The following is a 57,671-nucleotide window of genomic DNA, read 5'->3' on the forward strand; positions in this document are numbered from 1 at the left end:
CAGGCCGGCCCGCCAGTCACCGGTGGCACGCGGTTCAGGTGGCTCGTTCATCCCGGGTCTTCTCGGCAGGGGGGCGGGCATCCCCGTTGCGTTTGAGCGTGGCGGCTTTTTCGGGGCTCAGCTGGCCCATCTTGCAGGTGCCATCGAACGTCGCGCCTTCCTCGACCACCAGACGCGCCGCCGTGACGTCGCCCTCGATGTGGGCCGACCCGCGGAGCACCAGGCGTTCCCGGACCTGCACCTGTCCCTCGACGCGACCGGCCACGTCGGCGTTCGTGGCGGTGAGTTCTCCCTCGACGGTTCCTTCGGGGGCCACCAGCGCTTTGCCCTCGACGATCAGCTTGCCCACGATCCGGCCGCTGACGCGCACGTCGCCGGAGGCCCGCAGCGTGCCTTCGAAGACCGTGCCCTCGCCGATCATGTTGATCTGCGCCGGGGAAGGGGTGTTGCCCTGTCGTGCCATCGGTTGTTCCTTGTTGTTGCTGAAGAGTGCCATGGGGGGTGGAGGATGAGGGCGCTCAGAACCCGATGAAATAGAGCCGGGGGTCCTGGGCCAGCCCGTTGTGCCAGAGTTCAAAGTGGAGGTGGGGCCCGGTGGTGATCTCGCCGGAGTTGCCGCTGAAGGCAATGGCTTCGCGGTCGCGCACGCGGTCCCCGACGCGCTTGAGCAGGCGCTGGTTGTGTTTGTAGACCGACACGTAGCCGTCGGCGTGCTGGACGGCGATGGTGAAGCCGCCTTCGTGCGTCCAGTCGGCAAAGATCACGTGTCCGTCTCCGACGGCCCGGACGACGCTGCCTTCTTCAACGGCGATGTCGAGGGCATAGTGCCCGGTGCGGGCGTCGAAGCCGCGGGTGGGGAAGCCGTCGACCGGCGGCAGCACCGGAAAGCGAAGCTGGGCGAGATAGCGTTCCCCGGCCGCCGCCGAGACGACCTGCACGGGGAGTGTGGTGGCAGGCAGGCGCTCGAGCGCCAGCGCGGGCTGGGTGTGGTCCTGCCAGTCCTTCGAAAGCGGATCGACGGCGACCTCGGCCAGCTCGCCGGCGACGGCGAAGGCGGGCTCCGGCGGGCGGTCCTGCCCGACGAGCGACGAATCCAGCGGGCCCAGCACGAGCGTGCGGAGCTGCTGCATGTAGCGCTGCTGCGCGGCCAGCGAATCCTGCAGGGCGGCCAGGCGCAACGCGTTCAGCCGCGCCGACCGCTGCATCTCGGCGGTGCCGTAGCCCGGCACCCATTCGCGCAACGGGGTCAAGACGAGCAGGGCCAGCAACAACAGGGTCAGTCCCAGAACCGTGGCCACCCACCCGAGCAGCAGCCGTCGCGGCTGAACCCGGTAGGAGCGCAGCGGCTCCAGGCCCGCCTCGTCCATCACCATCACCGTATAGGTGCCGTGCGGATCACGTATGAATTCGGATAGAAAGGAGAACATGCCCGGGCAACCGAAGTAGAGGGGTGTCACCGGCGCACAACGTGCCCACCGCAAGGCGGGTTCCGTTGGGTCTTCCCGGCGACGTCACGCCGGTTGACTTTGCCCCGTGCCGGATGTAAATTCTTGGAATTTCGCTCCTGCCGAAAACCTTCAGAGATCGATCCAGCCATGCCTCAACACAAATCTGCGATCAAGCGCACACGGCAGAACGCCCGGCGGCGGGCCCGCAACCGGCTGCACCGGAGCAAGATGCGCACCCTGATCAAGAAACTCCGGACCCTGGAAGACCGCGCGCAGGCCGAGCGCCTGCTCAATGAGGTCAAGGCGTACCTCGACCGGCTGGCGAGCCGGGGCATCATCCACAAGAACAAGGCGGCCAACTATAAGAGCAAGCTCGAGAAAAAGGTCCACGCACTCGGATAGCGCCGGGCGCGGCCGGCCGGCATGCCTTCGCCCCCGAAACGCCTGTTTCTCTCGCAGAGGCGGGCTTTTCTTTTTTGGGGCGGCTTTGAGGATCTTGCCGGCATTGCTCGGATATTAAACATCCACACGTCCGAGGCGGGGTGTGGAGAATTTGCGGCAAGTTTGTGTATCTTCTGCCAAGAGCCGGAAAAACCTTCTTTTTTCACCTTACTTAAAAGAGTTTATCGGCGAGTATATCGCCGACTCAAACCGGACATCGACCGTTTAACCCTCCCTTACCGTACGACATGAAAAGCCAGACCACGTTTCCGCTTGTTGCCGCGGTGCTGTTCGCGCTGAGCGCCCTGGGCATGATCGGCTGCCGCAGCGTCCCCGTCGAGGTGCTGTCCGTAAACGGCCCGGACAGCCTGCAGACCAACCAGGCCGGTACCTTCACGGCCACCATCAACGAAGCCGAAGCCAAGAAGCCGATCACGACCACCTGGAACTTCGGCGACAATACCACGGCGGAAGGTACCACGGCCACGCACAGCTACAGCCAGCCGGGTAACTACACGGTCACCTTCACGGCGACCAACCGCGGTGGCCGGTCCTCCGATTCGGAGACCCTGCGCGTCGTCGTCGTCAACCCGCCCGTGCCCGCGCAGATCACCTCCCTCTCGGCGGACAACATGAACCCGGACACCCGCACGGCCGTGCGGTTCCAGGCCAGCGTCCGCGGGGATCAGCCGCTCTCGTACAACTGGAGCTTCGGCGACGGCGGCACCAGCACCGACGCCTCGCCGACGCACACCTTCAGCAACCCCGGCACCTACACCGTCACGCTCAACGTGCGCAACCGGCACGGCTCGGACTCGCGCACGCTGACGCTCAACGTGCGCCTCTACGAGGCGGCCATCTGCCGGGAGATCACGGAGATGAACGCGGCCTTCTTCGACCGCAACAGCAGCGTGTTGACCGAAGCCGCCCGCGCGGCCCTGCAGGACAACCTGGACATCCTGAGCGAGTGCCCGAACCTGAACGTCCGCGTCGAGGGCTTCGCGGCCCCCGGCGAGCGTAACGCCCAGCAGCTCTCGACCGACCGCGCCCGCGCCGTCGAGCAGTTCTACACGCAGGGCGGTATCCCGGCCAGCCGCATCGTGGCCCAGGGCCGCGGCCGCGTCACCGGCATCACCAGCAAGAAGGAAGGCACGAGCCAGTACCGCCGCGCCGACACCATCCCGGTCCGGTAATCCCGGTCATCGGCCTTCAGATTACGGGCGGGCCTGCCTCCGGGCGGGCCCGCCTTTTCTATGCTTGACGGTGCGGCAGGGCTATCCGAACCTCTCCACGTGCTTCCTCGTTTGCCTCCCGTCTCCGGCACCGCTCAACCCCGATGCGCTCATGCCCGGCTTCGACGAACAGGCCCAGGCCCGGCTCGCCCGGGCCCTGAAGCAAGAGGCCGCCCGGCTCGGCTTCGATGCGTGCGGCATCGCCCGGGCCGAGCGCCTCGACGAGGAAGCCCGCCGCCTCGAACAGTGGCTTGCCCGGGGCTACCACGGCACGATGTACTGGATGGAACGCCACTTCGACAAGCGCACCGACCCCCGCCGGCTCGTCGACGGCGCCCGCTCGGTCATCTCGGTGCTGCACAACTATTACCAGCCCGTCGAACAGCCGCAGCGGCCCACGGCCGGCAAGATCAGCCGCTATGCCTGGGGCGACGACTACCACGAGGTGATGAAAGAAAAGCTCTACCGGCTCTATGCCTGGCTGGACGAGCAGGCCGGCGGCATCCACGGACGGGCTTTCGTGGACTCGGCCCCGGTCATGGACAAAGCCTGGGCCCGGCGCAGCGGCCTCGGCTGGATCGGCAAGCACACCAACCTCATCAACCGCTCGCTCGGCTCCTACTTCTTTCTCGGCGAGCTGATCGTGGACGTCCCCCTGCCCCCGGACGGTCCCGTGCCCGACTACTGCGGCACCTGCACCCGCTGCCTCGACGCCTGCCCCACCGACGCCATCGTGCAGCCCTACGTGGTCGACGCCAACCGCTGCATCTCGTACCTGACGATCGAACACCGGGGCGACGACATCCCGGAAGACCTCCGGCCCGGCATGGGCACCTGGATCTTCGGCTGCGACGTGTGCCAGGATGTCTGCCCCTGGAACAAGTTCAAGCGCCCGGCGAGCGAGCCGCGTTACGCCCCGCGTCCCGGCCTCACGGATACGGAACTGCGCGAGTGGGTCGAGCTGGACCTGGAGGAATTCCGCCGGCGTTTTCGCAAAAGCCCCGTCAAGCGGGCCAAACTGGAGGGGTTTCTGCGCAACGTGCGCATCGCGCTGGAGAACGCGGCCGATGCGGGGGAAACCCCGTCTGGTCCCGCGTCATAGCGGCCGGGCCGGCCCGTGGTTTCGCGCACTACCGGTCGCCGGCGGGCAGGAACACGCGGAAGGTGGTGCCTTTTCCCTTCTCGCTCTCGACCTCGATGCGGCCGCCGAGCCGGTCGAGCAGGCGCTTGACCAGGGCCAGGCCAAGCCCGGTGCCCTCGAAGCGGCGGTTGCGCCAGTCTTCCTCCTGCGTGAAGGGGGTGAAGAGCCGGTCGAGGTAGTCTCGGGCCATGCCCACGCCGGTATCGCTCACCTCGACCAGGACCTCCCGCTCCAGCCGGCGGGTGCGGACCGTGACGCCGCCGGATTCGGTGAACTTGAGCGCGTTCGAGAAGAGGTTGCGGAAGATCTGTTCGATGCGTCGCGCATCGCCCAGGACGACGGGGGCGTCCGGGGCGAAGTGGCGATGCACGGTGAGGTTTTTCCGGGCGGCCCGGGACGTCAGGTCGTCGAGCAGGGGGTGAAGTAGGGCATGCAGGTCCAGCGGTACCCGTTCGAGGGGGAGCCCGCCCAGCTCCATGTTCGAGAGGTCGAAGAGGTCGTTGACGAGGCCCAGCAGGTGGTCGGCCCGGTCCCGGATGGCCTCGGCGAACTCGTGTACCTCGGGGGGCAGTTCGGTACCGCATTCCTTCAGCTCGGCGGCCAGCAGTTCGGCGAAGCCATGGACGGCGCCCAGCGGGGTGCGGATCTCGTGGCTCATCGTGGCGATGAAGGCCGTCTTGAGCCGGCTGGCACGTTCGGCCTCCTGCTTGGCCTGCACGAGCAGCTCTTCGGCCTGTTTTTGCTCCGTCACGTCGGTGAGGATACCGCTGACGGTGACGTGCCCGGCGGCGTCGCGGAGGGGGGTGCCGTGCTCGCGCAGCCAGCGGAGGCTCCCGTCCCGGTGCCGGATGCGATAGATGACGCGGCTTTCGTGCCCGCTCCGGAGTCGTTCGTCGTGGGCGCGGACGTGTGCCCGGTCGTCGGGGTGGACCAGGGCTTCACTCCAGTCCAGGGACGTCTCGCCGTGTGCGAGCAGGGCGGCCGGCTCGTATCCGACGAGTGCTTCTACCTGCGGGGTGATGAAGACGTACCGGCGCGTTCCCGTTTCGGAGAAGGTGAAGTGGAAGAGGGCATCGTCGATGGTCGAGAGGGTCAGCCGGTAGCGGCTATCGACCTGCACCCAGGTCCACAGCGTCTCGAAGACCTCGACGAGTTGCTCGATGCACGCGCGCTCGGTGTCCGACCAGGCCGCCTGCCTGCCTTCGACCCGTTCGAGCAGCACGAAGCCGGCCCTCCGTCCGGTCTCGTAAAAGGGGATCCAGAGGGCTTCGGCGGCGCCGGTGAGGTGCAGCAACACCCGGGTCTCGGGGGTCCCGGCGTGGGCGTGGATCGACCGGGGCGCGGCAGGCGGTGCGGGCTCCCGGAGCGGGGCGATCTCGCGATGGCGCACGACGAGCGGGTCCGGCCGGTGGTCTCCGGCGCTCCATACGGTCCGGCTCGCACAGTAGTCGTCGACGGTGTTGTGCACGAGGATATGGGCGCGGTCGGCCCCGCAGGCCCGGCCCAGCATGGCGGCCGCCGCCCGCAGGAACGGGGTCTCTTCGGGATGTGCCAGGGCGGCGGAGCGGAGCTCGGCCTCGGCCCGGGCATAGCGGTCGTGCAACGACAGGGTTTCTTGCTGCTCCCTGGTGCGGGTTACGTCCTCGACCATCAACACGCCGCCGACGATGCAGCCGTCCGGGTTACGAATCGGGGACCCGTGCACGAGCAGGTGGCGCACCCCGCCCCCGGCAGGCCGGAGGAACGACACCTCGGCGCCGTGGAAGGCTTCGCCCGCCGAGAGGAGGGCCTTCACACGGCCCCGGAGCCGCGCGTCCAGCCCCGGCATGTCGAAGAGGTTCAGGCCGATCCAGGCATCCTCGGCGCGCTCGCCGACGAGTTGCCGGAACGGGTGGTTTTCGAACGTCACCGTTCCGTCGGCGTCGAGGTGGAGCAGGCCCAGCGGGCTTTGTTCGAGAAACGTTCGGTTGAGCAATTCGCTCTGAAAAAGGGCTTCCTGCAGTTCGTGCCGGGCCGTTGCGTCGAGGACGAGCCCGGCGAGGGTGTGCTCTTCGGCGAAGAGATGCCACTCGGCCGCACGGAGGTGCCGGTCCCGTGTGAAGAAGCGCACCGTCACGGTGGCCGCACCGGCGTTCAGGGCCGCCTGCCGGGCCTGTTGCAAACGGCTTCGATCCTCCGGAAGGCTTACCTCGTCCCAGAACGCCCGGCCGGTCACCTCTGCCGCCGTATACCCCGTCAGCCGGTGTACGGCGGGGCTGGCATAGACCACGGTCCCGTCGGCCCGCATGTGCAGGACGACCACCGGTGCTTTCTCAAGAAGAGACCGGAGATCGACCGGCGCTTCCCCGGTCGTCTCATTTTTGTTCGGATAACCCATCGGCAGCCAGCCCTTCGTTTGACACAGGCCGACCCTGCACAGATCGTTCCATTCGCCCGGAAGTACGCCGGGCCGCCTCCGGGTATGGGGCGAGCAGCCTCCGGGCAAGGCGATGCATCCGGCTGCCGTCCCCGCCCGGCGGCGTCTTCGAAGGCGGGGCCGGACCGGAGGGAGACGAAGATTTTTCTGGCGTTTTCGGGTTCGAAGGGGCGATTTTTCCACCCGTAGCCGTGGTCTCCCGGCCCCTTGCCCCGGGACGCGGTCGCACGTCTCAGCGGGTAACGCCCGTCCGTTGCTCGTGCGGCACGATGCCCGCCAGCCAGCCGAGCCCGCAGAGTACCTGGAACGCGGCGAAGGTGAGGAAGCCCCCGCGCAGGTCGAGCAGGCCGGCTTCGAGCAGGAGGCTGGCGGTGAGGATGCTCGCCGTGTCGGCGAGCATGACGAGCAGCCACTCGGTGGCGAAGACCCGTCCCCGGTACCGGTCGACGGTGCGTTCCTGGAGCAGGACGGTCGAGAGCACCCAGTTGGCGCCGCTGGTGGCATGGGCGGCGACGACGAAGACGGCCACGGCGTAGGTCCACGGCAGGCCGCCCACGAGGCCGTAGCACAGCCCGCTGAAGGTGATACAGGCGCCGATGAGGACGGGCCAGCGCCGCCGGTCCCGGAAGAAGGCGCGGGCCAGCACCGGTCCCACACCCGTGCCGAAGCCGCGCGCGGCGAACAGCACGCCGATGCCCACCGACGTGGCCCCGGGCGTGAGCGTCTCGCCCAGCAGGGTGAGCATGTAGACGAGCGCTCCGCCGGCCGCAGCCCACGTTCCCTTCGCCAGGGCGATCCGGGCCACGGGCGGGTGGGTGCGCAGGTAGCGCCATCCCTCCGCGATTTTGCCGAACGCCGCCCGCACGGGCAACTTCGTCCCCTCCTCCGTATCCTGGGGGATAACCGTCCGGTAGATGAAAAAGGCGGAGACGAGGTAGGTGAGGCTGTCCAGGACGAAGACGGCCTTCAGGCCCAGCCAGGCTGCCGCGAAGCCGCCCAGCGCGGCTCCCAGCGTCAGCAGCGCCGACCAGGTGGCGGACATGAGCGCGTTGGCCGTCAGCAGCTCGCGCGGCGTCGTGATGTTGGGGATCGAGGCGCTCTGCGCCGGGGGGAACACCGAGCCGATGACCACCTGCAGCGCCGTCAGCACGTAGACCAGGTACACTTCCCCCGGCTCGTCGACGAGCAGGAAGCCGAGCACGACCACCGCTCGCAGCAGGTCCGAGGCGATCATCACCCGGCGGCGGCTGAACCGGTCCACGAGGACGCCGGCCAGGGGTGAGGCCAGCGCCCACGGCAGCATCTTCGTGATGAACACGGCCCCGAGCGCCAGCGGCGAGCCCGTCAGCTCGCTCACCAGCGTATAGAGCGCAATGGTGTTGAACCAGTCGCCCAGGAGCGAGACCACGTTGCCGATCCACAGCCGCCGGAAGTGGACGTTGTCCCGGATGAGTTCCACGTACCCGGCCGGTGCGCCCGGCGGCGGGGACTCGGCCGGGGTCGCCTCCATCGGGGGTTTGCTCATGGTCGGTGGTCCGGCAGCCCGGCGCCGGTCATTGCTCCGTGGCGTCCGCTTCGGCCCGTGTCTCCGCGGTGGCGGGCTGCTCGGGGCGCAACAGGGGGAAGAGGATGACGTCGCGGATGGAGGGCTGGTCGGTCATGATCATCGCCAGGCGGTCGATGCCCACCCCCAGGCCGGCCGTCGGGGGCATGCCGTACTCGAGGGCGCGGAGGAAGTCCTCGTCGAGTTGCATGGCCTCCTCGTCGCCGCCGGCGCGCAGGCGGGCCTGCTCCAGGAACCGCGCCCGCTGGTCCTCCGGGTCGTTCAGCTCGCTGAAGGCATTGCAGATCTCCTTCGCGTTGCAGATGACCTCGAAGCGCTCCACCAGGCCGGGCTTCGAGCGGTGCCGCTTGGCCAGCGGGCTCAGCTCCACCGGGTAGTCGATGACGAAGGTGGGCTGGATCAGCTTCGGCTCCACGAACGCCCCGAAGATCTCGTCGATGATCTTGCCGCTGCCCATCGTGTCGTCGATCTCCAGCCTCAGCCCCTCGGCGATGGCGGCCAGCTCGTCGCGGCTCTTGCCGTAGAGGTCGTGGCCCGTCTCCTTCTCGATGGCCTCCAGCATCGGGATGCGCGGCCAGGGACGGCGGAACGAGATCGTTTGCCCGCCCACGGTCACCTCGGGCGTGCCGTGGAGCGTCACGGCCACGTGCTCGAGCATCTCCTCCACCAGGTCCATCATCCAGTGGTAGTCCTTGTAGGCCACGTAGAGCTCCAGCATGGTGAACTCCGGGTTGTGGAACCGGCTGAGGCCCTCGTTCCGGAAGTCCTTGGCGATCTCGTAGACCCCTTCGAACCCGCCCACGATGAGCCGCTTCAGGTACAGCTCGTCGGCGATGCGGAGGTAGAGGTCGAGCCCGAGCGCGTTGTGGTGGGTGATGAAGGGCCGGGCCGAGGCACCGCCGTAGACGGGCTGCAGCACGGGCGTCTCCACCTCCAGGTAGCCGCGCTCGTCGAGGAAGCGGCGGAGGGTGGTGATCATCTGCGCCCGCTTCCGGAAGACGTCGCGCACCTCGGGGTTGACGATCAGGTCCACGTAACGCTGGCGGTACCGGAATTCCTTGTCCGTCACCTCGTTGTAGATCTTCCCCTCGGCCTCCTTCACCACGGGCAGCGGCCGCAGCGCCTTCGCCAGCAGCTCCAGCCGCCCGGCGTGCACCGACACCTCGCCCATCTTCGTGCGGAAGACGAACCCTTCCACCCCCACGATGTCGCCGATGTCGAGCAGCTTCTTGAAGACCTGGTTGTAGAAGCCCTCGGGCAGGTCGTCGCGGCGGACGTAGACCTGGATCTGCCCGGTGGCGTCCTGCAGGTGGAAAAAGGCGGCCTTGCCCATGACCCGTTTGGACATGATCCGCCCGGCGATGGAGACGCGGAACGGTTCCGGAGCGGTGCCGTCCTCGCCGGGCTGGTGGCGGGCGTCGTCGAACTGCGCCAGGATCTCGGCGGCGCGGGCCGTCACGTCCCAGGCGTACGGGTACGGGTTGATGCCGAGCTCTTCGAGCATCGTGCGCTCTTCGCGGCGCCGGCGTTCCTGTTCGGAGAGCGGTCGGTCGGTCATGGGTCTGCGCGGTCGGAGGTCAGCAAAACAAAAGGACGCAGCCCGGACGCGGGGACGAGCGGGCGTCCCGTCCGGGCCACGTCCTGCCAAAGATAACGGTTACGTGCCAGGGTGTGCCGCGGATTGCCGGTTGTTTTTTTGCGAAACCGGTGTTTTGCCGGGCGTAGGGCGTCTCGCGCGGGATGCGGTCTCGTCTTGCCGGGGCCTGCGCGGCCCGGCGTTTCGAGCCGGACGGTCGCGGTCGCCGCAGTCCGTGCCCGGCGGAGTCATCCGGCCGGCTTCGGCGGGTAGTCCGGCAGGGGTCGGACGGTCATCTCGACGCGTTCGAGCGGCTGGTCGCCGAGGGCGGGATGGGCGGGCCGGCCCTGGCTTTTCGGTGTGGGGGTGGTGGCGATGCGGTCGAGCACGTCGAAGCCTTCGACGACCTCGCCGAAGACGGTGTACTGCATGTCCAGGAAGGGGGCGCTGCCGTCGCGGAGGTAGGCGGTGCGGGCCGCGTCCGAGAAGCGGAAGTCCGGGTTGTTCGTGGCCGTTCGGATCTGGGCCTCCATCTGTGCCAGCATTGTTTCGTCGATCGGGTTGGTGCCGTGGACGATATAGAACTGGCTGCCGCTGGAGCGCCGCTCGGGGTTGACGTGGTCGCCCTGCCGGGCCGTGGCCAGGGCGCCGCGCTTGTGGTAGAAGCGGGGGTGGAACTCGGCCGGGAGGGTGTAGCCCGGGCCGCCCTGCCCGTCGTTGTAGGGGTCGTCGTCTTTCGAGTTGGGGTCGCCGCCCTGGATCATGAAGCCCGCGATGACGCGGTGAAACGTGGTGCCGTCGTAGAACCCCCGGGCCACCAGCTTCTTGAAGTTGTCGCGGTGGAGGGGGGTCTCGTCGTAGAGGCGGACGACCATGCGGCCGTAGCGCGTTGCGATCTCGTAGTAGTTCGTCTCGGGCAGGTCGAGCGTGTCGGCTTCGGCGGTCATGCGGGGGTCTGGCGGGGTGGTGTGCTCGGAGGTTTCGGCCGGCGCCTCGCGCCCCGTCTCGCAGGCCAGGAGCAGGGCCAGCGGCACCAGCCAGGCGAAAGCACGTCGGGCGGTCATGGTTCGGTTACCGTGTTGCGCAGTCTTTTTTTTGGCGATTGAAGCATGGCAGGTTTTCGGCCGGGGTGACGCCGGTGCCTACGTCCCGTGTCCTACGCCGGCCTCGTCCAGGAACTCGTCGAAGTAGCGGAGGATGGCCAGACGGAGGAGTTTTTCCTGGGTTTCGACGTCGAGGTCGGGCAGGGGGCGGGTACGTTCCCAGATCCAGAAGCCGTCGTCGTTCATCCCGACGCGCTCGTAGAGCCCCAGCGTTTCGAAGACGCAGTAGGTGCCTTCCATGATGAGGCTCTGCTTGCGGTCCCGGTCCAGGTCGGGCTGGTAGCCGCTGCCGTGGGCCTGGATGCCGATGAGGAAGAGGACGGCCTCGATGGTGGCGGGGCGACCGAAGCGCCGCTGCATCCAGGCGTCGAGGTGTTGCCAGCGGGTCTCCACCTCGGCGGCGTCGGTGGCGAGCAGGGCTTCGATGTGATCGTCCGTCATGACGACATCCAGTGCGCGGCTTCGGCCAGCAGGGCGTGTTCATGGCGGCGGAGCAGCCGCATGGCGAGGCTGCCCAGGAGCCGGGCGGGATGCCCGCGCGGGCGCCCGGCGACGACGGCGGCGATCTGCTTCACGCCGGCCTCGATGGCCTGCAGGGCTTCGGCCAGGGCGAACCACCACAGGCTCTCGCCCGCCGGTTCCGCACGCGCACGCGGCTTCAGGGCCAGCATCTTGCGGCCCGGGTCTTGCAGGGCCTTCTCCAGCGTGGCCGAGAAGGCGTCGAGGCCGGCTATCATGCCGGTGAGCTTCTCGCGTTGTGCCAGCGACATGGCCGAAGCGGCCACAGTCTGTTCGGACCGGCGGATGCGCGCCAGCACCTGCAGGATCGTCACGATGACGGACTGCCCGGTCGCATCGCCGAGCCGGCCTTCTTCGGCCAGCAGGCGGGCGCGATCCGCTTCGGGGCAGGCCGGCGGGTCGAGGGTTGCCTCCGGTGTCCGGGTGGTGGACTGCCCGGCTTCGGGCAACCCGTCCGGAAGCGTCACACGTCCAAATCTATGGGAAAAACGTCGGGGTCTCCAGGTGAACGGCGTATCGTCGTCCATGCATAACCCTTTGTTTGTTCGACTTTTTGTTGGGCGGACCACCTACCCCGAGGCGTGCATAAGGTTCCTCAGGGCGGGGGTGCTAGGGATCCAGAAGCGGGTCGCCGGGTGGGTCGAGGGCGGCGTGCAGCAGGTCGAGCAGGGACCGGGCGTCTTCGGGGTTGAGCCGGCCGCTGCGCACGGCCACGCGGACGGTTTCGCCGGTCAGGGCCGCGTAGACGGGCAGCAGGTGGGGCAGGTCCTGGTGGAGGGCCTGCAGGTGGCGGCGCACCGTCTCGCGGTCGCCCCGGGCCACAGGGCCGGTGAGGGCCTCCTCCGGCAGCCGATCGGCCAGGTTACGCCAGGTTCCTTCGACCAGGGGTTGCAACATCGCGCGGGCGGTGGGGCGGTCGAAGCCGGCGCCGGCGAGCACCTCGGCGGCGAGCGCCATCAGGGTGACGAGAAAGTTCGAGGCGAGGGTGGCGGCCAGGTGGTAGCGGGGGCCGGCTCCGGCGGGGATCGTCACGGGACGAGCGCCCAGGCCGGTCGCCAGGCGTTCGCCGAAGGCGCGGGCCGCCGGCCGGCCTTCCAGCCCCACGTAGATGCCGTCGAACCGCTCGGGCGGGCTGCCGGGAGGGAAGGACTGGAGCGGGTGGAAGCGGAGGGTGAGGGCGCCGCGCCGGGCCAGGGGGGCCAGGGCTTCGCTGGAGCGGGTGCCGGAGGTGTGGGCGACCACCGTGCCCGCCCAGTCGCGTGGGAGCCGGGACAGGGCTTCGACCAGGGGCGCCAGCGCGTCGTCGGGAACGCAGCACAGGACGACCTCCACGTCCCCGGGCAGGTCGTCGAGCGGGGTGGCGACGGCGCCCACGCGGGCGGCCAGGCGACGTGCCGACACCCCGGAACGGCTCACGACGGCGCGAACCGTATAGCCGCATGCGGCCAGGCGCAGGCCGAGGGCCGTACCCAGGCCCCCCGCTCCGATCAGGGCGAAGCGGGGCGAGGCGTTCGTTGCGTGGTCGTGCTGCGTCACGACGGGTCTCGCAGGATGTGCGGGTCGCTCGACGTCCGAAAGCCGGGTCTACCGCCGGTCGCGCCCGCCGCCGGTCGCGATGACGGCCCCGAGGAAGCCCGGCCGGTCTTCGGCGGGGGGCTGCAATGCCACGATCTCCGCCGTCAGGTTGGCCCGCCGGTGCAGGGCTGCCAGCACCGCCACCAGCACGGCGCCTTTGCCCTGCATCAGCACCTGCTCGCTGTTGAGCAGTTGCATCAGCCGGGAGACGTCCAGCGCCCTGAGGGCCTCCTCGAACCGGTTTAGCGCCTCCGGTGCGGCCGCCAGCACGTTCGCGCAGGCGACGACCAGCGTGCGCTGGTTGTAGGACACTTCGCCGATGGCATAGCCGAGCTCCCGGCACATCTCTGGCGTCTCTTCACCCATCACCACCGGAACGATGTCGAACGCGGGCAGCATCAACTGCAGAAACGGCAACTGCACGTCGATGCCGTCGACGTGAAAGTGGCCGGTGTCGTCGAGGAAGATGTCGTCTTCCTCGTCGCAGAGCTCGTTTCGCACCTTGTCGTTGACCCGCAGCGCGCCGAGCGGGGTCTGGTACGTGTCGACGCGGCAGATCGTCATGCGGCGAAACGGGCCGGTGTGGCTGGGCGCGACCAGGATGACCGTGTCGTATCTCCGGTTTTCGAGCGTTTTGTACACGGTCGCTGCGATGGCGCCGCCGCTCACCAGGTTGGCATCGGGCACGATCAGCGCCTGGATGTCGCCCGCGATGGCGGGCGGGGAGGCGGCTTGCAGGAGCTCTTCGAGCTGCTGCCGGAGCGGCCGGGGCTGCGTGGCGTAGACAGCACTTTCGTGGTGGTGCATGGGAACGCGCAGGGGGAAGCTCACAGGGGACGGGGCCGGTCAGGCCCGGGATGATTCAACCGGGAAACCCGGGTCGAGGTTTTAGGAAGGAAGGGGGGGCCCGGGAACGATGGGGGTTCCCGTGGGGGAGGGGGCGTCGGTCATTCCGGCGGTGGTTGCCAGGCGTTCGAGCAGCGCCACGAGGCCGTTCTGTTGCCGGAGGGCGTCGACGAAGGCGTGCACGTCCGTCTGGTACTCGGGGCGCCATTCGAGCGTGGCCAGTACGGGGGTCGGGGCGGCCAGTTCGCGCAGGGCTTCGGGGTTGAGGGATTCGGCGAAGCCGTCGCCATACTGCCCGTAGCCGTTGAGCACGAAGCCGAGCGGCTGCACGCCCATCACCAGCATCATCCGATGGGTGAGCATGCAATGGTTGAGGGTGCCGCGTCCCGAGCGCCCGATGATGATCGACGGCAGTTCGAAATCCTTGAGCAGGTCGATCATGTCGTAGCGCCGGGCGATGGGGACGAGCACCCCGCCGCCCTCGACGACGACGAACTTGCCCTGGGCCCGCAACGCGTGATAGGCGTCGAGCACCAGGCGCAGGTTCACCGGCCTGCCCTCGACCTGGCTGGCGACGTAGGGTGCCGCCGGGGTCTCGTACGTGACGGGCATCAGCAGCCGGCGTGGCTCCCGCACGCCGATCTGGCGAAGCAGGGCGGTCGCACTTTCGACCGAGCCGCCCGTCAGGATCGGCGTCATCATCGTGGCGTCGACCCCCATCTCCCGGAGCAGGGCCACGATGCCCACCCCGATCAGGGTTTTACCTACACCCCGGGCCGTACCCACCAGAAAGAGCCCGTCTGCCATGGTACGCCTGCGTCTCGCTGCGCCGAAATGAGCCGAACTGCCGGCAGGTCAAAGTAGGACGTCCCGGGACAATCATCAAGCCGGGTGGAGCGAAGTGTGCGCGAATCGCAGGCCGGCGGCCGGTCCGGGATCGTCAGGAAGGCGGGATGATCAGACGGACCGTCTCGCCGGGGAAGACGGTGATTTCCTCGTCCAGGAGCAGCCGGTTGCTTCCGATCGGATCGGCCAGGAAGCGGAGGGTGCTGCCGCCGCGTACGAGGTCGTCCGGCAGGGTGAAGACCTGGCGTCGCGATCCGGTCACGATGCCGAGCCGGACCCGCTGCGCACCCCGCAGCACGTAGAGGGTTATGTCCAGAAAGTGGCGGTTGTCCACCTCCACAAAGGCTTCGTCCCGCCGGTTGTCGTCCGTGCGACCGTGCAGGCACCCGGCGACGATCAGCCCCAGCAACCCGTAGAGCACGTAGCGCATGACCCACCTTCCGATGCGAGGGGAACGGACCGCTCGTTTCCCCACAGGGGTATAGAAGGACACGGCCCGTTTGTTTCGCCGGGGCCCGGCCGGCGAATTAAACTTTTCTTTTGATGTTTTCCTCGCCACACCGGAAATTGCCCGTGTCTCCTCCAACTCTTTACACGCAGGCAAACGTATGCCATACCTTCAGCAAACGAAAGTCTACGACGTGTGCATCGTCGGGTCCGGGGCGGGCGGCGGTATGGCGGCCCGCATCCTCACCGAAGCCGGCGCGGAGGTGGTGATGCTCGAAGCCGGGCCCATGTGGGACGCCGCGAAAGACGGTCACATGTTCACCTGGAACTACGAGTCGATGCGCCGGGGAGCCGCCACCGACGAGAAGCCCTTCGGGGAGTTCGACGGCTGCATCGGTGGCTGGGAGATCGAGGGCGAGCCCTACACCCATGCCGAGGGCACGACGTGGGACTGGTTCCGCGCCCGGATGCTCGGGGGGCGCACCAACCACTGGGGCCGTATCTCCCTGCGCTTCGGCCCGGACGACTTCCGCCGACGTTCGCTCGACGGGGCCGGCGACGACTGGCCCATCACCTACGACGAGCTCAAGCCGTACTACGACCGCCTCGACCGCATGGTCGGTCTCTTCGGCTCGGTCGAGAACATCTACAACGAGCCCGACGGCCTCTTCCTCCCGCCGCCGAAGCCGCGCTGCTACGAGCTGCTGGTGATGAAAGGCTGCGAGCGGCTGGGCATTCCGGTGATTCCCTCGCGTCTCTCGATCCTGACGCGCCCGATGCATGGCCGCCCGGCCTGCCACTACTGCGGGCAGTGCGGGCGCGGGTGCGGGGTGCACGCCAACTTTTCCTCTCCGTCGGTGCTGTTGCCGCCGGCGCTGGCCACCGGGCGGCTCACGATCATCCCGCACGCCATGGCCCGCGAGGTGCTCACCGACACCGAAGGGCTGGCCACGGGCGTCTCGTACGTCGACACACAGACCCTGCAGGAGCACCAGGTGCGGGCCCGCATCGTGGTGCTGGCCGCCAGCGCCTGCGAGACGGCCCGCCTGCTGCTCAACTCGAAGTCGCCCCGCCACCCGAACGGCCTGGCCAACTCGAGCGATCTCGTCGGCAAGTACCTGATGGACTCGACCGGGAGCGACGCCGCCGGCTTCATCCCGCAGCTCGTCGACATGCCGCCGCACAACGAGGACGGCGTCGGCGGGATGCACATCTACATCCCCTGGTGGCTGGAGAAGGCGCGGCTCCCGTTCCGGCGCGGCTACCACATCGAGGTCTGGGGCGGGCGCGGCATGCCCGCCTATGGCTTCGGCAGCGGCATCCACCGGCTCAACGGCCGCCTGCCCGGGCCGGACGGCCGGCCGCGCCCGCGCGGCGGCGGCGGCTACGGCGCTACGCTCAAGGACGACTACCGCCGGCTCTATGGCGCCGTCATCGGCTTCTCGGGGCGCGGCGAGATGATCGCCCGGAAGGAGAACTACTGCGAGATCGACCCGGACGTGGTGGACAAGTACGGCATCCCGGTGCTGCGCTTCCACGTCACCTGGAGCGACGAGGAGTATGCCCAGATCAAGCACTTCCAGGAGACGGCCCGCGAGATCATCGAGGCCATGGGCGGCATCCCGCTCGGCGACATGCCGGGGAAGGAGGAAGGCTACGGCATCCTCGCGCCCGGCCGCATCATCCACGAGGTCGGCACCACCCGCATGGGAAACGACCCGAAGACGTCCGTCCTCAACGCCTACTGCCAGGCCCACGACGTGAAGAACCTCTTCGTCGCCGACGCCGGCCCGTTCGTCTCGCAGGCCCACAAAAACCCGACGTGGACGATCATGGCGCTGGCCATGCGCACGGCCGAGTACATCGCCGCGGAGCGCAACCGGGGCAACCTGTGAGGGCCGGGAAAACAGCCAGGCCCTGGCTGTCCAACGAGCCAACGGCCAACGTTAAACGCTCAACGTTAAACGCTCAACACACATGAACCGACGCGAATCGCTCAAGCTGATGGCCGTGGCCTCGCTGGGGGCCGGGCTGGCCGGGTGTACGGAGGCGGACCTCCGGCGGGCCCGGGACGAGGTGGACCGGCAGATGGCCGACGGCGGGCTGGCGAACTACACGCCCCAGTTCTTCACACCGCACGAGTACGAAACGGTGAAGGTGCTGGCCGACCTGATCATCCCGGCCGACGGACGCTCCGGCAGCGCCACCGACGCGGGCGTGCATGCCTTCATCGACTTCACCGTCTGGGACCGGCCGGCCCTGCAGACGCCCGTGCGCGGGGGCCTGCGCTGGCTCGACTACCAGTGCCACAAGCGCTTCGGCCGGACGTTCCTCGACTGCACCGACGCCGAGCGCACCGAACTGCTCGACCTGATCGCCTATCCCGACGTCGCCCCGGCCGACATGAGCCAGGGCGTGCGCTTCTTCAACCTGTTCCGCGACCTGACGGCCTCCGGCTTCTGGTCGAGCAAGATGGGCGTGGAGGATCTCCAGTACATGGGCAACGTGCCGCGCGGCGAATGGCCCGGCTGCCCGCAGGAAGCCCTTGATCACCTCGGCGTGCAGTACACCTGACCCGGCGTGCCGTTCGTATTCCCTCCGGGCACCTTTGCCGGCGCCGCGCGTTTGCGGGGCCGGTGCATCTTTTTCGGCCCTGGTTACGTCGAAACGCATCTCTCCCCGGGGCGTTGGAAACGCTTCCGAATCATTGTGCCTGTTCGAACAGTGCTCATGTCCAATCCCGTAAAGCTCATGAACCGTCTCTGTACGCTCTACCTTGCGCTTTTTCTGCTCGCCGGCTTCGCGGCGCAGGCCCAGACCCTGCGCTCGGAGGAGGCCGGTGATCCGGCCCGCCGCGGCTTCGGCGGGGCCGTGGCCGCCGGGAACGACGAGGTCTTCGTCGGCGAACCCATGAACACGGCCACGCCCGGCTATACCTACGTCTTCCGCCGCAACGAGGACGGCACCTGGAGCGAGGCGGCCCGCCTCGAAGCCTCCGACGCCGTGGAAGGGGACCGCTTCGGCGCCGCGCTGGCCCTCGACGGGAACCACCTGCTCGTCGGGGCGCCCAACCAGAACCAAGGGGCCGGCGCCGCCTACGTCTTCCGCCGTGACGCCGCCGGCAACTGGACCGAAGTCGCCCGCCTGGCCATCGCAGACGGCGGAAGCTTCGGCGGGGCCGTCGCCCTCAGCGGGGACGTCGCCTTCATCGGGGCGGAAGGCTATCAGGACGACACCGGCGCGGTCTTCGTTTTTCGCCGCTCCGGCGACGCCTGGGTGCCGCAGGACACCCTGACCGGTGAAGCGCCCGGCGGTCACTTCGGCGCCGCGCTGGCCCTCGACGGCGACCTGGCGCTCGTCGGGGCGCCCCGGCAGGAAGACAACCTCGGCGCCGTCTACTTCTTCCGGTTCGAGAACGGCACCTGGACGGCCGGAGGGCGCCTGCCCGCCGACGGGCTCGAAGGCGATGCCCGCTTCGGGTCGAGCATCGGCCTGCAGGACGGCTATGCCCTCGTCGGGGCACCGCGCTTCCAGCGCTTCTCCGGCACGGTGCTCGAGTATGCCTTCGATGCGGAAGAGGGAACCTGGGTCCGGCAGGGGATGCTCGTCCCCTTCGATGCCGCTCCGCAGACCCGCTTCGGCACGGCCGTGGACGTCGACGGGGACGAGGTGTGGGTCGGCGGCCCGGGCGCCGATCGCTTCTCCGGCGCCGTGTACCGCTTCGAGCGCGATCCCCGGACCGGCACCTGGAGGCGGGTCCACAAGCTCAAAAGCGACGAGGCCGGCAACGGTGACTTCTTCGCCGCCACCCTCGATGTGCGCGGCAACCTGGCCGTCGTCGGCAGCGTCGGCGACGACGGCGGCGAGGGCACGGCCACCGTCTTCGAACGGGACGCGCAGGGACAGTGGCACCAGCAGGCCATCATCTTCAGCGAGGTCGCCAGCTTCGCCTCGATCACCGGCGGGCAGGTGAACTGCAGCGACGGCGCCGCCGCCGACTTCGGCTGCGGTAACGTGGACCTGCTCTCGTTCCTCTCCGTCAAGGACATCGGTGGCGGGCGCGGCACCCACCTGAACGACGTCTGGGGCTGGACTGACCCCGAGACGGGCCGCGAGTACGCCCTCGTCGGCCGGAACGACGGCACCTCCTTCGTCGACATCTCCGACCCCGTCAACCCCGTTTACCTGGGTGACCTGCCCCTGCACGAGGGCGCCCGTCCGGCCGCCTGGCGGGACATCAAGGTCTACCGGAACCACGCCTTCATCGTGGCCGACGGCGCCGGGCCGCACGGCATGCAGGTCTTCGACCTGACCCGCCTCCGGAGCGTCGAGAACCCGCCCGTCACCTTCACCGAGGACGCCCACTACGACCGCATCAACAGCGCGCACAACATCGTCATCAACGAGGAGACGGGCTTCGCCTACACGGTGGGAGGCAGCATGGGCGGCGAGACGTGCGGCGGCGGCCTGCACATGATCGACCTCCGCGAGCCGAAGAACCCGCAGTTCGCCGGCTGCTTCAGCCACACGGGCACGGGCCGGCAGGGCACCGGGTACACGCACGACGCGCAGTGCGTCGTCTACCGGGGGCCGGATGCCGAGCATCGCGGCAAGGAGATCTGCTTCGGGGCGAACGAGACGGCCCTCTCCATCGCCGACGTGACGGACAAGGCCAACCCGAAAGCGCTCTCGCAGGCCTCCTACCCGAACGTGGGCTACACCCATCAGGGCTGGCTGACCGAGGACCAGCACTACTTCTACGTCAACGACGAGCTGGATGAGTTGCAGGGCAAGGTCGCGGGCACGCGCACGCTCATCTGGGACGTCTCCGACCTGGACGACCCGCAGCTGCTGCGCGAGTATGTTTCGGAGAACAAGGCCAGCGACCACAACCTCTACATCCGGGGCAACCTGATGTACCAGTCGAACTACGTCGCCGGCCTGCGCATCTTTGACATCACCAACCGGGAGAACCCGGCGCTGGTGGGACATTTCGACACGGTGCCCTACGGCGAAGATGCACCGGGCTTCAACGGCTCCTGGAGCAACTACCCCTTCTTCAAGAGCGGTACCATCGTCGTGACCAGCATGCGCGAAGGGGTCTTCATGCTGAAGAAGAAAGACGTGGATCTCTGAGCGAGCCACACGGCATGCACGAGAAGGAAGGCGCGGAGGCCTCACCTCCGCGCCTTCTTTCGTATACCGGCGTCCCGGAATGCCTGTGCACGGTTCACGGCCGGTCGACGCTGCGGTCAGGCTTCCGCCACCAGGACCCCGCGCTCGATCAGCGTGGTGAGGATCGTCATGAAGGCCCGGTCGCCGAAGTGGGGGGCGAGGGTGGTGGCGTCGAGCGGTTCGGTGCCGGTGAGCAGCCAGGCCGCCTCGGTGGAGACGGTGTAGGTTTCGCCGGCGACGAAGAGGGCGGCGGTGCCGTCGGAATGGGGGATGAAGGCGAGTTCGGAGAGGGCCCGCCGGCGCAGGCGCCCGCCCGCCCGCAGCACCTCGATCACTTCCTCCGGGGTGATGGGTTCCTCGTCCGCCACGTCGTCTTCGAGGTAAGCCGCGCCGCGCTTCGGGGTGGTGATGAAACGCCCGAACCATTCGTCGAGGGCCTGGTCGTCCCGGACGAGTTCGCGGAGCACGGCCCGCACGTAGGCGCGTACCTCGGGACCGAGCATGCCCGGGTGGACCGGGGGCGTGAGGTCCGGGTCGCTGTAGCGTTGCCGGGCGTCGAGCCGGGTGAGCCGGTCTTCGAGGAAGCCGGTGACGAGGTCGAGGGGGCCCGGCGCGCGGAAGCCGACCGAGAAGGTCATGCAGTCGCCCAGGGCAACGCCCTCGTGCGGGATGCGGGGCGGGAGGTAGAGCAGGTCGCCCGGTTCGAGGACCCACTCGGCGTCCGGCTCGAAGTTGGCCAGGATGCGCACGTCGAGGTCGGGTACGAGGTGTTCCTCTTCGACGGGTTCGTGATGGATGCGCCAGCGTCGTCGCCCCAGCCCCTGCACCAGGAAGACGTCGTACTGGTCGACGTGCGGCCCGACGCCGCCGCCCTCCGGGGCGAAGCTCACCATGACGTCGTCGATGCGCCAGTTCGGGAGGAAGCGGAAACGGTCCCGCAGCGCCGCGACGGCCGGGACGTAGCGGTCCACCTCCTGCACGAGCAGCGTCCAGTGCGTCGGCGGCAGCCGCTCGAAATCCTCGGGCTCGAACGGGCCGTGGCGGAGTTCCCACGGATACGCCCCGCCCTTTTCGAGGATGAGCCGGGACTCGACCATCTCCTCGCAGGCCAGTGCTGCCAGTTCGTCCGGCCCGATGGGCGCGGTGAAGCCGGGCAGGGCCCCCCGGACCAGAAGCGGCTTCTTCTGCCAGTATTCGCGAAGGAACGCGGCCGGTGTGAGGCCGCCCAGGAGCGTGTCGGGCATGTCGGATTGCGGGTTGGGGAGGATGGGTTCTCGGCCGGCGACGTCGCCCGCATCGGCGCGGCGACGGCTTTTCGGCCCCCCGGCCGGCCTTCGCGGGGATCAGCACCCGATGACCAGCCAGCCGAGGGCCAGGAGCACCATGAGCACCGCCGCCAGCTTCACCCCCCGCTTCTGCACGGGGAACTCGTAGCCGCAGTACGGGCACACCTCCGCCGTCGCCTCGACGTCGAGGGCGCAGGCGGGGCACTCTTTCTGCTTATCGGCCATACCGGGAGCGAGGAAAAGCGCGAAAGCACCTCGTTAACGCCGGTGCAGGCGATGCGTTCTGCCGGGGCGGGGCGTCCGGCAGCCCGCCCAGGGTACCGTTCCCCGCCGGGGGCCGACTGCCACGCCGCGCCCGAACCGGCCTCCTCCCGCACAAACGATGGGCCGCTTCGCGCCTATGCTCCATATCCTGGCTCAACCCGGCGCTCGCCATGGAAACCCGGCAGGACCCCCTGGCCGCCTACCTCGCCCTCGAAGCCGAGTCGGACACTATAGCGGAGGTCATTTTTATTGAGGGCATAGCTGCTTAGCGAACGGCCCACTGTAGCCGCGGATCTGGACGCGTTGCGCGTCCCGTTAGCCCGGGCTGCCCACCTGTAGCCGCGGATCTGGACGCGTTGCGCGTCCCGTCGGTCCGGGCTTTCCTGTGGGCCAGGGGGCGCACCCGTGAAGGGTGCGGCTACATCGCGCTGCACACCGACGCCTTCAATAGCATGGACCAACGCTATAAGCACGAGTTCTGGCACGGCGAGATCGTGGCGATGGCCGGAGCCGGCCTCCATCACAACCGGATCACCGCCAGCACGGCGCGAGCCCTTGGTAATCGGCCCGGCTCACGAGAAAGGGTGCAGGATGGCAAGCGCAGGAAGCCCGCGCGCTTTAGGGCTATGTTGGCCGTGTAGGGCCGCGTTGGCCGTGTTACACGGCCCTTGCGGCCGGACGGCCCCATGAGATAGCCCATGTGGGAGGAATGCGCCTCTACTCAAAGCACAACCTCCTGTCTGAGAGCCGGAACTTTTGCAACGACACATGGAAAAACATTTTGGCGGTCGGGCAGACCGTAGCCGAACTGGACGCGTAACGCGTCCGATCGTTCGGCCATGCCTGTGGAGACAGTGTAAGACCAACCGGACGCGTCATGCGTCCGCTGGCTTTCATCAGCGAAGGCGACTGTCCTCGACGCGTACGCGTCGACATGAAGCAGGAATCCCACGTGCCCAGAGCCGTGGGAGTGTCAATGCCTGTCATCGGGCGAAACGCAGGGTTGCCGGCGAGACGGGCAGGGTGCCGCGCAGGCCGTGTAGCCGCGGGCTTCAGCCCGGGTCTGCCGGTGCGACCGGTGGACGTGTCCGTGTGGAGCCTGTACCGAGCAAGACCGGGGGGATTGCGCCGGTGAGCGAGCGTGGGCTCGACGAACTCCCGGGCCGTGAACGGGCTCAGCGGTACCGCTCGCTCCCCGGGGCCGGCTGCCACGGGGTGTCCGGCTCGAAGTGCTCCCAGAGCAGGCGGGAGACGTCGCGCAGGAGGACGAAGCCCTCGTTGTCGTGGTCCCAGCTGGTGTCTTCCTGGTTCTTGGTGATGACGGCGAAGACGTAGTCGCCGTGGGGGGCGTTGACGAGGGCGACCTCGGAGCGCGACCGGCTGACGGCGCCCTGCTTGGAGGCGGCCTGTACCGTCGGCGGGAGTTGCGAGAGGGCCTCGTCGTCCCAGTAGGTGCGCGTGAGGGTGCGGTACATCTCCTCGCTGGCGGCGGGGCTGACGGCCCGGCCCTCGCGGATCATCACCAGCAGTTCGGCGATTTCCCGGGGGGTGGTTTGGCCCCAGCCGTAGCGCTCCCGGGCGGCCTCGCGGCCGGGCGTGCGCGAGTTGACCCGCGTGTGCTCGAAGCCGTGCGCCGCCAGCCAGGCGTTGATGGCCGTGCCGGTGCCGCAGAGGTGTTGCAGCCACAGGCTCGCCGTGTTGTCGCTCATCGTGAGCATCAGCATCACCATCTTGCTCAGGGCGATCTTTTCGCCGTCTTTGAAGGAGCCCAGGAGGTCCACGCCGGGGTAGCGGAGCGAGTCGCGGTAGACGAGTTCCTGCTGGTAGGCGAGCTCGCCCCGCTCGATGGCGTCGAACGTCTTGATCAGGATGGGCACCTTGATCAGGCTGGCCGTGGGGAAGAGCGTGTCGGCGTGGATCGCGGCGTACCGGCCCGTGGGCAGGTGGCGGACGTAGACGCCGGCATCGCCCCGAAAGCCTTCGACGAGCCGTTCGAGGCGGGCCTGGAGCAGGGTGTCCGGGACGGACTGGGCCCGGACAAGGCCGGGCAGGAGGAGCAGGGCGAGGAGCCCGGCCCGAAGACGCTTCAGGGACATGGGATGCTCCGAAAGGGAAATGTGGAGTTTTGACGATTTCGTGGGCCGGGTGTGAAGCTCCGGCATTTCCTGTTTAGATTCAATCTAAAGATTTTTCCCCCACACCAACCCTCCCTCACCATGAAATCCGGTTTCTTTGCCCTGGTCCTGGTGCTGCTCCTTGCCGGCTGCGAGTCGTCTCCGCCACAGGCGCTGGTCATCTACTCCGGCCGGAGCCAGGCGCTCGTCGAGCCGCTCGTCGAACGGTTCAAGGCCCAGACGGGCCTGCCCGTCGAGGTCCGTTTCGGGCGGGATGCGGAGCTGCTGGCCGCCCTGCAGGAGGAAGGCGCGCAGAGCCCGGCCGACCTCTTCTGGGCCAACACGACCGGGGCGCTCGGGGCGGCGAGCAACGCGAACCTGCTCGTCGCGCTGCCCGACTCCATCCTGGAGAAGCCGGCCTCCTTCCAGCCGTCGAGCGGCCTGTGGGCACCCGCCACCGTCCGCTTCCGCGTTCTCGCCTACAACACCGAGGCCCTGACCGAGGACGACCTGCCGGCTTCGGTCCTGGACCTGCCGCAGATGGAAACCCTGCGCGGGCGCATCGGCTGGACGCCGACGTATTCGAGCTTCCAGGATTTTGTGACGGCGCTGCGGCTGCTCGAGGGCGAGGAGGCGGCGCGGGCCTGGCTGGAGGGCCTCCAGGCGCTGGAGCCCAAGGCCTATCCCTCCAACACGCCGATGATCCAGGCGCTGGCCGCCGGTGAGATCGACGTGGCGCTGACGAACCACTACTACGTGCTCCGCCTGACGCAGGGGGCCGCCGAGGGCGAGGCGCCGCCCGTCGCCCTCTACCATTTCGCGCCCGGCGACGTCGGCAACCTCGCGCTCGTCACGGGCGCCGGCGTGCTCGCCACCAGCGACAACACGGAGGCCGCGTTGCGTTTTCTCAGCTTCCTGCTCTCGGAACAGGCCCAGGCCTTCGCCGCGACGGAGGTCTACGAGTACCCGGTGGTTTCCGGCGTCGCGGTCCCGTCCTATCTCCTTTCGATGCCGGAGGCCCTGGCCCTCAGCCCGCAGTTCGACTTCGAGCGGCTGCGCGAGCTGGATGCGACGCTCAACCTGATGCGGGAAGTGGGGCTGTTGTAGCGGTTGAAAGGATGATACGGAGGGCGGAAGCGAGGACACCCGTATGAACCGACTTCTGTCCTTCGACCTGCGCACGGCGGCGTTCTTTCTCCTGCCGGCTCTGCTGGTCCTGGCCGGGGTGCTGGTGCCGCTCGCGTACCTGCTCATCCGGGCGTTCGAGGCGGATGCGGAGCTACTGCGCACGCTGGTGCTGCGCCGGCGCAACGCGGTCCTGCTGGGCAACACGCTGCTGCTGGCGGCCGGGGTGCTGGCCCTCGGCACGGCGCTCGCCTTCCCGCTGGCGTGGCTGACGACGCGGACCCGGCTGCGGGGCCGGCGCGTGCTGGCGGTCGTGGGCGTGCTGCCGCTGGCCGTTCCGGGCTATGTGATGGCCTATGCGCTGCTGGGCGCGACGGGCGGCAACGGGCTGCTGGCCGCCGTGGCCGGGCTGACGCTGCCGCGTCCCGGCGGCTACACCGGGGCGCTGCTGGCGCTCGGCCTCACGCTCTATCCCTACCTTTTCCTGAACCTGCGGGCGGCGCTGCTCGGGCTGGACGCCTCGGTAGAGGAGGCGGCGCGGGCGCTCGGCTACACGAACCGGCAGGTCTTCCTCCGTGTGATCCTGCCGCAGCTCCGGCCGGCGTTCCTGGCGGGCGGCCTGCTCATCGGCCTGCACGTGCTGGGCGATTTCGGCGTCGTCTCGCTGATGCGCTACGAGACGTTCAGCTACGCGCTCTACCTGCAGTATGCGGCGGCGTTCGACCGGGTCTATGCGGCCTGGCTGGCGCTGATGCTGCTGGCGCTTACCGGGGCGCTGCTGGTGCTGGAGGCCCGGCTGCTGCGGGGCCGGCGGTTCCACCGGGCCGGAGCGGGCGGGACGCGGCAGGCCCGTGCGGTGTCGATGGGCGGCTGGACGGTCCCGGCCTACGCCTTTGCCGCGTTGCTGAGCCTGGCGGCCGTCGGACTTCCGGTGGGAACGGCCCTGTTCTGGATGATGCGGGACGCCGGGGCGGCGGCCGGGTGGACGGCGCTGGCGGGGGCGCTGGGGGCGTCCGTGACCGCCTCCGTGCCGGCGGCGGTGCTGGCCGGTGCGCTGGCCCTGCCGCTGGCCTACCGGAGCGTCCGCCGGCCCTCGCCGGCTGCGCGCGTGCTGGAGCGCGTCGCCTACCTGGGCTACGCGACGCCGCCGCTGGCCTTCGCGCTGGCGTTCATCTTCTTCACGCTGCGGACCGCTCCGGTCCTCTACCAGACGCTCGCGCTGCTGGTGATCGCCTACGCGCTGCACTTCCTCGCCGAAGCCATCGGGCCGGTGCGGAGTGCGCTCTACCAGGCCTCGCCCCGGCTGGAGGAGGCCGCCCGCGCCCTCGGCCGAAAGCCGCTGCAGGCGTTCTTCACCGCTACGTTCCCCCTGCTGCGGCGCGGCCTGCTGGTCAGCATCGCCTTCGTGTTCCTCTCGGCCATGAAGGAGCTGCCCATCACGTTCCTGCTCTCGCCCATCGGGTTCGAGACGCTGGCGCTGGGCGTCTGGGGCGCCGCCAACGAGGCCCTCTTCGGCCGCGCCGCGCCCTATGCCCTGCTCATCATGCTGTTCTCCGCGGCTTTCGTCGGGCTGCTCCTGGCCGAACGGGACGAACTACGCGCCGGCTGAGGCGTTAGCGCCTCGCAATCCGGAGGCGTGAACGTCCATTTGCAATCTTCAATCTTCAATTTGCAATCTTACTCTTCTATCTCATGTCCCCGGTCCTGTCCATTCGTGCTCTGACGAAGCGGTTCGACCCGGCAGCCCCGCCGGCGGTCGACGCCGTGGACCTGGACGTGGCCGAGGGGGAGATCGTGGCGCTGCTGGGACCGAGTGGGTGCGGCAAGACGACGACGCTCCGGCTCGTCGCCGGCTTCGAGCGGGCCGACGCCGGCACGATCACGGTGGCGGGACGCCTGTTCTCGGAGGGGCCCCGGCGGCTCGTTCCGCCCGAGCGGCGCGGCCTCGGTATCGTCTTTCAGGACTACGCCCTCTTCCCGCATCTGACCGTCCTCGAGAACGTGCGCTTCGGCCTGCAGGCGCTCCCCCGGGCCGAACGTACGGAGCGCGCCCGCGAGGCGCTCCGCCTGGTGGGCCTGGCCGGGTATGAGGACCGCCGTCCCCACACCCTCTCCGGCGGGCAGCAGCAGCGCGTCGCCATCGCCCGCTCGCTGGCCCCCGCCCCCCGCCTGCTTCTCCTCGACGAGCCCTTCTCGAACCTCGACGCACTCCTCCGCCAGACCACCCGCGAGGAGATCCGCGCCGTGCTCAAACGGGCGGGCATGACGGCCGTGCTCGTGACGCACGACCAGGAGGAGGCCCTCTCGTTCGCCGACCGCGTGGCCGTCATGCGGCAGGGGCGGATCGAGCAGGTCGGCACCCCCGAGCAGGTCTATTACGAACCCCGCACCCTGTTCGTGGCGCAGTTCCTGGGGCGGACGAACCTGCTGCTGGCCGAGGCACACGGCACCGAAGCCCGGACGCCGCTGGGGCGCGTGGCACTCTCCCGGCCCGCCCACGGCCACGTGCTCGTCGCACTCCGGCCCGAGCACCTGACGCTCGACGTGCCCGAGCCCGGCCTGCCCGCCGGCGAGGTCGTCGCCCGCGAGTTCAAGGGGCACGACATCACCTTCCGCGTCCGCCTCGACGGCGCCGAGTATCTCGTCCACACCCACAACCGCATGGCGTTCCGCCCCGGCGACGCCGTGCGCGTGCGCCCGCTCGAAGCCGCCGTCGTGCTCGAAGGGCAGGGGGCGGTGCCGGCTCCGGCCGGCTGAGGCGCGCGTCAGGTCACCGGGTGGCGCGTCTGGCCCTCGCCCATGACGACGAACTTGCGCGTGGTGAGGGCTTCGAGGCCCATCGGGCCGTAGGCGTGGAGCTTGGTCGTGGAGATGCCGATCTCGGCGCCGAGGCCGAGCTCGCCGCCGTCGGAGAAGCGGGAGGAGGCGTTGACGAGGACGACGGAGGCGTCCACCTCGCGGAGGAAGCGGCGGGCGCGGCCCAGGTGGGTGGTGGCGATGACCTCGGTGTGGTTCGAGCCGTAGCGGGCGATGTGGTCGAGCGCCGCCTCGAAGTCGGGCACCACGCGCACGGCCAGGATGAGGGCCAGGTACTCGGCGTGGTAGTCGTCCTCGGTGGCGGGTGTCACGCCGGGCAGGAGCGCCTGCGTCCGGGGGCAGCCCCGCAGTTCGACGCCCCGCGCGCGGAGCGCATCGGCGGCCCGGGGCAGGAACGCCCCGGCGACGGCCTCGTGCACCAGCAGCGTCTCCAGCGCATTGCACACACCGGGGCGCGACGTCTTGCCGTCGATGAGCAGGCGCAGGGCCACGTCGAGGTCGGCGGCGTCGTCCACGTACAGGTGGCAGACGCCCTTGTAGTGCTTGATGACGGGGATGCGGCTGTGCTCGTCCACGTAGCGGATGAGCCCTTCCCCGCCGCGCGGGATGACCAGGTCGATGTACCGGTTCATCGTGAGCAGCTCGGCGATGGCGGCGCGGTCGGTGGTGGGCAGCAGCGTGATGGCGGCCGTGGGGATCCCCTCGCGCGCCAGGCCCCGGTGGAGCGCCGCGGCCACGGCCTGGTTCGAGTGAAACGCCTCGGAGCCGCCGCGCAGCACCACCGCGTTGCCCGCCTTCAGGCACAGCCCGGCGGCGTCGGACGTGACGTTCGGGCGGGCCTCGTAGATCATGGCGATGACGCCCAGGGGGATGCGCATGTAGCCCACCTCGATGCCGTTGGGCCGCCGCCACATCGCCGTGATCTCGCCGACGGGGTCGTTGAACGAGGCGACCTCGCGGAGGGCCCGGGCCATCCCCGCCAGGCGCTCCGGTGTGAGCGTGAGGCGGTCGATCATCGCGTCGGAGAGGCCGCGCGCGCGGGCGGCGTCCACGTCGCGGGCGTTGGCGGCCAGGATCTCGACTTCGGCGGCGAGGAGTTCGTCCGCCATCGCGTGCAGGGCGCGATCCTTGGCGGCGGTGGACAGGTTGGCCACCTGCCGGGCGGCGTCGCGGCAGGCCCGCACGAGGGTTTCGAGGTCGGTCGTGACGGTCGTTTCGGTCATGGTTCGTGGGGTTCTGGCGTGTCCGGCCGGTTCGGTACGGGGTCGAGGAGGACGAGGTCGTCCCGGTGGATGATGACCTCGCGCGTGACGTAGCCGAGGCGCGTTTCGATCTCGGCGCTCTGGCAGCCCCGGATGCGGCGCAGCTCATGGTCGCCGTACTGGCTCAGGCCCTTGGCGACGGGCTCGTCGGTGCCGTTGCGGCGGCAGACGACCAGCACGGCGTCGCCGGCCTCGAAGCGCCCCTCGACGTCGACGATGCCGGAGGGCAGCAGCGAGGCGCCGCGTGTGCGGAGGGCCTCGGCCGCGCCGTCGTCCACCACCAGGCGGCCGGCCTCGGGGAGCGTGTGCATCAGCCAGTGCTTGCGGGCGGCCAGGGGCGTCTGCTGCCGGCGAAAGAGGGTGCCGCGGACGGTGCCGGCGAGCAGCCCGTCGAAGTGGGCACCCACGGTGCCGTTGACGATGAGGGTGTCGATGCCGCGGGCGGTGGCCTTGGCGGCGGCCTCGACCTTGGTGCGCATGCCGCCGGTGGCCATCGGCCCGCCCGCCCCGCCGGCCCGCGCCAGGACGGCGTCGTCGATGCGGGCGACCTCCGGGATGAGACGGGCCGCCGGATGCGTGCGGGGGTCGGCCTCGAAGAGCCCGTCGACGTCGCTGCAGATGATGAGCAGGTCGGCCCCGGCGAGTACGGCCACGTGGGCGGCCAGGTTGTCGTTATCCCCCACCTTGAGCTCCTCGACGGCCACCGTGTCGTTCTCGTTGACGATGGGGAGGGTGCCGCGTCGCAGCAGCTCGGCCAGCGTGTTGCGGGCGTTGACGAAACGGCGGCGGTCGGCGAAGTCGTCGTAGGTGAGCAGGAGCTGGGCGCAGGGCACGTCGAAGAGGCGCTGCCAGAGGGCCATGAGCAGGGGCTGCCCGACGGCCGCCAGCGCCTGTTTTTCAGGGATGGAACGCGGCCGGCGCGCCCGGTCGGCCAGCGCCCCGCGCCCGGCGGCCACGGCGCCCGACGAGACGAGGATGAGCTCGCGGCCCTGCCGGCGGCTCTCGGCGATGAAGCGGGCCAGCGGCAGGAGGTAGCGGGTGCTGCACCGCCCCTCCGGGGCCACGAGCGTGCTTCCCACCTTGACGACGGCCCGCCGCCAGGCCGGCACCGCTATGGCGTCTGAGGACACACGCATCCGTTCGACCGACGTGGCTTGTGTAAAAGGCAGGAGAAACAGTATACGTGGCGTCCCCACCTTTGCCAAGCCGGCGGCTGCACCGGAAGCGCTTCGGCCGGATTTTCTCACGAAAAAGTGACAGGGGCGTGGTTCAGGGCTTGCACCGGGCGGTACGTCATCCGAATGCCCGATATGAGCCGGGGGCGGGCGCCGGGCCCGCCGTGGTGACAGACCTGCAGGATGGAGGAGTGACGGAGGTCAGGTATAGCAGAGGTCATTGTTAATGAGGGCATGGCTGCTCTTAGCGAACGGCGCACGTGTAGCCGCGGATCTGGACGCGTTGCGCGTCCCGTCAGCCCGGGCGCGCCGGCGGACAGGGGCGCACCCGTGAAGGGTGCGGCTACATCACTCTTGGCAACGACGCCTTCAAGGTCTATGACCCCTGCTATACCCTGTTTCAATACCTAAAAGGTGCGATTAAAAGCTGAATTCAACGGTGGCTCGTTGAATTCAACGATTCGTTTCAATACCTAAAAGGTGCGATTAAAAGATCTCGGGTAAGAAGTTCATGGTCGAGGCAGCACCGTTTCAATACCTAAAAGGTGCGATTAAAAGCTGCTCTTGGGTTTTGCCGCTTCCACCACCGCCTCTGGTTTCAATACCTAAAAGGTGCGATTAAAAGGCCCGCGTGCTCATGTTCTTGTACGGGCTCCGCTTGAGTTTCAATACCTAAAAGGTGCGATTAAAAGCTGCGTGAGGCGGCCCTGCTGGCAGGGCACACGCAGGTTTCAATACCTAAAAGGTGCGATTAAAAGGCCCATCCAGCAGGTCACCCTCGCCAACCCCCTCTGTTTCAATACCTAAAAGGTGCGATTAAAAGGGCTACAGCGGCACCATCACCAGCGTCATCCTCACCGTTTCAATACCTAAAAGGTGCGATTAAAAGATCCTGCTGACCCTGGCCGAACCCCATGCGGTTCATGTTTCAATACCTAAAAGGTGCGATTAAAAGGGCTACAGCGGCACCATCACCAGCGTCATCCTCACCGTTTCAATACCTAAAAGGTGCGATTAAAAGGGACTCGGAGGAACCAACCTGTCTTCAGCAATAGAAGGTTTCAATACCTAAAAGGTGCGATTAAAAGGCCCTCCTTGGCCTCCTGCGCCATCTGGAGGCACGTCATCGTTTCAATACCTAAAAGGTGCGATTAAAAGTGTGCTCGGGGTCGGCGTGCGTGCCGTCGTACACGGTTTCAATACCTAAAAGGTGCGATTAAAAGTCAAGCGGGCCCGTCTGATCGCAGAAAAGGCCGACGTGGTTTCAATACCTAAAAGGTGCGATTAAAAGTCCGCCCCCCGACTTTGCTCCCCCCCCTTTTTTTTATCGTTTCAATACCTAAAAGGTGCGATTAAAAGCATCCCACTCGACGCCATCACCGATTCGCCGTATCAAACAGTTTCAATACCTAAAAGGTGCGATTAAAAGGAGGCCGTCGCGGGCGCCGAGGCTCATGTATTCGAGTTTCAATACCTAAAAGGTGCGATTAAAAGGAAGCTCTATGAACCCGGCAACGATCTCTTCCTCCCTGTTTCAATACCTAAAAGGTGCGATTAAAAGCCGTCCAGGACTACCGCGCCGCCGCCCGCTACGAGAGTTTCAATACCTAAAAGGTGCGATTAAAAGTCTCCAGATTCTGCCGTGCTCACCACCTTGTCCCAGGGTTTCAATACCTAAAAGGTGCGATTAAAAGTTGCCAGATACCAGAACAGGCAGGTGCGCGCCACACGTTTCAATACCTAAAAGGTGCGATTAAAAGTTGAGCAGAGGGTGGTGGCGCTACCCCGCAACATGCGTTTCAATACCTAAAAGGTGCGATTAAAAGCGGATAACGTGTCCCAGCGCCTCGTCGAACTGCTGCCGTTTCAATACCTAAAAGGTGCGATTAAAAGCTGGCGCGCCGCGCCAACGACATTTTCAACCAGGAGTGTTTCAATACCTAAAAGGTGCGATTAAAAGCCCCGGCGTCCGCGTTGGTGCGGATCTGGTACGCCAGTTTCAATACCTAAAAGGTGCGATTAAAAGCGGCCTGGCTGCGTGCCGGGCTAGGGCGTGCCGAGGAGTTTCAATACCTAAAAGGTGCGATTAAAAGTGCTGGCGGCCGCCCTGGAGGACTCGGGACTGTTCTGTTTCAATACCTAAAAGGTGCGATTAAAAGCCGATGTACACGTCAAAATCCGTGCTCGCGTAGACCAGGTTTCAATACCTAAAAGGTGCGATTAAAAGCTGCAAGAGGCCATGCAGCGCGATGACGCCACGCTGGGTTTCAATACCTAAAAGGTGCGATTAAAAGTGTGAGACGGGTATGACCGAGGAGGAGGCCGAGGAAGCGTTTCAATACCTAAAAGGTGCGATTAAAAGTGTGAGACGGGTATGACCGAGGAGGAGGCCGAGGAAGCGTTTCAATACCTAAAAGGTGCGATTAAAAGCTACTGCCGGCCTCGTCGAGCAGGTTGTCTACGCCCTGTTTCAATACCTAAAAGGTGCGATTAAAAGGCGTCCCGCGCATCCTGCCCGTACGCCCCCGTGTCGTGTTTCAATACCTAAAAGGTGCGATTAAAAGCAGCACCTCGGCACAGCTCATCGTCCCTGTCTGCGTCCGTTTCAATACCTAAAAGGTGCGATTAAAAGACGTGCGCCGTACCCGTAGCGTCCGAGATGCGGCCTAGTTTCAATACCTAAAAGGTGCGATTAAAAGCTGGGACCGGTTCGAGCCGGGCTCCCTGGGCGAGATCGTGTTTCAATACCTAAAAGGTGCGATTAAAAGCCACCTACATCGACGCGGGCGGCGTCGTGAAGACGGTGGCCTCGTTTCAATACCTAAAAGGTGCGATTAAAAGCCCACGGCGTGCGCCTACCGCGACGCCCGCCTCCTCGTTTCAATACCTAAAAGGTGCGATTAAAAGGGCGTCCCGTGGCGCAGGGGGCTGCCCAGGTTGAACGTTTCAATACCTAAAAGGTGCGATTAAAAGCCGCAACACCGACCCTGCCAGCCCGCTCGTCGCTATGTTTCAATACCTAAAAGGTGCGATTAAAAGTCGCCTGCGCCCCTCCTCGACGCGCACCATGTAACGTTTCAATACCTAAAAGGTGCGATTAAAAGGTTCGTGGCGGCCTGCGCATCCTGGCTGCGCCGCCCGTTTCAATACCTAAAAGGTGCGATTAAAAGCGTCGTTGGCGACGCGGTAGATGGTGTACTTCGAGAGTTTCAATACCTAAAAGGTGCGATTAAAAGCCGGCGGCGAGGCCCCGCCCGAGCAGGGCGGCGTCGTTTCAATACCTAAAAGGTGCGATTAAAAGTCTCAGTTTGGTACGAACGAATGTGACGTCAGCCAGCCGTGTTTCAATACCTAAAAGGTGCGATTAAAAGCCTCGACGACCGCCTGAGGCGATCCACCGGAGGGTAGTTTCAATACCTAAAAGGTGCGATTAAAAGCCCCGTCACGGACCACATGCTGCCCCACGAGACGGGTTTCAATACCTAAAAGGTGCGATTAAAAGCTCCTGCCCCGCGTCAGCATCACTCCCGAGTTTTTCGTTTCAATACCTAAAAGGTGCGATTAAAAGCCGAGGGCACGATCTCCCTGGCCCAGCCATTCACGCGTTTCAATACCTAAAAGGTGCGATTAAAAGCGGTCTCCGCGATGGCCTCGGCATCCTCGCGGGCCCGCGTTTCAATACCTAAAAGGTGCGATTAAAAGCGCATCGCCCGGCTGCACGCCCGCATCGCCAACATCGTTTCAATACCTAAAAGGTGCGATTAAAAGAGGAGCCACAGGCCGGAGAGGCGTACCGGCGATCCCGGTTTCAATACCTAAAAGGTGCGATTAAAAGGCGGCATCGCGGACTACATCCGCCGCGTCACGCACAGTTTCAATACCTAAAAGGTGCGATTAAAAGGGGTCAGGACCGGCCCGTGGGGGACATCGACACGCAGGCGTTTCAATACCTAAAAGGTGCGATTAAAAGACGGGCGGCCCACGTTTTTCAAGAGCTGGGTTCCCGTTTCAATACCTAAAAGGTGCGATTAAAAGTCGACGAGGGCGTCGATGACGGCGAGGGCCTGCCCCGGTTTCAATACCTAAAAGGTGCGATTAAAAGCTCGAGCTGTGGGACGAGGAGCATGAGATCATCACCGTTTCAATACCTAAAAGGTGCGATTAAAAGTCGCATGGTCGTCCGGCACAAGAGCGAAACCCTGGAAAGTTTCAATACCTAAAAGGTGCGATTAAAAGTGGCGACGACGAGGCCGACGACCTCGTCCGCGTCATCGGTTTCAATACCTAAAAGGTGCGATTAAAAGTCCGCGGTTCAAAGAGCAAAAACACGCCTCTTGATGAAAATAGGCGGCTTTTGGTACAATGTCAAGGTATCTGTCGTCGTCGGCCTCCGGTTATCCGAAAATCCCGGGACTCCGACGACTCTTTCCAAGTATTTGTTTGTAAAACACTTGGATTGAGGGGCATGCCCGAGATTCCTTCCTTGAGGCATTAATCCTCAAGCCGTGGCCCGGTGGACGACGACCCTGTTTTTAGTGTATCTTTAATAAAAACAGAATACTGAATGCCATATTACATTGCCGTCTACGACATTAACGTACGACGTGTCGCCAAGATGCTCAAGCTTTTCCGGCGCTATCTGACCTGGGTGCAGCGCTCTGTCTTCGAAGGCGAGTTGACCGAAGCCCAGTTCCGTCGCTTGCAGCATGAAGTCAGGCGGCTCATGAATCCCGAAGAAGACGTGGTCATTTTCTATGAGCTGCGCGACGTGCGCTACAGCCGCCGCCTGGTGCTGGGCACCGAACAGGGCCACCGCGACCGGTTCCTCTGATCACCACCACATGTGCAGACCCTGATAGGGCTCGTTCTTCGGGTCCAGCAGGTGCCGGATCAGCTTGTAGCATTCCAGCCGGATCAGGCGCTCATAGCTGACGTGTCGCTCCAGACGGCGGTGATGAACCGTCTGGCGCAATCGTTCATCCCAGTACCGGACGAAAATCCGCCGTCCCGCTTCTTTCAGATACACCCCGCCCAGTCGCTCTTCAAAGTGCCGGGGAGTCACCTCACCGGTTTTGACCAGCCGAAAGATGGCGCGATCGACCAGGATAGGCTTGAAGATCTCGGACAGGTCCAGCGCCAGCGAAAAGCGCCGCGCGCCCGGCTCGTGCAGATAGGAGATGGTCGGATCCAGCGCCGTGCGGTGAATCTGGCGAAGGGTGGTCGTGTAGCAGAGGCTGTTGCCGAAGCTGATCAGTGCGTTGATCTCGTTGGAGGGCGGCCGCCGCTCGCGCTTTTCGAAGACAAAGGCTTCGCCGGGTCCGTCGGACAGAATCGCCGGCCAGACGCCGTAGTAGGCGTCTCGGCTGCGTCCTTCGATCCCCATCAGTTCGGAAATTTTCTCGGCGGACCTGAGCTGGGCGCGCTCCTGCTCGATGGTGGCGATGGCGGCGGAGACGGTCTCCCGGCGCGTCCCTTCCAGACGATTGACATAGTACCGCAGCACGCGCAGCAGGTTGTAGGTGGCCGCCTCCACGATGGCCCGCGCCAGATAAAGCCGCCGCTTCGTTCGCACATAGTGCAGGACCTGTTCGATACGCAGCCGCCCGCTGTGCAGGTGGTCGCGCGGGATGTAGGTGCCCGTGTAGTTGCCGTAGTAGTCGTAGAAGTGCGCCGGAATGTCGTGGCGTGCCAGAAACGTGAGCAGTTTTGAGTTCAGATCGACCTCGCCGAAGAAATACAGGCTTTCAATCTGCTCGACCGGAAAGGGGATGCGTTCGCCGCTGGGCGTGCCCGATGGCTCGCCCGTCTCGTCCTGGTCGTCCGGGATGCGCTCGCCGGCGGCTTTTTCGAAGAAGAGCGTGTTCTGTCGCCGGCGCAGGCGCCCGCTGGAGAAAATGTAGTAGGGACGCTTCATCGTTCAGGGGGCTGACATTCGCGGGGAAGCAGCGAAAGCAGCCGGGCAAAGCAGGTCAGCGTTGCCGCGACGTCGGCTGCGCAGTAGCGGCGCACGCCTTCGATCACCCGAAGCACAATTCCTCATACGCACATTTTTTGCAGAAGCGGCGGTTTTCGAGGCGAGGTGGTGGGGTGGGTAGGGCAGCCGTCTGATGCAGCTCCTGCACGAGCGTGCGCAACCGGGCTTCTTCGTCTGCGGTGAGCGTGACGGCTTCGGTGCGGCGCTGGCGGGGAAAGTTGAGCTGGCCTTCGAAGGGACGACCGTCGGGCCGCGTCACACCCCGGAGCTTGAGCAACCACAGGTAGAAGCGGAGTTGCCAGCGGTGCGCTTCGAGGCCGGAGGGACTCCGTTTCGTCTCATGGAGTACGCCGTCGCGCAGCTCGGCCCAGTCGATGCGTCCGGCCAGCCGGAGCCCTTCGTGGCCTTCCACTTCCACATTCACGTGCTGCAGCTCGTCGGCATAGGTGGTCTCGTCCAGCAGGCGTCCCAGCGCCACGGCCTCCGACTCCTGCTCCATCCAGAGCCCATGCACGGCCAGCCACGCCTTGCGCCGACAGAGCACAAAGTAGTTCACCAGCGTGCCGGTGATGGAAAGCTCAGGCATGGTCCCTTCCTTGCGCCCAGCGTCTGTTCAGATTCACAGCATAAACGATGCGGTATCATTTCTGATGTCTGGCTGTAGCCCCAGACAGGGATCGTACTTGCAGTCGGCCACCCACACCCGGTACTCCTGCAACCGCGTCACTGCATTCTGCTGACGCAGGGCATGAAAGCGTCCCTGCGAAATCGGCACGAGCAGCCCGTAGGCTTCGACATACTCCCCGCGTTCGGCTCGTCGCAAGAACGCCTCCTGGAGCTGCAGCGGAAGCACTTCGTAGCCATCAAACAGCGCATCGAACTGATCCTCCAGGTTCGGATCCGACTCAAAAGCCACCAGGTGTTCCGGACCGGCTACCGCTTCGTAGGAAGAACGGCCACGCGCCACCTCCTGTTGAAGCGACGGTACTTCGAGCTCGTACACCGCATCCAGCCATGCGCCAATCGTTGCCTCATCGATCATCTGTCCATCAAACCGTTCGAGGTGCGCCACCGTGCGACGCATCAGCGCTTCCTGGCGATACGGCCAGGTCCAGTCCATGGCTTCTGTCATCACAAAAACGGGACGCTCTTTGAAATGTCGCCGGCGGTTTACCCGCCCGAAACGCTGCACCAGCGCTTCCAGAGGGGCCGGATCGGTGTAGATCGTATCGAAATCGACATCCAGGCTCACCTCCACGACCTGTGTGGCCACCACCACGAAGCCGCCCTGACGTGGCTGTCGATCGACCCGCGCCTGCAAGACGGCCTCTCGCTGCAGCCGATCTTCGGCCGTAAATCGGCTGTGCACCAGCAGCACCGGATCGTGCTCGGGATCACAACTTTGCGGCCACGGGCTGTTCAACCGTACAGCCAGCGCTTCGGCGAGCTGCTGCGCAGCGGCTACCAGGTTGGTTACGACCAGCACGGCCTCACCCTGCTGCACACGCCGAACGATCTCGTCCAGAACGTGCCCATCCGCCAGCTTTCCTTTTTTCAGAAAAAGGCGATGGCGACAGAATTGCTTGTACAGCTGACTGTCGGCCGACTGCCAGACAACCTTCAGTTCCCGCTCCAGCAAGTCGCGCAGCCAGGAAGGCATGGTAGCCGTCATTACGGCCAGGCGCACGTCAAAATGCTGTTGCAACATAGAAAACAGTCCCAGTAGCAGCCCGAGCCGAAAGGGTTCGTAGCCGTGAATTTCATCGACGATCAGATGGGCTCCCTGGAGCATGGCCCACTGCCCTTCGTAGCCTGGCAATCGGAAAGCCGCCCGCAGTAACTGATATGGTGTGGCCAGCAAGACGGGCTGCTGATGCAAGCGCCCCAGCGCCTTGAATCGCTGCGCCTGCTGATAGGCCACCACCTGCTCGGTAACCTCGTCGCGAATCAGCTCCCGGTAAACCGCCTGGACGGCCCGGCTATGCAGCAGCGCCACATCATCCCTGTTCAGGCCATATTTATCGACGAAACGCTGATACATCGCATTCAGGCTGGCCTGGTATGGAAGCAGATAGCATACAGCGCCCCGGCGGCCTTCCTGAAGCTGACGGCGCGCCCAGAGCAATGCCGCTTCCGTTTTTCCGCTTCCGGTAGGCGCGGCCAGCAGCAGCGAGCCCACATGCTCGGCGGCCGTTTGTTGATGCGTGTACCAGCCGGATCGGCTGGACGGCAACGCCTTCGCAACGCCGTCCAGATCAGGCGCCTTCAACGGGGGAGCCTGCGCACTGGCGAGGCGATCGGCCTGCAGCATGAGGCCGCGTACAAACAGCGCCTGCCGCCGACGCTGCCATGCGTACCGGCGCTCCCTGCGTGCAGGCCGACGCTGGCTCCGAAAGTACTGGCGATAACAGGCAAGCGCCTTCCGAATACGATCCGGCCCATTGCTCAGCAACACCGGCACGTCATTGAGCAGCACGTGAAGCGAGGGCGCCTGCACGTTCAGGCGCTCTGCCGAGACTATCCCGGGCCATTCCTCAGCAGTCCAATGGGCCAGCGCCTCTAACCTTTTTTGATCCATTTCCAGCCAGCGCTCATCGATGCCGCTGTCGGCCGGATCTTCCACTTCGATGTACTGGCGGGCCAGCACCGGGTAATCCCGATGGTGGGCGGCCACGGCGGCCACCGCCAGCGGATAGCGCAGGTCGTCTGCCGGCAAGAGCCAGTCCAGAAACGCCAGCGAGAGCATCTCGTGGCGGTAGTTCCATTTTTCTCCGCTCTGGAGCATTTCCTGGAATCCCCGGGCAGCCTTGCCGAAATCGTGCACCCAGGCGGCGGCAAACAGCGCGTCCCAGAGGCCGGGCAGTTCCAGCTTCTCCTCCAGATCGGGCATGCGCTCGCGCAGCTGCCGCAACCGCGCCACCACCTGCCGGGTATGGGCCGGGAGCGACTCCCCGCCCCGGGCTGCGCTTTTCGCCAGCAGGTCTTCCGCTTCCATACAGCTTAACGGAACGCGTGGAAATAGAGCAAATGCGGTTCGTTTGAACCTGGCGCTTCTGTCCAGCACGGTTCCGGCGCGTCCGACTCCAGATGGACCGGTGCATCCAGTGCCAGAAACCAGTCCCACGCCACCTGATGCCGGCTTCTCGGGGTAATGAAGCGCGGCATATAGAAAGCAGGAGCCAGCGGTGCCTTTTCCCGAAAGCTTACCGGAAGCAGTCCGGGCACCAGCCATCCTCTACGCGCGGCGTGCAGCCTCACTCGTTCGACCCGTCGTACGCTGACCAGCTCCTGAGAGCGGCCCAGCGTCAGGATATAGCAGGGGTTGCGAAATGCCCGGTAAAGTGCCTCCAGTTCGTCCCCGGTCACGTACAGCGTAAGTCGAGGATGCACCAGCCACTCACGCGGAAGAATGTTGCTTGTCGCTTCCAGATTCTTCCGGGCGGCTTCGCCACGCGTGGCCGTATTGGGTTGAACAAACCAGATTGTCTCCACATCGTCCACCCGATGACGCGCGCACTCAAACCGGTAGGCAAACTGTAGTGCCTCCGGATCCGGGAAACGCCCCAGCGCCGCGCTGATCAGGCCGTAGATCGTAGAGGGCGGCGGCATGGGGTAGGTGGGCTGGCGGCCGATCAGAAAATGCGGATGGCGAAACGACGCGACCGGACCCGCCAGATCAACTTTGACCGCTTCCAGGCGAGCTTCGTTCATGCCAGCCATTCCGGATGACGTTCCAGTTCTTCAGCAAGCCGCGCAAAAACCCGGCGGGGATGTCCCAGTACCACGCCATGGGGATAGGCCTGCTGTAGCGTCTCCAGGTTCTGTTCCAGCTCCTGACGCCCCTCCGACGCATACCCTTCCACCCAGCCGATGTACAGCGGCGACAGAATCTGGTCGCCCCAGACCTCACCGATTTCCTGAAAAGCCTCCAGTACGGGCCGCGCCAGTCCCTGGCGATCTCCGTCGATCGTGTAGTAGAACGGATTGTTACCGCCCCGCACGACGGCCATGATCACCACCACCGGATTCACATCCGTGTAGTGCAACGCATGCTTGGCGCCCCCGTCCACCACCGGCATGGCCGAAAGCAATGCGCGAATACGCTGCAGACGCACTTCGTCCGGAAGCCGATAGGCCCGGTTGGCCTCATCGTGCGCCAGGCCTCGCGTCTCGGCCAGCTGGCGCCGCACCTCATCCAGATTCAAAAAGCCGGTGCGGTTTTCGTAGGTGAACACGCCGATTTGCCCGAGGTCGATGGAAAACATACCCTTGAGCGACGTGCGATAGAACTGGTGTTCGTGCGGGACCGGATCGCCCTCATGACGGCTCATGGTCCCGAAATCCTGCACGAGCTCATCGCTTATGGCCACCAGCGTCCCTACCCGGAAGGGCGAAACGCGCGTCACCGTCTCTTTCGTCTCGGTGGCGTCTGCGAAGGCCGCCCGACTGTCCGCGGCTTCCACACTTTTGCCCGGCGCACGCATGTAGCCAAACACGTCGTCGTCGGCATACTCGATGGGATTCGCGTCCGTGTAGGCCACCTTTTTCTCCCGGAAGATGGGCGCGACGGTCCATCCCTCAGGTTGCAGTTGTTCCAGCGTACGCCGCAGCCAGTAGCGGTAGGCCTGGGCCGACACGTACGGATAGCTCCGGCCGTTAATGCGAAGCGCTTTGACCACCACAGCGTTTTCTGTGGTGTTTCCGGGCTGCATACCCGCGTTGTTCAGCGCCGAGGCCGGCGCGTGAATCACCTGGATCCCAGCAATGAATGCCATGGCACTTACCTGTTTTGGTTACGCTTCTTCTGTTTCTTCGTCGGGGATCTCTTCCAGCAACTCGGGTGCTCCCGCGAAAAATCCGGCCTGATGCAACTGCTCCAGCACGCGAATGCGAACCAGATCGCGCACCAGACGCCAGTCGGTCCGCGGAAAGCCCTCGCCTTCCTCGAACAGAAGCAGGTAGTCGTCGAAGGTGAGCAACAGCTGGTTGGTCCGGCGCAGCCGCTCCCGGATTGCCCGGATCAAAAGCGCCCGAAAAGCGCCATAGGCGTCGGTTCCGGAGACCAGCCCCATCAGTTGCCGGTACAGCCGGCGATCGTTGTTCGCCTGAATCTCGTGGGCCAGCTCGTCGGCCAGTCGGCGGATGGTTTCGATACGTTCCGGTGTCATCGCAGGCATCAGTTCGGTTAAAAACAGTTCAACCAGTGGCCAGATGTCGGTGTCTTCCGTGCGAAAGTCCTGACGTTGCCCTGTTCGGTTCAGGGCAAAACGTAGAAAGATGCGCCGGATAAAACCGGCGGCTTCGTCCGGCAACGCCGGCAACAGCTCGTACACGTCGTTGCGGGCCTGCAGGCGTTCGTCATCGGAAAGCGGCGCGCCCTGCTTTTTCCTGCCCTGCGGGATCGCCTGCTCATAGGCACCATCTCTGGGACGGCGCCAGAACGCCTGCACCAGCGCTTTCCATCGGGGGCGATGCGCTGCAGCTTCGGCCCGGGCCAGAAAGCGATTGACCAGCGGACGCACTGTGTAGATGTCCACAGATGGGCCATTACCGCTGTTGGAAAGATGGTACAGGGTGACCCCGGAGAGACGATCCGTAGCAGCAAAACGGTGAGCTCCGGCTGGCCCGAACACTTCTTCCAGGGCTTCCAGCAGACGCGTACGGGGCGCTTTACGATCTTTCCAGGCACCACCCGCCCGCAGCAGCGCCAGTTCTCGGTCCAGCGTTTCTTTCCAGTATTCGCACAGATCGAGCAGCAACTCCGGATCGTCGGCGCCCACGATCATGGCGCGTCCACTGACGATCGGAGCGACGCGCGGAAGCGACAGCACACATCCCAGCGCCAGTGCCGAAAGCGGAAGTTCGGAGCGACCGTTTGGATAGAAGTTGAGCTGCTGCTGCCCCATCAGCATCGGGAAAAGATCCCGGGCGGCCCGAACTACGGCGGGCCTCTCCGGGAAGAATGTGCAGGGTTCAGGAAGCAAGGGATCGGCTTTTCTAGCACTGTCAAATGTATTGCGGATTTTCTGCGCTCGTTCTTCTGGTTTTTTGGACCACGAAGGATTGTCAAATGCATTCAGCGTAAACAGAATAGAGCACGGCTTCTGTAAAAGTTTGTCCAGATAGTCCCGCTCCAGCTCGTCCATCCATTGCACCCACTGATCCTGCGTGACCTCTTCGGGTCGGTCGTTGCCGGTCGCCAGCACGACGGCGGCCACGCCCATGTCGATCAGCGCGTGACCGGTCCAGCGGAGTCCTACGGATGTTGTTTCGTGTGCCATGACGCTCTTTCAGGCTTGCATTTGCCGGGAAACCCGGGATTGCCGTCGATCCATCCGATCCAGCGGCTCGCCCAGGGCACCGAAGCCGCAGCCGGTGAGCTCGCCCGCGCCCACCAGCCAGGCAAACTGCACGGCCTCGGGCGGTCCTTCGACGATCACCGGACACAGGCTGCCCCGGTGGTCGATCCCCTTGATGCGCACAAGCTTGGTCTTGGCCCCGCGGTAGCGCCGATCGAAACGCATGGTGGCCTGCGGCGCCAGATGGCCCAGCCCGGCCGCCACCAGCTTGCGACGCAGCACGCGCGTGAGCACCTCGTCGGCCGCCTCGTCCTCCCAGGTCAGGTAGTCCCGCCCGCCGTCGGCGCGCACGCGCCGCGCCACGACCGGACTCTCCACGCGAAACACGGCCCGCTGGCCGAACGACGGCACCGGTAGCGTCTGCACGCTGGCCACGGCCATCCCGGCGATCACGGTCGGGTCCCGGAAAATTCCCCGCACCAGCCGCTCCACCGGCTCGCCCTCGTAGAAACTGAGCGTCCAGAACGCTCCCTTCGGGAAGTGCAGTCCGCCTCTCCCCATGCGTCCCCCCTGCAGCCAGCCAAAGCTGTAGAGACTCAGGCTATCGTGCCAGTCGTTCTGTCCCAGCCAGCGGTGCAACACGCCCGCCAGCCGGTAGGGATAGGTGAACGGCACCGGCTCACAGGACGGCGTCAACAGCAGTCGTAAACGCATGGGCTCCTCCGTTCAGTGGGTTTTCGCGTCGCGTAAGGGTGAAGGTTGATCGTACACCCCGACACCGTAGCGTTCGGCCATGCGCCGGGCCTCGCTGGCGATGCGATGACGCAGCACGGGCGGGCCGATCACCTCGCATTCGGCTCCGTAGCTGAGCACCCAGCGGGCCACGTCGGCGAGCCCGGTCACCTGCAGGTGCACGTCCAGCGATCCGTCCGGACGCTCCACGAGCACCTGGCTCGGATGCCACTGCTCCTCCCGGATCCAGCGGGCCTGATAGGGCGAAAAGCGCAGGTGGACGGCATAGGTGCGTTCGTCCCGGTGCATGCCGAAGGCCGGCCCCAGGTAGGCCTCCAGGTCGAAGTCCGGCCGCCGCGCGAAGGTCCCCTGGCGCAACTCCAGATGCCGGATGCGGTCGATACGAAAGTCGCGCATGGCCTGCCGCAGCCGACAGTAGGCCACCAGGTACCAGCGGCTCTGGTGCGCTACGAGGGCATAGGGCTCCACGTCGCGCTCGGTCAGCGCGTCCGCGTAGTTGGCATAGTAGTGCAAGTGCACCACGCGCTGCTCGGCCGCCGCCCGACGCAATTCGTCCAGATAGCGCAGCGGGGTGCGCGGCCGCGGTCCCATCTCGAAGCGCAGCGTACGCGTGAGCGTGTCGGGATCGACGTGAATGGGCTCGGGCAGATGCGCCGCCAGTCGCTCGACGGCCGCCTCCAGCAGGGCGGCGTCCGGCGTATCGCCAAAGGCCTCCAGCGCCAGCCGGGCCACCAGAAACGCCGCCAGCTCGGCCCGATCCAGCGCAATCAGCGGCAGGTTTTCGGTGAAAGGCTCCTCCAGGTAATACGTCTGGCGACGGCGATCATAGGCCACCGGCACGCCCAGCCGACACAGGTACTCGATGTCGCTGGCGATCGTGCGCCGGGACACCTCGAAGTGCCGGGCCGCCCGCGTGGTGGTCAGTGGACGGCCGCTGCGCAGCCACTCCAGCAGCCGCTGCAACCGCAGAATCTGCGGCCCGCGAAGCGAACGGCCTCCGGTTGCTCGTTCAGCCATGCATCCGGTGGGTCATGCAGAGGAACGACGCTAAAATATTATAGACACCGTGCAGTATAGCTTCATAACCTCTGTAGGGAAAAAATTTTTTAGCTAAGCATGATGAAACGAACTGGTGGTATAGCGGAGATCAATGCTATTGAAGGTGTCGTTGTGCAGCGCGATGTAGCCGCACCCTTCACGGGTGCGCCCCTTGGCCCGCAGGAGAGCTTGGGCTGACGGGACGCGCAACGCGTCCAGATCCGCGGCTACGCGATGGGTTCGATTCGCTAAGGGCAGCCATGCCCTCAATAACCATGACCTCTGCTATATAGCGCGGGTCGAACTCTTTGTGGGCGCGCTCTGCCCGGAGGCCGGATTGACGGGACACAAAGGCCGTAAGGGCCGTGTAGCACGGCCTACGTGGCCAAACCCGCGGCTACGTGGCGGGGACGGACCGCTATCGATCCCACTTGCGGCCACCACACCATCACATACAGGGGGAGCGGCAGGTTGGCCCCGGGTGGTTCATGCACGAGGGGCGTGGTTCAGGATGACGGGCTGTTTTCAGGAGGGACCCTGCCAGGGCCGGTGGGAGCGGGCGGATGCGTGGATGCCGTGCAGAAACCAGGCGATGCTGTTTGCCATTGATAGATCACATCGGGCCGTTGGCCCCTCCGGTTGACCGACCACCGCTGTGAGCGCGTGCCGGGCGTGGAAAAAGGCGTCCCCGTGTACCCACCTGGCCCCGGGGTGCTATTTTGGTGTGTTCAGAAACGAACGGAGCAGGTATGCGCGGTGTGACAGGGTTGCTGATCGGCCTGCTGCTGGCCGCACCGGTGACCGGCCAGCCCGACCGGCTCTACTGGGTCGATGCCGGTACGGATGTGATTCAGCGGGCCGATCTGGAGGGGGTGAACCGGGAGTCCGTGGTTGTCTTTCCCGGCGGGCGCAGCGGGGTCATCCCCTTCGCGCTGGATTCCCGGGCCGGCCGGCTCTACTGGATCGACCCCGCCACACACACCCTGCACCGGGCCCGTCTCGACGGCACACAGCCCGAGACCCTCATCCACGGCGGCCTCTCCGACGCCGTCGACCTCGTGGTGGACGGGCCGGGCGGCCGGCTCTACTGGTCCGCCGGCGATGCGATTCACCGCGCGGCGCTCGACGGGACCGGCGCCGAAATCTTTCTCCGCTTTCATCCCGACCGGATCGGTCCCCTCGCGCTCGATCCGGTGCGCGGCCAGCTCTACTGGGTGCGCACCCGCGAAGAAAACGCTGTCGTCGACGTGCGGGTCCAGCGGGCCAACCTGGACGGTACGGGGGTGGAGGATGTGCTGCCGGCGGGGCTGCTCAACCCGACGGCCCTGGTGGTGGACGCGGTGAACGGCTGGCTCTACTGGGCGGACCTTGGGGCGGCAGGACGGGGCACCATCCGGCGGGCCCGTCTCGACGGCACGAACGTGGAAACCCTCGTGCCGGAGACGGCCTTCATCGCGCCGTGGGGGCTGGCGCTCGATGTCCCGCGCGGCCGGCTCTACTGGTCCGACAACGGCGGCAGCGCCGGCGCCATCCGTCGCGCCGGCCTGGCCGGCGGTAGCGCCGTCGAGACGGTCATCTCCCTGGGCCTGCTTTTCCCGACCCGCCTCGCCCTCGACGTGCACGAGGGGGCTACGGGCCGCGAGGAGGCGTCCGTAGCCGGGCCGCCGGTCCCGCTGTCGGCACCCCACCCCAATCCCTTCGGGACGACGACCCGCTTCGCGCTGACGCCGCCGCGAACCGGATACGTGACGCTCGACGTCTTCGACGGGCTCGGCCGGCACGTGGGGCGGCTGTTCGCCGGTGCCCTGCCGGCGGGAACGGCCCGTTCCTTCACCTTCGACGCCGCCTCCCTGCCGCCGGGGCTCTATACGATCCGGGCGACGGGACCGGGCTATCAGGCAAGCCGCCGCGTCGTGCGGGTGCGCTGACGCGCTACGGCCGCGTGCCGGGGGCGGTGAGCCGCTCCATGTGCTGCGGGACGAGGTTGAGTTGAGCCTCCCCCGGATAAATCCGGGAGATTCCTGCTTCGTCTCGACGCGTACGCGTCGAGGACAGTAGCCCTGCCGATGTTCAGCAAAGGTTGGCGATATACGATCGCCTGTACACCGTCTCCACAGGCTGATACGGTCGCTCCGACCGCCAGCATAAGGCCGCGTGACGCGGCCGGGCGCGTCCAATTTGCCTGTGCCAGCCCCAACCGCTTTTTGTGTAAGAGGGCCGGAGGGAGCGGGAATGAAGCGCTTTTATTTTTCAATTTTCTTGCCGGACAAAAGCCGTTATGCCTAAATTTCCGCCCGGACCTCACAGGACCTGTACGTGCGAATGGCTCGAGACCGGGTTACGATTGCAGACGTGGCACACCGGGCCGGGGTGTCGGTCGGGACGGTTTCGGCGGTGTTGAACAACCGCCCGACGGTCCGGGAGCGCACGCGGCGACGCGTGCTGGCCGCCATCGACGAACTCGGATATCAGCCCTCGCCGTCGGCGCGGGCGCTGGCCGCCACACAGGGGGACGGCAACGTGTTCGAGCGGGCCATCGGGCTGATCATCAAGGAGGTGGACAACCCGTTCTACGCCGAGGTGGTCATCGGCGCGCAGGAATACCTTGCCGCCCGCGGGTACCTCTCGTTCGTGTGCACGTCGGAAGGGAGCTACGAGAAAGAGGGCGAGCTGCTGAAGGCCTTCCGTAACCGGTTCGTGCAGGGGGCCGTCATCGCCCCGATCCTGGATGCCCGGGCCGACCTGTCCCACCTGTTCATGCTGCGACGCGCCGAGTACCCGTTCGTGTTGCTGGAAGCCGTGCAGGGCCTGCCGGTGAACGTCGTCAGCGTCGACAACGTCAGGGCCGCACAGAGGGCCGCCGCCTACCTGCTTCAGGGCGGGCACGAGCGGATCGTGCATTTCGCCGGACCGCCCTACACGCAGCACACGCGGGACCGCATCCTGGGTACGGAAAAAGCCTTCAGCCAGTCCCACCTTCGCTTCACGGACGACGTCATCATTCCGGCCGGGGCACACCTGCACGACGGGTACGAGGCGGCCATGAAGTACTTCGGGGCGCGCCGGCGCCTGCGACCCACCGGCGTCACTTGCTTCAACGACCTGGTGGCAATGGGGGTGCTGCGGGCGTTGCACGAACTGGGCATCCGTGTGCCCGACGAGGTATCCGTCGTCGGTTTCGACGACATCCCCCAGGCGGCCTATCTGTCCACCCCGCTGACGACCGTGCGTGTGCCCAAACGCGAGATGGGCGAGCGGGCCGCCGCGCTCCTGCTGGCGTGGATCGAGGCCCGGGATAAGGGAACGGCCGGTGCTCCCCGCCATATCGTGCTGGAAGCCGAGCTGGTCGAACGTGCTTCGACCCGCACGTGGTAGGACCGGCACCGGCCGGCACGGCTATTCCTTTCAACCTCACGGTGCTCCCGGCTGGCGGGATCTCTTCACATCCCTCTCCGCAAAGCGGGTATGCTGAACGGGGCCCGAAGGGCGAAGGCGAGGCCTCTGCCGCTCGTCTGGTGCGCCGATATCCCTGCATTTCCGGTCTGGTTGAAGTATTTCATCGTTTCATGGCCGGGCTCGTTTCATCGGGGGCGGGGCGCTGCCTGGCGCTTCTGCTTTCTCTGGCAGGTGAGGGAGCCATCAGGTCCGGCTTCCATTTTTTTTTGCCGGGAGGTAGATTTTAAGATAAAGTCATATTATGATTGACACACCCGCCCCGGGATTTTATTTTGAGCAAGAATGAAATTTGAACCGCTTCATTCTTGTCGGTTACGTGGAATCCCTCGTAACGGGTGGTGAAGGATCGAGCGGGCGTGCAACGATCCCGGTTTTCGCCAGCAACACAGGCAAGACGAGCACCATGATGATGAGACGGCTGTTCAGGCGGATCGCGCTGGTGGGGGTGCTGGGGACCCTGGCCGGTGCCGCGGTCGGTGCGGAGACGACCGGCAAGATCGCCGGGGTCGTCACCGAGGCCGCCACCGGGCAGCCCCTGCCGGGGGTGCAGATCGTCATCGAGGAGACCGGCCAGGGCACGGTCACCAACCTCGACGGCTACTACATGATCCTCAACGTTCGGCCCGGCACCTACACGCTGGTCTTCAAATACATCGGGTATGCCGACGTGCGGGTGACGAACGTGCAGGTGGAGCCGGACAAGACGACCACGCTCGACGTGCGGATGGAGGAGACGGTGATCGAGGGCGAGGAGGTCGTCGTGGTGGCGGAACGGCCCATCGTGCAGATGGACCGGACCACAACCACCGCGTTTGTGGGCGAGGAAGAGCTGGAAGCCCTGCCGGTGACCAACCTGGGGGAGGTGATCAACCAGCAGGCGGGCGTCGTCGACGGGCACTTCCGGGGCGGTCGCCTGGGCGAGGTCGCCTACCTGATCAACGGCGTGCCGATCAACAACCCCTACACCAACAGCGCGGCGCTGGAGGTGGAGAAAAACATGGTTTCGGCCCTGGAGGTCATCAGCGGGGTCTTCAACGCCGAGTACGGCCAGGCCATGTCCGGGGTGGTGAACATCGTCACGAAAGGGGTGCCGCGCCGGTGGACCGGTTCGTTCGCGGTCGAGACGGGAGGGGTGGTCAGCAGCCGCGAGCTGGAATTCGTGCGGCGCCTGGCCGCTCCCGGCGCGGGCCTGCGCTATGATGACTTCACGTCGGAAACGGTTTCCTACACCGAGGCGGCCCGGTTCCCGGGCCAGCAGGACCTGCAGCTTTCGCTGGGCGGGCCCCTCTGGCGCGACCGGCTGGGCCTGCGCGTTACCGGGCGCTATCTCTACTCCGAGGGCCACGTGATCGGGCGCCGGCTCTTCATGCCGTCGGACTCGTCGCAGAACCTGAGCGCCGGCAACCCCGAGACCTGGCTCATCGAATCCACCGGGGACCAGGCGTTCGTGCCCTCGCACATGCGGCGCTACTCGTTCAACGGCGCCCTGACCTACCAGCTCCTTCCCGGCGTGCGCCTCGAGTACAACCTGGTCTGGCAGGACGCCACCGGGCGCAACATCACCCACCAGCAAAAATACGTGCCCGACGGCATCAACCGCTGGTACAACAGCAGCCAGCTGCACCTGTTCAGCGTACGCCTGACGCCCAGCGCACGGTCGTTCGCCAACCTCAACTACAGCTACCTGCGCGACCGGGGCGCCTCGCGCCTGTACGACGTGCCGGAGGACTTCACGGAGACAGGCCTGCTGGACCGGCGCTACGTCTCTTCCCGGCTCAGCTCGCTCGAGGGCGGCAATGCCTTCGACGTGGGCGGCAACGACCTTTTCAATGCCCGCGACCGGACCGTCACCCACACCTTCCTGGCCGACTACACGAACCAGATCAGCCGGGTCCACCAGATCAAGGCCGGCTTCTCGGCCCGGCTGCACCGGATCGACAACGGCAGCTACGGCATCGAGGTCAGCTCGCGCACGGGCTGGCTGCCCATGCCTTCGCCGGAACCCTTCGCCCGGGACACCCTGCGGGCCCGCCCCTACGAGCTGGCCGCCTACGTCCAGGACAAGATGGAATTCAAAAACCTGATCGTAAATGCCGGCCTCCGGTTCGATTATTTCGACCCCGACTATGAGATCCCTCTCGACTGGACGCAGGCCAACCAGCGCTACATTCCCGTCATCGATGCGGACGGGCAGGCGACGGGCGACTCGCTCTACAACCGCCGCCCGGCGCGCGCCCGCTACCAGATCAGCCCGCGTCTCGGGATCGCCTTCCCCATCTCCGCCACCGGCGTCATCCGCTTCTCGGCCGGGCTGTTCTTCCAGGTGCCGCAGTTGAGCATCCTCTACACGAACCCCGAGTACGAGGTCAACCCGGCCGATGCCAGCACCTACTTCGGCAACCCCGCGCTGAACCCCGAACGCACCCTGCACTTCGAGGTGGGCCTGCAGCAGGGACTCACCGAAGACCTGGGCGTGGAGCTGACCCTCTTTGCCAAGGATATCCGGAACCTGACGGGGGTGGAGATCCAGCGCGACGTGCGCACGACCACCAACTTCGTCCGCTACATCAACCGGGACGTGGGCGCTACCCGGGGCATCACGTTCTCCCTCTACCAGCGCCCGGGCGGGCCCGTCACCTGGGACCTCGACTACACGCTGCAGTTCGCCGGGGGCACCTCGTCGGATCCGGACGAGGCCTTCCAGCGCTACCAGAGCGGCGAGGAGGCCATCCTGTCGCTGGTGCGGCTGGACTGGGACCGGCGGCACGTGCTCAACGCCAGCATCACGGTCCATCCCGGCAAGGCCCTTTCCCTGACACTCTTCGGGCGGTATCAGACCGGCACCCCGTACACCACCATCCGCCGCTTCATCCGTTCCTACATCAAAAACAACGCGGATCGTCCCAGCGGCTTCATCACGGACCTGCGCCTCTACCTGCGCCCCCCGGTGCTCGACGAACGGCTGCGGCTGATCCTGCAGGTGGACAACCTCTTCGACGCCATGATTCACTACGGCGTCTACGAAGATACCGGCCGGGGCGACGAGTCGGTCACCAAAGAACAGTTCGAACGCACGGGAACGCAGCCGGGCGGGGTCAACAGCCTCGACGAGTACTTCTTCCGTCAGAGCTGGTTTTCCGCACCCCGGCAGGTCTACTTCGGGCTTCGGTATGATTTCTAGGATGTACAGCAAGGTGTTACGTGGTATGACGCGGCGCCGGCGGCGCGCCGGCCTGCTGGCCCTGATGCTCGGGTGGGCCGTGGCCGTGCAGGCCCAGGAGGGCACGACCATCCCGCCCGAATACCGGGGAACTGAGGATGCCGTGGCACGCGGCGTCCTCAACGGCAACCTGATCGAGACGAACTACCGCAACCACGGCGAGATGGCCCGCTGGAACGATATGCCCTGGGGGGTCTGGCCCAAGACGATCGGCGGGCGCCACATCGACGGCGTCGGCGTGGTGGTCGCCGGCCTGGTGCGGGGCGAGCGGGCCAAGTGGAGCCGGGCGCCCTACAACTTCTGGCCGGCCGGCACGCCGGACACGCTGCTCAACCCCGTCAGCATCCACTACCGCTCGGCCGGGACGAAGGTCAACCCCGCCGACGGCCGCGTCTGGGGCTGGCTGCCGCTCCCGGGCTTCCACAACCCCTTCCGGCGGGACCCCATCACCGGCCAGCGACAACCCGTGCCGGCCCTCAGCACCGACCCGGCTTCCTGGCCCTCGTTCTGGCCGGACAAGCTCAGCGAGCCGGACGATCCCGGGTGGGCCGGCCGGTGGAACGGCATGTTCGGCAAGGGGGTGTTCAACGCCGACCAGGAGAGCTTCTACGTGATGGACGACCTCGCCGACGGGGAGTACCTGATCGACCCGGTGACGCGCCGCCCCAACAGCGCCTACGGTATCTATTACCCGGACCCCGCCGACTCGACCCGGGGCGGCATCGGCCTGCAGGTCGGCGTGCGCCTGCTCCAGTGGGGCAACATCCTGGCCGAGGACGTGATGTTCATGATCTATCGCATCACGAACCTGGGGCAGACGCGTTTCGGCGAGGTGCTCGCCGACGTGCCCGGCCAGCCGCGGACCGGCCTCTACTTCACCCAGGTGGTGGACTATGGCCTGGGCAACGAGGAGACGGACGAGAGCGCTGCCTTCAACCCGCAGATCGACGTGGCCTACGGCTGGGATCACGACGGCATCGGCCAGCACATGACGGGCGGCACCTACCGGCTCGGCTATACGGGATTTGCCTTTCTGGAAAGCCCGGCCAACGACCACGACGCCCTCGACAACGACGAGGACGGCATCCGCGACGAGGGGCGCTTCGGCGGCCCCGGCGTCCTGATCGAAGGACAGGACGCCATCCGCGCCTACGTCGAGGCCAACTACGACCTGGCGCTCTTCGAGCAGCACTACGGCCCCCTGGAGCAGCGCCCTGCCTACCGCGCCGGCCGCTGGTGGACCGGCGACGAGGACCTGGACTGGATCGGCTTCGACGACGCCAACAACAACGGCCTCTGTGACCCCGGCGAGCTGGTCAACGACGACGTCGGCCGGGACGGCCAGCACCCCTTCGACCTGGACTACAGCGGCCCGGATACCGGCGAGTGCGACGGCATCCCCACCCCCGGCGAGCCCAACTTCGACCAGCTCGACGTCGACGAGAGCGACCAGATCGGCCTGACCGGCTTCCACCTGGGCACCCGCCCCTTCTACGAGGCCGGCGACAACCTCCGGGACGACACCTGGATGTGGGCCCGTATCCGGGAGTCCCAGTTCGCCCTGGGCCAGGAACCCCGGCAGCTGGTGGCCAACGTCGAGCCGTTCCTGAACTTCAGCTCCGGCCCCGTCGAGCTCGGTCCCAACGAAACCGACTTCTTCTCGCTCGGCTGGATCTTTGGCGAGGACGAGCAGGACTTCTTCAAAAACCGGCAGACCGTCCAGCAGATCTACAACGCCGACTACCGCTTCGCGCAGCCGCCCATCATGCCCACGCTCAAGGCCGAGGCGGGGGACGGCTACGTGGTCCTCTCCTGGGACACGCTCGCGCTGGCCAGCTTCGACCGCTTCACGCAGCAGTTCGACTTCGAGGGCTTCAAACTGTACAAGGGCACCGACCCGCTGCTCTCGGATGCCCGTGTGATCACCAACGCCAGCGGGATCCCCACCTTCTACAAACCCCTGGCCCAGTGGGACCTGGTCAACGAGCATGCGGGCAATGTGCCGGTGCTGGAGAACACCGCCTTCTACAACCTGGGGAGCAACACGGGGTTGCAGTTCAGCTACATCGACCGTGACGTCATCAACGGCAAGACCTACTACTACGCCCTGGTGGCCTACGACCACGGCTTCACGCCCGAGCCCGACTCCCTCAACCCCGATCCCCAGCCCATCGACCCGCAGGAGAACACCTTCAGCGTCAACGTGGACCAGGCCGGCAACATCCGCGGCCATACGCCCAACGTGGCCATCGTCACGCCACGGGCGCGGGCGGCGGGCTACGTCCCCGCCTCCACGAACGAAGACCTGAGCCGTCCCACCGAGGGCATCGGGACGGGGCGCATCGAGGTGACGGTGGTCAACAGCGCGGAGATCGACCCCGACGTCGTCTACCGGCTGGTCTTCTCGGACACCACCGAGGGAACGGGGGACACGTACCGCACCACCCACTATGCGCTCTGGAATGCCACCACGAACGAGGTCCTCCTGCCCCGGACGCCGCTCGTCGAATCGCCGCAGAACACCGTGGCGGTCGATGGCTTCGTGATCACGATCCACAATGACGAACGGGCCGTCGACTGGAACCGGACGGGCTGGGTGGGGCATGCCTCCGAAGAGGAGCTCTTCTCCCGCAACCCGCGCCAGCTCCCGGGCTACCAGACCAACTGGACCGTCGCGATCGAGGAGGATCAGACGAACTTCGGGGTGCCGGCGCCCCACGAATACGAAATCTGGTGGGCCGATTCCCTCTACACGACACCCAACCGGCCCTACCCCGGCCACCTGCGCCGGGTGCAGATCCCCGTGTGGTGCCGGAACGTGTCCACCGGCGCGCCCTGCGAGTTGCTCGTGCGGGACCTGAACGAGAACGGGGCCGTGGACCTGCCCGGCGATGCGCTCGTGCTGGCCGAGGTGCGTTTCAACGTGCACCGCTTCCGCTACGTGCTCACCTTCTCGGCCGCCGGGGCGGAGAGCATCGCGCCGGCCCCGGGCAATCGAATCCGGATCTCGACCTTCCGCCCCTTCTCCCGGAACGACTATTTCCAGTTCACCATGCGGCCGGGGCACGTGGACGAGGACCTGGCCCGGCAGGAACTGGACAAGATCGCCGTGGTGCCGAACCCCTACATCGCGGCGGCCGAGTGGGAGCCGCGTACCCAGATTCAGGGACGCGGGCCCCGGCGCATCCAGTTCATCCACCTGCCCGAGCGGTGCACCATCCGCATCTTCAACGTGCGGGGGGAGCTGGTCCGCCGCCTCCATCACGAGGGGACCGGCGGCGACGGGGTCGCCTGGTGGGACCTGCTGACGGAAGACGGGCAGGAAGTGGCCTACGGGATCTACCTCTACCACGTGGAGGCCCCCGGCATCGGCGAAAAGGTCGGTAAGTTCGCGATCGTCAAATAGAGGCTTTCATGCGTACGCAGCAGCGCATACCGGTGGGGCGGATCCTGTTGACGGCCCTGTTGCTGGGCGGGCTGGGGAAGGGCGCGCCCGTGCAGGGCCAGAGCCGGACCGGTACCTCGGCCGCCCCCTTCCTCATCCTCGGCACCGGCGCGCGGGGCAGTGCCCTGGGGCATGCCTACACCGCCGTCACGAGCGGGGCCGATGCCCTCTTCTGGAATCCGGCCGGGGCGGCCCGGTCCTACGACGCCGAAAACCGGGGGGCGGTCTTCTTCACCCACACGCGCTGGCTGGCCGGCATCGACTACAACGCCTTCGGGCTGGTGGTGCCCGTGACGGCCAGCGGGGTGGTGGGCCTGTCGCTGGCCCAGCTGGATTACGGCCGGATGGAGGTGCGCACCGTCGAACTGCCGGAAGGGACCGGCGAGACGTTCGGGGCCACCGACTTCGTCATCGGCCTCAGCTACGCGCAGCCGCTGACCAACACGTTCTTCCTCGGCGGCACGGCCAAGTATGTACGGCAGCAGATCTACGACATGTCCGCGCGGACGCTGGCCGTCGACGTCGGCTTCGTGCTGACGACCGGCTATCTGAACGGCCTGCGCCTGGCTGCCTCCATCATGAACTTCGGCGGTGAGATGCAGATGCGCGGCGTCAACACGCGCGTCTTCGTCGACATCGACCCTACGAACGACGGCAGCAACGATGCCCTGCCCGCCCAGCTGGAGACGCAACGCTGGGAGTTGCCCCTGTCGTTCAAGTTCGGCACGGCCTGGCCGGTGATCCAGACCGGCCAGATGCGGCTCGAACTCTACGCCGACGCGCACCAGCCGACCGACAACGGCCTCAATGCCGACGCCGGGGCCGAGCTGCGCTTCATGATGGGCGGGGCGAATCTGGACCTGCGGGCCGGCTACAAAGACCTGCCCCTGCGGAACACCTATGCCCACCTGACCCTGGGCGGGGGACTGGACCTGCAGCTGGGCACGCTCCGCTTCGGGGCCGACGTCGCCTACGTCCCGTTTGAACTCCTGGGCCACGTGACCATGCTCGACCTGCGGCTCTACTTCTGAAACAACATCTGCCCGGCTCCTCCGGGGTCGGGTCCCTGTCAGATAAGCGTCCACCAAACACAGAGAGGGGTTCCATGAACCGTAATGTTACCACCACGATGATGGCGCTGGCCCTGGTCGGCACCCTCGGTGTGACCCTGCGCGCCCTGGGGCAGCCGGTACCCCGCGTCCCCCAGATCTTCACCTTCGACGCCCTGGTCGACTTCGACAGCCTCTGGACCAGCTACGGCGCCCCGGTCAACTTCGGCTATGATCCCGACACCGTCTCCTACCCCGAAGGACGGGAATACTTCGTCTTCTTCGAGTACGGGGACGGGGACCCCGGCACGCGCGGCAAAGCCGTGCAGGTGGACTGGTCGCTCTTCACCGACCAGTCCTGGGGCGGCTCGAACGGCCTGCTCTACATCCGGCCCGATCCGGGCGTGAGCAGCCCCGAAAGCCCGGATCCCGACGCCTTCTTCAGCCAGGCCTCGCTCTGGGACCTGTCCGACTTCACCCACATCCACCTGCGTTACAAGACCCTCGTGCCCGCCAATGCGGCCGCCACCATCCGGATCAAGCTCCACGATGCAAGCGAGGGCGTCGGCACCGAGCCCAGCGCCGTGACCGAAGACTGGTACACCGAGTCGGGCGACGTCTACACCGATGCCTCGGGTGAATGGAAGGTGTGGACCGTGCCGCTCGTAGACCTCGGCCTGCCCGGCCAGACGGTCCCCGCGGGCGGGTTCTCCCGGCCCGGCTGCCAGGCCGGCGGCGACCCGCTGCAAACGTCGGGATGCTGGAGCGGCCTGCTCGGCAACGGCAAGCTGGACCTGGACAAGATCGGCTCGCTCACGATCGAGTTCACCGGGCCGCAGGCCGGCGCCGCCAACGACAGCACCCTCTTCGGCACCATCGTCTTCGACGAGCTGTACGTCTCGGGTGTGCGCTACGAACTGCTCGGCTCATTCGACGACCCCGGCGCCCTGGCCCACTGGAAAAACAGCAACGCCGGCAGCTATACCCTGGAGGCCACCACCGACACGACGCAGGGGAGCGGCGCCATCGACCTGACCTACAACCTGGTGGGCGATCAGGGCTGGGGCGGCAGCGTCGACATACAGCGGGATCTGAACGCCGGCCAGTTCTTCCCCGACATGACGGCCCGCACCCACCTGAGCCTTTTCTACAAGGTGCTCGAACCGGCCAGCGACCCGGCCAGCGTGTGGGTCAACCTCAAGCTGTTCGACTACAGCACGGGCCAGAAGGAAGAATGGCACTACAGCAACGTCGTCAATGTGCTGGACGACACGACGGGCCAGTGGCGGCGGTTGCTCCTGCCTCTCGACGGCTTCGCGATCCCGAGCTGGGTCGGCGAGCGCGGCGACGAAACACTGAACCTGGACCAGATCGGCGGCTGGCAACTCCAGGTCCAGATCTCGGAAGGGGCTTCCTCCAGCGGCCGGATCCTGTTCGACCGGCTCACCAGCTACGGGGAACGCCAGACCGACTTCACGCCGCCCGAGGCCGTGCAGGGCTTCGACGTGCTCGCAACCCAGTCCTACGAAAACCTGATCTCCTGGCAGGACGTGCCGGGCGAGAGCCGGGAGACCTATACCATCTACTTCAGTGAGGCTCCCATCGACTCCGTCTCCCAGCCGGGGGTCATCGTGGCCGCGAGCAACCTCCCGGAGGGCACGGGCATCTTCACCCACCGCCTCTTCTATCCGAACGACGACACGGAGGTCTCCTACCACTATGCCATCACCATCACGGACGAAGCGGGTAATACCTCCGTGCCGACGATGCTCCCCAGCCCGGTCACGAACCTGGCCAAAGGCCTGCCGACCATCTCCATGACACCGCCGGCCAACTTCGCGGCCGACGGCGACCTGAGCGAGTGGTCCGGCACGCCCATCCATCTGGAGCCGAACGGCGACTTCTACGGCCACGTCGCGCAGGGCTTCGAGATCAACGGCCCCGATGACCTCTCGGCCGACGTCTACCTGGCCGTCGACAACGAAGCCCTCTACGTGGCCGTGGACGTCACCGACGACGCCTACTTCCCCGTGCCCGACGGCGTCACCTCCGAGCGCTGGCTCTA

General features: G+C 66.2%; 42 protein-coding genes and 1 CRISPR repeat array (2 of these 43 cut by a window edge). Of the genes, 16 read left to right on the forward strand and 26 right to left on the reverse strand.

What is annotated here, in order from left to right:
* The 3 genes in view from GQ464_RS11075 to GQ464_RS11085 are tightly spaced (at most 22 nt apart) and all read right to left on the reverse strand, a layout consistent with a single transcriptional unit that may run on beyond the window.
* Nucleotides 1–51, reverse strand: partial view of an AtpZ/AtpI family protein gene (locus GQ464_RS11075; RefSeq protein ID WP_166979169.1) — the start only. 240 nt of this gene lie to the left of the window's left edge; the window shows 51 of its 291 coding nt (coding positions 1–51); the start codon lies at nt 49–51; its stop codon lies off the left edge, out of view.
* Nucleotides 35–496, reverse strand: coding sequence for a bactofilin family protein (locus GQ464_RS11080; protein WP_166979172.1), 462 nt, complete (start codon nt 494–496; stop codon nt 35–37). The genes GQ464_RS11075 and GQ464_RS11080 overlap by 17 nt, the downstream gene beginning before the upstream one ends.
* A gap of 22 nt (nt 497–518) precedes the next feature.
* Entirely contained in the window at nt 519–1,481 is a 963-nt protein-coding gene (locus GQ464_RS11085; protein ID WP_228350219.1) for a M23 family metallopeptidase, read from the reverse strand.
* 114 nt (nt 1,482–1,595) lie between these two features.
* Between GQ464_RS11085 and rpsT the strand changes: the two genes are divergently transcribed.
* From rpsT to queG, 3 genes are all read left to right on the forward strand, one after another.
* On the forward strand, nt 1,596–1,850 hold the full coding sequence (gene rpsT / locus GQ464_RS11090; RefSeq protein ID WP_166979178.1) for a 30S ribosomal protein S20: 255 nt from the start codon (nt 1,596–1,598) through the stop codon (nt 1,848–1,850).
* 287 nt (nt 1,851–2,137) lie between these two features.
* Nucleotides 2,138–3,082, forward strand: coding sequence for an OmpA family protein (locus tag GQ464_RS11095; RefSeq protein WP_166979181.1), 945 nt, complete (start codon nt 2,138–2,140; stop codon nt 3,080–3,082).
* A 151-nt stretch (nt 3,083–3,233) separates the two neighbouring features.
* Nucleotides 3,234–4,223: a tRNA epoxyqueuosine(34) reductase QueG gene (gene queG, locus GQ464_RS11100; RefSeq protein ID WP_166979184.1), complete on the forward strand. Its 990-nt coding sequence runs from the start codon at nt 3,234–3,236 to the stop codon at nt 4,221–4,223.
* A gap of 28 nt (nt 4,224–4,251) precedes the next feature.
* Here the strand turns inward: queG and GQ464_RS11105 are convergent, their stop codons facing one another.
* The 10 genes from GQ464_RS11105 to GQ464_RS11150 form a co-directional block, all read right to left on the reverse strand.
* The gene (locus GQ464_RS11105; protein ID WP_166979187.1) at nt 4,252–6,639 is read right to left on the reverse strand and encodes a sensor histidine kinase; all 2,388 of its coding nucleotides are present in this window, start codon (nt 6,637–6,639) and stop codon (nt 4,252–4,254) included.
* Nucleotides 6,640–6,910: 271 nt separating this feature from the next.
* On the reverse strand, nt 6,911–8,203 hold the full coding sequence (locus GQ464_RS11110; protein WP_228350220.1) for an MFS transporter: 1,293 nt from the start codon (nt 8,201–8,203) through the stop codon (nt 6,911–6,913).
* A 28-nt stretch (nt 8,204–8,231) separates the two neighbouring features.
* On the reverse strand, nt 8,232–9,800 hold the full coding sequence (gene lysS / locus GQ464_RS11115; RefSeq protein WP_166979190.1) for a lysine--tRNA ligase: 1,569 nt from the start codon (nt 9,798–9,800) through the stop codon (nt 8,232–8,234).
* 266 nt (nt 9,801–10,066) lie between these two features.
* Nucleotides 10,067–10,882: a peptidylprolyl isomerase gene (locus tag GQ464_RS11120; protein WP_166979194.1), complete on the reverse strand. Its 816-nt coding sequence runs from the start codon at nt 10,880–10,882 to the stop codon at nt 10,067–10,069.
* Between the two features lie 78 nt (nt 10,883–10,960).
* Nucleotides 10,961–11,362, reverse strand: a complete 402-nt coding sequence (locus GQ464_RS11125) for a hypothetical protein (protein ID WP_166979197.1) — start codon at nt 11,360–11,362, stop codon at nt 10,961–10,963.
* Nucleotides 11,359–11,907: a hypothetical protein gene (locus GQ464_RS11130; RefSeq protein ID WP_166979200.1), complete on the reverse strand. Its 549-nt coding sequence runs from the start codon at nt 11,905–11,907 to the stop codon at nt 11,359–11,361. The genes GQ464_RS11125 and GQ464_RS11130 overlap by 4 nt, the downstream gene beginning before the upstream one ends.
* Before the next feature lie 142 nt (nt 11,908–12,049).
* Nucleotides 12,050–12,976: a Rossmann-like and DUF2520 domain-containing protein gene (locus GQ464_RS11135; protein WP_166979203.1), complete on the reverse strand. Its 927-nt coding sequence runs from the start codon at nt 12,974–12,976 to the stop codon at nt 12,050–12,052.
* Between the two features lie 48 nt (nt 12,977–13,024).
* A complete protein-coding gene (amrB, locus tag GQ464_RS11140; RefSeq protein WP_166979208.1) occupies nt 13,025–13,822 on the reverse strand; it encodes an AmmeMemoRadiSam system protein B in 798 nt (265 codons plus the stop codon).
* Between the two features lie 81 nt (nt 13,823–13,903).
* The gene (gene bioD, locus GQ464_RS11145) at nt 13,904–14,668 is read right to left on the reverse strand and encodes a dethiobiotin synthase (protein ID WP_166979211.1); all 765 of its coding nucleotides are present in this window, start codon (nt 14,666–14,668) and stop codon (nt 13,904–13,906) included.
* A gap of 133 nt (nt 14,669–14,801) precedes the next feature.
* Nucleotides 14,802–15,137, reverse strand: a complete 336-nt coding sequence (locus tag GQ464_RS11150) for a hypothetical protein (protein WP_166979214.1) — start codon at nt 15,135–15,137, stop codon at nt 14,802–14,804.
* A 178-nt stretch (nt 15,138–15,315) separates the two neighbouring features.
* Between GQ464_RS11150 and GQ464_RS11155 the strand changes: the two genes are divergently transcribed.
* The 3 genes from GQ464_RS11155 (at nt 15,316) to GQ464_RS11165 (ending at nt 20,290) form a co-directional block, all read left to right on the forward strand.
* Nucleotides 15,316–17,049, forward strand: a complete 1,734-nt coding sequence (locus tag GQ464_RS11155; protein ID WP_166979217.1) for a GMC family oxidoreductase — start codon at nt 15,316–15,318, stop codon at nt 17,047–17,049.
* An 82-nt stretch (nt 17,050–17,131) separates the two neighbouring features.
* Nucleotides 17,132–17,728 carry a gluconate 2-dehydrogenase subunit 3 family protein gene (locus GQ464_RS11160; protein WP_166979220.1) on the forward strand — a complete coding sequence of 199 codons (597 nt, stop codon included), beginning with the start codon at nt 17,132–17,134 and terminating at the stop codon, nt 17,726–17,728.
* Nucleotides 17,729–17,905: 177 nt separating this feature from the next.
* Nucleotides 17,906–20,290, forward strand: a complete 2,385-nt coding sequence (locus GQ464_RS11165) for a choice-of-anchor B family protein (protein ID WP_228350221.1) — start codon at nt 17,906–17,908, stop codon at nt 20,288–20,290.
* A 116-nt stretch (nt 20,291–20,406) separates the two neighbouring features.
* Here the strand turns inward: GQ464_RS11165 and GQ464_RS11170 are convergent, their stop codons facing one another.
* The 3 genes from GQ464_RS11170 to GQ464_RS11180 form a co-directional block, all read right to left on the reverse strand.
* Nucleotides 20,407–21,573 (reverse strand): cupin domain-containing protein, encoded by a 1,167-nt coding sequence (locus tag GQ464_RS11170; RefSeq protein WP_166978348.1) that lies wholly within the window; start codon nt 21,571–21,573, stop codon nt 20,407–20,409.
* Nucleotides 21,574–21,672: 99 nt separating this feature from the next.
* On the reverse strand, nt 21,673–21,840 hold the full coding sequence (locus tag GQ464_RS11175) for a zinc ribbon domain-containing protein (protein ID WP_166978346.1): 168 nt from the start codon (nt 21,838–21,840) through the stop codon (nt 21,673–21,675).
* A 1,214-nt stretch (nt 21,841–23,054) separates the two neighbouring features.
* A complete protein-coding gene (locus tag GQ464_RS11180) occupies nt 23,055–23,975 on the reverse strand; it encodes a serine hydrolase (protein ID WP_166978344.1) in 921 nt (306 codons plus the stop codon).
* Nucleotides 23,976–24,095: 120 nt separating this feature from the next.
* Here GQ464_RS11180 and GQ464_RS11185 point away from each other — a divergent pair, with 120 nt between their 5' ends.
* The 3 genes from GQ464_RS11185 (at nt 24,096) to GQ464_RS11195 (ending at nt 27,875) form a co-directional block, all read left to right on the forward strand.
* The gene (locus GQ464_RS11185; protein ID WP_166978342.1) at nt 24,096–25,100 is read left to right on the forward strand and encodes an iron ABC transporter substrate-binding protein; all 1,005 of its coding nucleotides are present in this window, start codon (nt 24,096–24,098) and stop codon (nt 25,098–25,100) included.
* Nucleotides 25,101–25,143: 43 nt separating this feature from the next.
* On the forward strand, nt 25,144–26,727 hold the full coding sequence (locus GQ464_RS11190; RefSeq protein WP_166978340.1) for an ABC transporter permease: 1,584 nt from the start codon (nt 25,144–25,146) through the stop codon (nt 26,725–26,727).
* 83 nt (nt 26,728–26,810) lie between these two features.
* Nucleotides 26,811–27,875 (forward strand): ABC transporter ATP-binding protein, encoded by a 1,065-nt coding sequence (locus tag GQ464_RS11195; protein ID WP_166978338.1) that lies wholly within the window; start codon nt 26,811–26,813, stop codon nt 27,873–27,875.
* Between the two features lie 8 nt (nt 27,876–27,883).
* Here the strand turns inward: GQ464_RS11195 and GQ464_RS11200 are convergent, their stop codons facing one another.
* Both GQ464_RS11200 and proB read right to left on the reverse strand, forming a co-directional pair.
* Nucleotides 27,884–29,158: a glutamate-5-semialdehyde dehydrogenase gene (locus tag GQ464_RS11200; RefSeq protein ID WP_166978336.1), complete on the reverse strand. Its 1,275-nt coding sequence runs from the start codon at nt 29,156–29,158 to the stop codon at nt 27,884–27,886.
* Entirely contained in the window at nt 29,155–30,333 is a 1,179-nt protein-coding gene (proB, locus tag GQ464_RS11205; RefSeq protein WP_166978334.1) for a glutamate 5-kinase, read from the reverse strand. The genes GQ464_RS11200 and proB overlap by 4 nt, the downstream gene beginning before the upstream one ends.
* Before the next feature lie 436 nt (nt 30,334–30,769).
* A CRISPR array of direct repeats spans nt 30,770–34,676; the repeat unit is 30 nt; unit sequence GTTTCAATACCTAAAAGGTGCGATTAAAAG.
* Between the two features lie 260 nt (nt 34,677–34,936).
* Here proB and cas2 point away from each other — a divergent pair.
* A complete protein-coding gene (gene cas2 / locus GQ464_RS11210) occupies nt 34,937–35,203 on the forward strand; it encodes a CRISPR-associated endonuclease Cas2 (RefSeq protein WP_166978332.1) in 267 nt (88 codons plus the stop codon).
* On the opposite strand, the gene cas1b is transcribed toward cas2, so the two are convergent.
* The 8 genes from cas1b to GQ464_RS11250 form a co-directional block, all read right to left on the reverse strand.
* The gene (cas1b, locus tag GQ464_RS11215; protein ID WP_166978330.1) at nt 35,204–36,286 is read right to left on the reverse strand and encodes a type I-B CRISPR-associated endonuclease Cas1b; all 1,083 of its coding nucleotides are present in this window, start codon (nt 36,284–36,286) and stop codon (nt 35,204–35,206) included. It lies immediately after the preceding gene.
* A gap of 103 nt (nt 36,287–36,389) precedes the next feature.
* Entirely contained in the window at nt 36,390–36,932 is a 543-nt protein-coding gene (gene cas4, locus GQ464_RS11220; RefSeq protein ID WP_166978328.1) for a CRISPR-associated protein Cas4, read from the reverse strand.
* Between the two features lie 33 nt (nt 36,933–36,965).
* Nucleotides 36,966–39,341, reverse strand: a complete 2,376-nt coding sequence (gene cas3, locus GQ464_RS11225; protein ID WP_166978326.1) for a CRISPR-associated helicase Cas3' — start codon at nt 39,339–39,341, stop codon at nt 36,966–36,968.
* A gap of 5 nt (nt 39,342–39,346) precedes the next feature.
* Entirely contained in the window at nt 39,347–40,057 is a 711-nt protein-coding gene (gene cas5, locus GQ464_RS11230; RefSeq protein WP_166978324.1) for a CRISPR-associated protein Cas5, read from the reverse strand.
* Complete coding sequence (gene cas7i, locus GQ464_RS11235) at nt 40,054–41,121, reverse strand: type I-B CRISPR-associated protein Cas7/Cst2/DevR (protein WP_166978322.1); 1,068 nt, start codon at nt 41,119–41,121, stop codon at nt 40,054–40,056. The genes cas5 and cas7i overlap by 4 nt, the downstream gene beginning before the upstream one ends.
* Before the next feature lie 18 nt (nt 41,122–41,139).
* A complete protein-coding gene (locus tag GQ464_RS11240; protein WP_166978320.1) occupies nt 41,140–42,627 on the reverse strand; it encodes a hypothetical protein in 1,488 nt (495 codons plus the stop codon).
* A gap of 9 nt (nt 42,628–42,636) precedes the next feature.
* The gene (gene cas6, locus GQ464_RS11245; protein WP_166978318.1) at nt 42,637–43,359 is read right to left on the reverse strand and encodes a CRISPR-associated endoribonuclease Cas6; all 723 of its coding nucleotides are present in this window, start codon (nt 43,357–43,359) and stop codon (nt 42,637–42,639) included.
* A 12-nt stretch (nt 43,360–43,371) separates the two neighbouring features.
* Entirely contained in the window at nt 43,372–44,415 is a 1,044-nt protein-coding gene (locus GQ464_RS11250) for a helix-turn-helix transcriptional regulator (protein ID WP_166978316.1), read from the reverse strand.
* 770 nt (nt 44,416–45,185) lie between these two features.
* Here GQ464_RS11250 and GQ464_RS11255 point away from each other — a divergent pair.
* From GQ464_RS11255 to GQ464_RS11280, 6 genes are all read left to right on the forward strand, one after another.
* A complete protein-coding gene (locus GQ464_RS11255) occupies nt 45,186–46,364 on the forward strand; it encodes a hypothetical protein (RefSeq protein WP_166978314.1) in 1,179 nt (392 codons plus the stop codon).
* 394 nt (nt 46,365–46,758) lie between these two features.
* Nucleotides 46,759–47,811, forward strand: a complete 1,053-nt coding sequence (locus tag GQ464_RS11260) for a LacI family DNA-binding transcriptional regulator (protein WP_166978312.1) — start codon at nt 46,759–46,761, stop codon at nt 47,809–47,811.
* A gap of 484 nt (nt 47,812–48,295) precedes the next feature.
* Nucleotides 48,296–51,073 (forward strand): TonB-dependent receptor, encoded by a 2,778-nt coding sequence (locus GQ464_RS11265; RefSeq protein ID WP_166978310.1) that lies wholly within the window; start codon nt 48,296–48,298, stop codon nt 51,071–51,073.
* 25 nt (nt 51,074–51,098) lie between these two features.
* Nucleotides 51,099–54,518, forward strand: a complete 3,420-nt coding sequence (locus GQ464_RS11270) for a fibronectin type III domain-containing protein (RefSeq protein ID WP_166978308.1) — start codon at nt 51,099–51,101, stop codon at nt 54,516–54,518.
* 8 nt (nt 54,519–54,526) lie between these two features.
* Nucleotides 54,527–55,588 carry a PorV/PorQ family protein gene (locus tag GQ464_RS11275; RefSeq protein ID WP_166978306.1) on the forward strand — a complete coding sequence of 354 codons (1,062 nt, stop codon included), beginning with the start codon at nt 54,527–54,529 and terminating at the stop codon, nt 55,586–55,588.
* Nucleotides 55,589–55,662: 74 nt separating this feature from the next.
* Nucleotides 55,663–57,671, forward strand: the 5' portion of a protein-coding gene (locus GQ464_RS11280) for a sugar-binding protein (protein WP_166978304.1). The gene runs 706 nt beyond the window's last position; 2,009 of the gene's 2,715 nt are visible here — the first part of the coding sequence; it begins with the start codon at nt 55,663–55,665; its stop codon lies beyond the right edge, outside the window.

Origin of the sequence: Rhodocaloribacter litoris (assembly GCF_011682235.2) — a bacterium.
GTDB classification, from domain to species: Bacteria; Bacteroidota; Rhodothermia; order Rhodothermales; family ISCAR-4553; genus Rhodocaloribacter; species Rhodocaloribacter litoris.

Coding starts and splice junctions, on each gene's coding strand:
- lysS (WP_166979190.1), bottom strand. CDS start 9,800: ATGACCGACCGACCGCTCTCCGAACAGGAACGCCGGCGCCGCGAAGAG.
- GQ464_RS11125 (WP_166979197.1), bottom strand. CDS start 11,362: ATGACGGACGATCACATCGAAGCCCTGCTCGCCACCGACGCCGCCGAG.
- GQ464_RS11195 (WP_166978338.1), top strand. CDS start 26,811: ATGTCCCCGGTCCTGTCCATTCGTGCTCTGACGAAGCGGTTCGACCCG.
- GQ464_RS11255 (WP_166978314.1), top strand. CDS start 45,186: ATGCGCGGTGTGACAGGGTTGCTGATCGGCCTGCTGCTGGCCGCACCG.
- rpsT (WP_166979178.1), top strand. CDS start 1,596: ATGCCTCAACACAAATCTGCGATCAAGCGCACACGGCAGAACGCCCGG.
- GQ464_RS11110 (WP_228350220.1), bottom strand. CDS start 8,203: ATGAGCAAACCCCCGATGGAGGCGACCCCGGCCGAGTCCCCGCCGCCG.
- GQ464_RS11080 (WP_166979172.1), bottom strand. CDS start 496: ATGGCACTCTTCAGCAACAACAAGGAACAACCGATGGCACGACAGGGC.
- GQ464_RS11175 (WP_166978346.1), bottom strand. CDS start 21,840: ATGGCCGATAAGCAGAAAGAGTGCCCCGCCTGCGCCCTCGACGTCGAG.
- proB (WP_166978334.1), bottom strand. CDS start 30,333: ATGCGTGTGTCCTCAGACGCCATAGCGGTGCCGGCCTGGCGGCGGGCC.
- cas1b (WP_166978330.1), bottom strand. CDS start 36,286: ATGAAGCGTCCCTACTACATTTTCTCCAGCGGGCGCCTGCGCCGGCGA.
- GQ464_RS11260 (WP_166978312.1), top strand. CDS start 46,759: ATGGCTCGAGACCGGGTTACGATTGCAGACGTGGCACACCGGGCCGGG.
- GQ464_RS11190 (WP_166978340.1), top strand. CDS start 25,144: ATGAACCGACTTCTGTCCTTCGACCTGCGCACGGCGGCGTTCTTTCTC.
- cas2 (WP_166978332.1), top strand. CDS start 34,937: ATGCCATATTACATTGCCGTCTACGACATTAACGTACGACGTGTCGCC.
- amrB (WP_166979208.1), bottom strand. CDS start 13,822: ATGCACCACCACGAAAGTGCTGTCTACGCCACGCAGCCCCGGCCGCTC.
- bioD (WP_166979211.1), bottom strand. CDS start 14,668: ATGGCAGACGGGCTCTTTCTGGTGGGTACGGCCCGGGGTGTAGGTAAA.
- GQ464_RS11270 (WP_166978308.1), top strand. CDS start 51,099: ATGACGCGGCGCCGGCGGCGCGCCGGCCTGCTGGCCCTGATGCTCGGG.
- GQ464_RS11155 (WP_166979217.1), top strand. CDS start 15,316: ATGCCATACCTTCAGCAAACGAAAGTCTACGACGTGTGCATCGTCGGG.
- GQ464_RS11250 (WP_166978316.1), bottom strand. CDS start 44,415: ATGGCTGAACGAGCAACCGGAGGCCGTTCGCTTCGCGGGCCGCAGATT.
- queG (WP_166979184.1), top strand. CDS start 3,234: ATGCCCGGCTTCGACGAACAGGCCCAGGCCCGGCTCGCCCGGGCCCTG.
- GQ464_RS11265 (WP_166978310.1), top strand. CDS start 48,296: ATGATGATGAGACGGCTGTTCAGGCGGATCGCGCTGGTGGGGGTGCTG.
- GQ464_RS11105 (WP_166979187.1), bottom strand. CDS start 6,639: ATGGGTTATCCGAACAAAAATGAGACGACCGGGGAAGCGCCGGTCGAT.
- GQ464_RS11165 (WP_228350221.1), top strand. CDS start 17,906: ATGAACCGTCTCTGTACGCTCTACCTTGCGCTTTTTCTGCTCGCCGGC.
- cas6 (WP_166978318.1), bottom strand. CDS start 43,359: ATGCGTTTACGACTGCTGTTGACGCCGTCCTGTGAGCCGGTGCCGTTC.
- GQ464_RS11160 (WP_166979220.1), top strand. CDS start 17,132: ATGAACCGACGCGAATCGCTCAAGCTGATGGCCGTGGCCTCGCTGGGG.
- GQ464_RS11200 (WP_166978336.1), bottom strand. CDS start 29,158: ATGACCGAAACGACCGTCACGACCGACCTCGAAACCCTCGTGCGGGCC.
- GQ464_RS11240 (WP_166978320.1), bottom strand. CDS start 42,627: ATGGCACACGAAACAACATCCGTAGGACTCCGCTGGACCGGTCACGCG.
- GQ464_RS11095 (WP_166979181.1), top strand. CDS start 2,138: ATGAAAAGCCAGACCACGTTTCCGCTTGTTGCCGCGGTGCTGTTCGCG.
- GQ464_RS11150 (WP_166979214.1), bottom strand. CDS start 15,137: ATGCGCTACGTGCTCTACGGGTTGCTGGGGCTGATCGTCGCCGGGTGC.
- GQ464_RS11275 (WP_166978306.1), top strand. CDS start 54,527: ATGCGTACGCAGCAGCGCATACCGGTGGGGCGGATCCTGTTGACGGCC.
- GQ464_RS11180 (WP_166978344.1), bottom strand. CDS start 23,975: ATGTCCCTGAAGCGTCTTCGGGCCGGGCTCCTCGCCCTGCTCCTCCTG.
- cas4 (WP_166978328.1), bottom strand. CDS start 36,932: ATGCCTGAGCTTTCCATCACCGGCACGCTGGTGAACTACTTTGTGCTC.
- cas7i (WP_166978322.1), bottom strand. CDS start 41,121: ATGGCATTCATTGCTGGGATCCAGGTGATTCACGCGCCGGCCTCGGCG.
- cas3 (WP_166978326.1), bottom strand. CDS start 39,341: ATGGAAGCGGAAGACCTGCTGGCGAAAAGCGCAGCCCGGGGCGGGGAG.
- cas5 (WP_166978324.1), bottom strand. CDS start 40,057: ATGAACGAAGCTCGCCTGGAAGCGGTCAAAGTTGATCTGGCGGGTCCG.
- GQ464_RS11170 (WP_166978348.1), bottom strand. CDS start 21,573: ATGCCCGACACGCTCCTGGGCGGCCTCACACCGGCCGCGTTCCTTCGC.
- GQ464_RS11185 (WP_166978342.1), top strand. CDS start 24,096: ATGAAATCCGGTTTCTTTGCCCTGGTCCTGGTGCTGCTCCTTGCCGGC.
- GQ464_RS11120 (WP_166979194.1), bottom strand. CDS start 10,882: ATGACCGCCCGACGTGCTTTCGCCTGGCTGGTGCCGCTGGCCCTGCTC.